This window comes from Streptomyces sp. NPDC043176 (assembly GCF_056436715.1).
Window position 1 is genome coordinate 196623 of sequence record NZ_JBWKCA010000001.1, and the last position, 57671, is coordinate 254293.

Genomic DNA, 57671 nt, shown 5'->3' on the forward strand with positions numbered 1-57671 from the left:
CCTTGCGGGCGGTGCGGCGGGCGCGAGGGGCCTTGGGGGCTTCCTCGACGACCGGCTCGGTGACCGCAGGTTCGGCGGCGGCCGGGGCCTCGGCGGCAGGCGCCTCGGTGGTGGCCGGGGAGCCGGTGGCCTTGCGGGCGGTGCGGCGGGCGCGAGGGGCCTTGGGGGCTTCCTCGACGACCGGCTCGGTGACCGCAGGTTCGGCGGCGGCCGGGGCCTCGGCGGTAGCCGCCTCGGTGGTGGCCGGGGAGCCGGTGGCCTTGCGGGCGGTGCGGCGGGCGCGGGGAGCCTTGGGGGCTTCCTCGACGATCGTCGCGGTGACCGCGGATTCGGCGGCCGGGGCCTCGACCGCAGGCGCCTCGGCGGTCACCGGGGAACCCGCGGGCCGGCGGGCCGTGCGACGGCCGCGCGGGGCCTTGGGGGCCTCCTCGACGACCGGCTCGGCGACCGGCTCGGCCACGGGGGCCTCGGCCGCGGGGGCCTCGGTGGTCACCGGGGGGCCGGCGGGCCGGCGGGCGGCGCGACGGCCGCGGGGAGCCTTGGGGGCCTCCTCGACGACCGGCGCGGCGACGGGCTCGGCGGCGACGGGTGCCGCGACGGGCTCGGCGGCGGGCGCCTCGGCCACGGGGGCCTCGGCCACCGGCGCGTTGGTGGCGGCGCGGACCGCGCGGCGGCGGCGCGGCGCCGGGACCTCGGCCGTGACCTCGGGGGCCTGGGCCGACGGGGCCTCGACGGCCGGGGCGGCGGCCTGCTGGACGACCTGCTCGGTCACCGGGGACCCGGTGGCCTTCCGCGTCGCGCGGCGGCGCGGAGCCCTCTTCGGCTCCTCCACGGCCGGCGTCTCGACGACGGGCGCCTTCTCGACGGCGGCGGGAGCGGCGGCGCGCAGGGCGGCCGCTGCGGTCTCGACGGTCTGGAAGGAACCGGTGTCCTCGACGGGCCGGACCACGCGCGGACGGCGGCGGCGCGGGGCCGGAGCCGACTCCTGGGCCGCCGGGGCCTGGGCGACCGGCGCGGCCGTCACGGACTCCTGGCGGGGAGTACGGCCACGGCGACGGGGGGCCTTCGGCTCCTCCGCCTGAGTGGCGGCGACCGGCGCCTTGACCGGAGCGGTCCGGGCGGTGGGCGCCGACGCGGCCTCGACCGGGGCGGCCGGGGCCGACGCGGCCTCGACGGGAGCGGTCTCGGCGACGGGGGTCGACTCGACCTTGACCGGGGTGGCCTGGGCGACCGGAATCGCCGGAGCGGCCTGGGCCACCGGCGCGGCGCCCGGGGCGCCGACGCGGGTACGGCGACGGCGGCGCGGGGTGCGGGGGCCGGACTCGGTCCGGGTCTCGTCCGCCGCGGAAGCCGCCGGAGCCGCCGGAGCGTCGGTCACGACCGCCGGGGCAGCCGAGACGGGGGCAGCCGAGACGGGGGCAGCCGAGACCGGGGCCTCGTCCGCGCCGCCGCCGCGGGTGCGCCGGCGCTGACGCGGGGTGCGCGTGCGCTCCGGGCGCTCCTCGGTCCGCTCGACGGCCTTCGGGCCGCGCGCACGGCGACCGCCGGGCTCGCCCAGGTCCTCCAGCTCCTCCGCGCCCAGACCCGCGCGGGTCCGCTCGGCGCGGGGCAGGACGCCCTTGGTGCCCGCCGGGATGTCGAGCTCCTCGAAGAGGTGCGAGGAGCTGGAGTACGTCTCGACCGGGTCGTGGAAGTCCAGGCCGAGCGCCTTGTTGATGAGCTGCCAGCGCGGGATGTCGTCCCAGTCGACCAGCGTCACCGCGGTGCCCTTGGCACCCGCGCGGCCGGTGCGGCCGACGCGGTGGAGGAACGTCTTCTCGTCCTCCGGCGACTGGTAGTTGATGACGTGCGTGACGCCCTCGACGTCGATGCCGCGCGCGGCGACGTCGGTGCAGACGAGCACGTCGACCTTGCCGTTGCGGAAGGCGCGCAGCGCCTGCTCGCGGGCGCCCTGGCCGAGGTCGCCGTGGACGGCGCCGGAGGCGAAGCCGCGACGCTCCAGCTGCTCGGCGATGTCGGCCGCCGTGCGCTTCGTACGGCAGAAGATCATCGCGAGCCCGCGGCCGTTGGCCTGCAGGATGCGGGAGACCATCTCCGGCTTGTCCATGTTGTGCGCGCGGTAGACGTGCTGCTTGATGTTGGCGACGGTCACGCCCTCGCCGTCGGGCGAGGTGGCGCGGATGTGCGTCGGCTGCGACATGTAGCGGCGGGCCAGACCGATGACGGCGCCCGGCATGGTGGCCGAGAACAGCATCGTCTGGCGCTTCGCCGGAAGCATGTTCATGATCTTCTCGACGTCGGGCAGGAAGCCCAGGTCGAGCATCTCGTCGGCCTCGTCCAGGACGAGGACCTTGACGTGGGAGAGGTCGAGCTTGCGCTGGCCGGCCAGGTCGAGCAGGCGGCCGGGGGTGCCGACGACGACGTCGACGCCCTTCTTCAGCGCCTCGACCTGGGGCTCGTACGCCCGGCCGCCGTAGATGGCGAGCACGCGGACGTTGCGGACCTTGCCGGCGGTCAGGAGGTCGTTGGTGACCTGCTGGCACAGCTCGCGGGTGGGGACGACGACGAGCGCCTGCGGGGCGTCGGTCAGCTGCTCGGGCTTCGCCCGGCCGGCCTCGACGTCCATGGGGACGGTCACGCGCTCCAGGATCGGCAGACCGAAACCGAGGGTCTTGCCCGTGCCGGTCTTGGCCTGGCCGATGACGTCGGTGCCGGTGAGGGCGACCGGAAGGGTCATCTCCTGGATGGGGAAGGGGTTGACGATGCCGACGGCCTCAAGGGCCTCGGCCGTCTCGGGGAGGATTCCGAGCTCTCGGAAAGTCGTAGTCAGGGTGCTGCCTCTTCTGTGAGACGCGGGGCGAGGCGAACGAAGGGGGTCGTACCGTGCCGGGATCCTTCCGGCGGGATCGTGGAGATCGCTGCCGGGTGGCACGGGACCACTGCCGTCGCTCGAGCGTCGTACCGCTGAGGGTGACCCTTCCGCGGGTCCGCCGGAAGGGCTGTCGGGCCGGAGCCGATCGGGCCACCGACCGGGCATCCTCATTCATGAGTCGGCCCACGGGGTACGTCCGAACGTGCGAAAGCATGTCCGCATACTCAGCAGGCGCCTTATCACTGTACCCCGGAATCGCGCATGTGTGTCGGGAGAAAACGTGATGAGGGCACGGTCACACTGACTGACCAGGACCTTACGGGGGACCGCGGGCGGGCTATTGTGCGCTCCATGGAGACGCCTGACAACGCCACACCCACCGGGATCGCCGCAGAGGACTGGGCCACGGCATCCGCCGAGCCGCAGTACCGCGCCGCCGTGATCGACCTCCTCGGCGCCCTCGCCTACGGAGAGCTGGCGGCCTTCGAGCGGCTCGCCGAGGACGCCAAGCTGGCGCCCACCCTCGCGGACAAGGCGGAGCTGGCGAAGATGGCCTCGGCCGAGTTCCACCACTTCGAGCAGCTGCGGGGCCGCCTCGCGGCCATCGACGTGGAGCCGACCACCGCGATGGAGCCCTTCGCCAAGGCGCTCGACGACTTCCACCGTCTGACCGCTCCGTCGGACTGGCTGGAGGGCCTGGTCAAGGCGTACGTGGGCGACTCCATCGCCAGCGACTTCTACCGGGAGGTCGCGGCCCGGCTCGACTCCGACACGCGCGGACTCGTCCTCTCCGTGCTCGACGACACCGGCCACGGCAACTTCGCCGTGGAGAAGGTCCGCGCCGCCATCGACGCCGACCCGCGCGTCGGCGGCCGGCTCGCGCTCTGGGCGCGCCGTCTGATGGGCGAGGCGCTCTCGCAGGCCCAGCGCGTGGTCGCCGAGCGCGACGCGCTGTCCACGATGCTGGTCGGCGGCGTGGCGGACGGCTTCGACCTCGCGGAGGTCGGCCGGATGTTCTCCCGCATCACCGAGGCCCACACCAAGCGCATGGCCGCGCTCGGCCTCGCCGCGTAACGACGTCAGGCACCCCGGCCCGGCACGGCCGCCGGAAGAAGGCGGATCGCGCTCCTCACGCCGCCGCTGATCGGCGCAGGCGGCGTGAGGCGGGCCGGACGAGCAGCGAGAGCAGGACCGCCGCCACGGCCACCGCGCCGATCAGCGTGGCGAGGAAGTGGCCGGGGCCCAGGGCCCCGTGGGTGACGAGCGCGCCGAACACCCCGCCGAGCGTGCCGGTGGCGAGGACCCTCCCCCGGACGGGGAGGCGGTCGGTGAGCCGCTGCGCGGCGACCCAGGCCAGGGCGAAACCGAGCAGGGCGGAACCGAGGGCTTCCAGGAACACGGCGGATCACCTCGCGGGGTGCTGCGGGGCGGGTGGTGCGGTCGCAGACCTCCTACCCCCCGGGCCCGGAACACAATCCTCCCGTACCCCCTGACGTGGCCATACGGGCCTGCGGGCGGCCCGGCGCGAGACGGACGCGGGACGTGGGCGGGGACGTACGCGGGACCCCGCGGGGCAGCCGCCGAGGGCGGGACGCACGCACGGCGGGCGTACGACCAGGACATGCGAAAGGCCCGGTGGACCGAGACGGTCCACCGGGCCTTTCGCTCGACCCTGGCTCAGAGCGCGCCGAAACCCACGCGGCGGACGGCGGGCTCACCGAGCTCCACGTACGCGATCTTCTCGGCGGGAACGAGGACCTTGCGGCCCTTCTCGTCCGAGAGACTGAGCAGCTGCGACTTTCCGGCCAGTGCGTCGGCCACCGCGCGCTCCACCTCCTCGGCGGACTGCCCGCACTCCAGAACGATCTCCCGGGGTGCGTGCTGCACGCCGATCTTGACCTCCACGGCTATGTCCCTCCGAACGGTCAGCGTTGCGCGATTGTTTGCGCCGTACGCTGCACACATTAGCCCGGTGAGGGGACGCGCACGGCGCAGCCGCGGCACGCCAGGAGCGAACAGCCCACGGGAATGCTCAGTGGCCCTCGGCGCTCAGCAGGCCGTCCACCGGGTGCAGCGGGAAGCCGGCGATGCCGCGCCAGGCGAGCGAGGTGAGGAGGGCGACCGCCTGGTCGCGGGGGATCTTGGACTCGCTCGACAGCCAGTAGCGGGCGACGACCTGGGAGACGCCGCCGAGCCCCACGGCGAGCAGCATCGACTCGTCCTTGGACAGCCCGGTGTCCTCGGCGATGACGTCGGAGATCGCCTCGGCGCACTGCAGGCTCACCCGGTCCACGCGCTCGCGTACGGCGGGCTCGTTGGTCAGGTCGGACTCGAAGACGAGACGGAAGGCACCGCCCTCGTCCTCCACGTAGGCGAAGTACGCGTCCATCGTCGCCGCCACACGGAGCTTGTTGTCCGTGGTGGAGGCGAGGGCCGTGCGCACCGCGAGGAGCAGCGCCTCGCAGTGCTGGTCGAGCAGGGCCAGGTACAGCTCGAGCTTCCCGGGGAAGTGCTGGTAGAGGACCGGCTTGCTGACACCGGCCCGCTCGGCGATGTCGTCCATCGCGGCCGAGTGGTACCCCTGGGCGACGAAGACCTCCTGGGCCGCGCCGAGCAGCTGGTTCCGTCGGGCACGTCGCGGCAGGCGCGTGCCCCGAGGGCGTGCTGCCTCTGTCTGCTCGATGGCGCTCACGCGGCCTCCCAAGAATCGATCCATGCGCGCTGTCGCGCCGCGCCGCCATCGTACTTTTGGGTAACCCGGCTGTGCGCGGTGCGAACGCAGAATTTCACGGACCGGACGTCCGGGTCGACAGTCGATTCAAGATTAAACCGAACAAATCAGCGGTAGTCGTCTTCGTCCAGGGCGACCACACGCGCCTGTTCGGACGCGTCGGCCTCGTTCGCGGACTCGTGCTCGATATGGGTGACGGGTTCGTCCTCGCGCTGCTGCAGATCGGTGTGCTGCTCAGCGGCGTCGGCCTCCGGGATTTCCTGCTCCAGCAAGACGACCTCTTCCTCGGTGAATGTGTCCGGCTCGGTCGGATCGACAGTCATGCGGTTCCTTCCGGCACGCGGGTCGCGGTCCTCTCCGATGGCCCTCTCTTCGAGCCTAGGAGCACACGCGTCCCGCCGCACACGCACTTGTGACGGCACCCACACACGGAGCCGCGTGATCGTCTCGTAATATTGCGGCCATGTCCTCGACCGAGCTGCCGGAAAAACGGACCGACGTCGCACCATCCGCGTCGCGGCCGCGCGCCGTACGGGTCGCCGACGGCGAGGAGCTCCGCTCCGTCGAACTGCCCGGGCTCACCCTCAGCGTGCGCACCCGGCCGGGTGACCGGCCCGGCCTGCCGCCCGCGCTGTACGTGCACGGCCTCGGCGGTTCCTCGCAGAACTGGTCCGCCCTGATGCCGCTGCTCGCGGACCAGGTGGACGGCGAGGCGGTCGACCTGCCGGGCTTCGGCGACTCCCCGCCGCCCGACGACGGCAACTACTCGGTCAGGGGACACGCCCGGGCGGTCATCCGGCTCCTGGACGCCGGCGGCCGCGGGCCCGTGCACCTCTTCGGCAACTCGCTGGGCGGCGCGGTCGCCACCCGCGTCGCCGCGGCCCGGCCCGACCTGGTCCGGACCCTGACCCTGATCTCCCCGGCCCTGCCCGAGCTGCGGGCCCAGCGCACCGCCTGGCCCACCGTGATGCTCGCGGTGCCGGGCGTCGCCTCGCTCTTCGCGAAGCTCTCCCGGGACTGGACGCCCGAGCAGCGCGTCCGCGGCGTCCTCGCGCTCTGTTACGGGGACCCCGGCCGGGTCACCGACGAGGGCTTCCTGCACGCCGTCGAGGAGATGGAACGGCGCCTGGAGCTTCCCTATTTCTGGGACGCCATGGCCCGCTCCTCGCGCGGCATCGTCGACGCGTACACGCTCGGCGGCCAGCACGGGCTGTGGCGGCAGGCCGAACGCGTCCTCGCCCCGACGCTCCTCGTCTACGGCGGCCGGGACCGGCTCGTCTCGTACCGGATGGCCCGCAGGGCGGCCGCCGCCTTCCGCGGCTCGCGCCTGCTGACCCTTCCCGACGCGGGACACGTGGCGATGATGGAGTACCCCGAGACGGTCGCCCAGGCCGTGCGGGAACTGATCGCCGACCACGGCGGGAGCTGATCCGGGACCGTGGGACGACACAGTCGCAAGGGCAGCTCGGCGCCCGCCGCACCCCCCGTCCCTCCGGCGGCCGGGCCGGCCCAGGCGCAGACACAGGCACAAGCACAGGCGCCGGTCCAGGCACCGGGCACCGGCCGCCGGCGCAAGGCCCCCGGCAGCACCCAGGAAGCCGGCACCCCGGCGCACGGCACCCCGACGTTCGGCTACGGCGCGTACTCGGGCGCTCCGCACGGAAGCGGTGGTCCGGGCGGGAGCGGCACCGCGGGCAGCGGTGCGTACGGCACCGGTGCGTACGGGTCGGGCCCGGGCACGACCGGTGCCGGCGTCACCCGCGGGAGCGGTACGTACGCCGGCGGGGCCTTCGACACCCCGGCCCACGGCACGCCCGGCACGCCGGCGCACGGTATCCCCGCCTACCGGACCCCCGTGCGGGGCGGCCACCCGCAGCACGAGGAGAGCTCGGCCCCGCCGCCCGGCACGCACCCGGGCCGGCGCGGCGCGCACAGGGGCAGGGCCGCCGAGCAGGCCGACGCCGAGGCGCCGTTCGTCCCCGCCCCCCGCCGTGAGGACGTCGTCGACGCCCCGGACGCGGAGAGCGCGGCGGGCCGTGGCGGCCTCGGCCGCACCCTCACCGGAGTCGCGGCGGCCGGTGTCGCGACCGTCCTCGCCGTCGTCGTCGCGGGTCAGGTCGCCGAGCGGGAGACGACCCCGCCGGTCACGCACGCCGCCGACGGCCCCGCCGAGCGGCCCACCGGCGACACCTCCGCCTCCCGCTCCGACGACCGGGTCGTCCCGGCGAACCCGGTTCCCGTCGTCGTCCCGCCGACGTACGAGCAGCTGATGACCCGCCAGTTCCCCATCGACCCGAAGCTGAAGGGATCCGGTGCCTTCGCCGCGGTGCCGGGCTTCGACAAGGCGCCGGGCAAGGGTCGTCTGATCCGCTACCGGATCGACGTGGAGAAGGGGATCGGACTCGACGCGAAGCTCTTCGCCGACGCCGTGCAGAAGACCCTCAACGACAAGCGGAGCTGGGCCGGCAACGGCGAGATGAAGTTCGAGCGGATTTCCAGTGGGGAACCCGAGTTCGTCATCACGCTCGCCAGCCCGGGCACCACCGGCGAGTGGTGCAGGAAGTCCGGTCTGGATACCACGGTCGACAACGTGTCCTGTGACTCCGCCTCCACCGAACGCGTCATGATCAACGCATTCCGTTGGGCGCGGGGATCGGAGACCTTCGGACCGAAGGCCATGCTCGCCTATCGCCAGATGCTCATCAACCACGAGGTCGGGCACCGGCTCGGGCACAGTCATGTGAGCTGTCGTACGGCCGGGTCGCTCGCGCCCGTGATGCAGCAGCAGACGAAGTCCCTGAACGTGGACGGGATCCCGTGCCGCCCCAACCCCTGGGTGCATCCCGGAAGTTGACGTCTCGCCCGGTCCGGGGATGATCACATGTCGAGACCGTCGTCTCACTCCGGCCGGGAACCGCGTTGACATCGCTCGCGTGTTCGTCCATATTTCTCGGCATGTCGCACCGTCACGCCGTATCCGATCGCGCCGCCATCGAGCTGGCGCTCATCGGCGTGACCGCACACACCGTGTCCGACATTCTCTGTAGCTGAAATCCGCCCGAGCGTCCGTCGGATTTCCGCGTATCCCGCATTGTGCCGACGATCCACCGCGCCCGGGTGTTCCTTCCCCGCAGGCGCGGATTTCGCCATCTCCGAGTGATGCTCCCGGACGACTCCGCTTCTCGCTGCCTGCGTGGAATTCCCTTTTCCCTTCCCGCAGTTCTCCGAGAGGTATTCCCCGATGCGTCAACCGTCCGTCGTTTCGCGCCGCGTGGCAACGGCCGCCGTCAGTCTCGTCCTGGCCTCGGGCGCCGTCGCCTGCGGTCCCGAGGACACGGGCGCCGAGGGCGCTGCCTCCGGCAAGGCCGCGGGCGCCCCGCAGAAGGGCGGCACGCTGACCGTCCTCAACAGCGAGGCCCAGAGCGACTTCGACCCGGCCCGCCTCTACACCTCCGGCGGCGGCAACGTCCCCTCGCTCGTCTTCCGCACCCTCACCACCCGCAACCGCGAGGCGGGCGCCGCCGGCACCCAGGTCGTCCCCGACCTCGCCACCGACACCGGCCGCCCCAACAAGGACGCCACGGAGTGGACGTACACGCTGAAGGAGGGCCTGAAGTTCGAGGACGGCACGCCCATCACCAGCGCCGACGTCAAGTACGGCATCGAGCGGTCCTTCGCGGCCGAGCTCTCCGGCGGCGCCCCCTACCTGCGGGACTGGCTGATCGGCGGCGACACCTACCAGGGCTCCTACAAGGACCCCAAGGGCCTCGCGTCGATCGTCACCCCCGACGCCAGGACCATCGTCTTCAAACTGAGGAAGCCCGAGGGCGAGTTCCCCTTCGTCGCCACCCAGACCCAGTTCGCCCCGGTCCCGAAGGCCAAGGACACCGGCGCCAAGTACGAGGAGCACCCCGTCTCCTCCGGCCCGTACAAGGTCGTCGAGAACAAGAACGACGGGGAGCGCCTCGTCCTCGAGCGCAACGAGCACTGGGACCCGAAGACCGACGAGGAGCGCAAGGCCTACCCCGACAGGATCGACGTCAGGTCCGGACTCGACGAGGCCGTCATCAACCAGCGGCTCGCCACCTCCTCCGGCGCCGACTCCGCCGCCGTCACCACCGACACCAACCTCGGCCCGGCCGAACTGGCCCAGATCGGCTCCGACAAGGCCCTCGCCGCCCGCGTCGGCACCGGCCACTTCGGCTTCACCAACTACCTCGCCTTCAACCCCAAGGTGAAGCCCTTCGACAACCCGAAGGTCCGCCAGGCCATCTCCTACGCGGTCAACCGCACCAGCGTCGTCAACGCGGCCGGCGGCTCCGCCCTCGCCGAGCCCGCCACCACCTTCCTGCCCGAGCAGAAGGCCTTCGGCTTCACGCCGTACGACCACTTCCCGGCCGGGAAGACCGGTGACCCGGCGAAGGCCAGGCAACTCCTCAAGGAAGCCGGTCACCCGAACGGGCTCACCGTCACCCTGCTGCACTCCACCGCCCAGAACCGCGCCACCAGCCCCGAGATCGCCACCGCCGTCCAGGAGGCCCTCGGCAAGGCCGGCATCACCGTCAAGCTCGACGGCCAGGAGCCCAACTCCTTCAACGAGAAGCGCTGGAGCGTCAAGGACGCCCCCGGCTTCTTCCTCTCCCGCTGGGGCGCCGACTGGCCCGCCGGCGGCCCGTTCCTCGCGCCGATCTTCGACGGCCGCCAGATCGTCACCGACGGCTCCAACTACAACCACGCCCAGCTGAACGACCCGGCGGTCAACAAGGAGATCGACGAGATCAACAAGCTGACCGACCTCAAGGCCGCCGCCCCCCGCTGGGGCGCCCTCGACAGCAGGATCGGCGAGCAGGCGCTCGACGTGCCCCTCTTCCACCCCGTCTACAAGCGGCTCGTCGGCAAGGACGTCAAGAACGTCGTCATCAGCGACTGGACCGGCGTCCTCGACATCTCGCAGGTCGCGGTCAAGTGACCACGCCGACCGACACGTCGGCGCCCGTGGCGGGCACCCCCGCCACGGGCGCCGCCCGGCAGGCCTGGCGGCGGCTGCGCACCCGCCCCGCCGCGCTCGTCTCCGCCGCCGTCCTCCTGCTGCTCGTCGGGCTCGCCCTCGCCGCCCCGCTGCTCGCCGCCCTCGCGGGCCAGGACCCGAACGCGTACCACGACGACCTCGTCGACTCGGCCCGCGGCGGCGTCCCGTACGGCGCCTTCGGCGGGGCGAGCGCCGACCACTGGCTCGGCGTCGAACCCGGCACGGGACGCGACCTGTTCGTCCGCCTCCTCTACGGGGCCCGGATCTCGCTGCTCGTCGCCGTCGGCGCCACCGTCGTCCAGGTCCTCGTCGGCCTGCTCCTCGGACTCGCCGCCGGACTCGGCAACCGCTGGGTCGACGGCGCGCTCGGCCGGGTCACCGACGTCTTCCTCGCCCTGCCGTTCCTCGTCCTCGCCATCGCGCTCACCGCGGTCGTCCCCCGCGACTTCCCGCGCCCGCTGCTGCTCATCCTGGTCATCGGACTGCTCGGCTGGGCCGGCACCTCCAGGATCGTGCGGGCCCAGACCCTCACCCTCAAGGGCCTCGACTTCGTCGCCGCCTCACGGCTCGCCGGCTCCGGCCGGTGGCGGACCGCCCGGCGCGAGCTGCTGCCCTCGCTCGCCGCGCCCGTCATCACGTACGCGGCGATCCTCGTCCCCACCAACATCGTCGTCGAGGCCTCGCTCTCCTTCCTCGGCGTGGGCGTCACCCCGCCCACCCCCTCCTGGGGCCAGATGCTGTCCACCGCGCAGACCTGGTTCCGGGCCGACCCGGCGTACGTGCTGCTCCCGGCCGGACTGCTCTTCACGACCGTGCTCGCCTTCACCGTCCTCGGCGACGCGGTCCGCACCGCCCTCGACCCCCGCGAGGCCGGCCGGCTCGGCGTGGGCACGCGAAAGGAGACCGCCCGATGGCCCGCTACGTCCTGAAGCGGCTCGGGGGCGCCGCCCTCGTCCTCCTCGCGCTGTCCGTCCTCGTCTACGCGCTGTTCTACGTCGTCCCCGGCGACCCCGCCCGGCTCGCCTGCGGCGAACGCTGCAACCCGGAGCAGATCGCCCAGGTGCGCCGGCAACTCGGCCTGAACGACAGCGTGTTCGCCCAGTTCCTGCACTTCCTCCAGGGCGTCTTCGCCGGCCGTGACTACTCCACCGGCACCGGCGTCCTGCACTGCGAGGCGCCCTGCCTCGGCCTGTCGTACCAGAACGACCAGCAGGTCACCGAACTCGTCCTGGAGCGACTCGGTGCCACCGCCTCGCTCGCCCTCGGCGCCATGGTGATCTGGCTCGTCGTCGGCATCGGCACCGGACTGCTCTCCGCGCTCCGCCGCGGCGGGCTCACCGAACGGACCCTCACCGTCCTCACCCTCGCCGGCACCGGCACGCCCGTCTTCATCCTGGGCCTGCTGCTGCTCATGGCGGTCTGCGCCTACCTCCAATGGCTGCCCTTCCCGACCTACGTGCCGCTCGGCGAGGACCCCGAGCAGTGGGCCTGGAACATGCTGCTGCCCTGGCTCACCCTCGGCTTCTTCGAATCCGCCAAATACGCCCGGATCACCCGGAGTTCCACCCTGGAGACACTCGCCGAGGACCACATCCGCACCTTCCGCGCCTACGGCGTGGGGGAGCGGTCCGTCGTCGCCCGGCACGCGCTGCGCGGCGCCGTGCCGCCGGTCATCGCGCTCAGCGCCATCGACCTCGGCACCATGTTCGGCGGGGCCGTGCTGACCGAGTCGCTCTTCGGCATCCCCGGGCTCGGCAAGACCCTCATCGACGGCGTCCGCCACGTCGACCTGCCGGTCGTCGTCGGCATCGTGCTCCTCACCGGGGTCGCCGTGGTCCTCGCGAACGTCGTCGCCGACCTCCTGTACGCCCTCGCCGACCGAAGGGTCGCCCTGACATGACGCTCCCGAACCCCGGCCCCGGCGCCACCGCCCCGCTCGTGGAGGTCGACCGCCTCACCGTCGAGTTCGGCGGGGGAGTGCGGGCCGTCGACGACCTCTCCTTCACCCTGGAGGCCGGCCGCGCCCTGGCCCTCGTCGGCGAGTCCGGCAGCGGCAAGTCGACCGTCGCCGGCGCCCTCCTCGGCCTCCACCGGGGCACCGGCGCCAGGACCGGCGGCACCGTGCGGGTCGGCGGGATCGACGTCGCCGCCGCCGGGCCGGCCGCACTGCGCCGGCTGCGCGGAGGCGTCGCCGCCATGGTCTTCCAGGACCCGCTCTCCGCCCTCGACCCGTACTACGCCGTCGGCGACCAGATCGCCGAGGTGTACCGCGTCCACCATCCCGGATCGAGGAAGGCCGCCCGCGCCCGGGCCGTGGAGGTCCTCGACCGGGTCGGCATCCCCGACGCGGTACGGCGCTCCCGCTCGCGTCCGCACGAGTTCAGCGGCGGCATGCGCCAGCGCGCCCTCCTCGCGATGGCCCTCGCCTGCGAGCCCCGGCTGCTCGTCGCCGACGAACCCACCACCGCCCTCGACGTCACCGTCCAGGCCCAGATCCTCGACCTCCTCCACGAGCTGCGGCGCGAGACGGGCACCGCGCTGCTCCTGGTCACCCACGACGTGGGCGTGGCCGCCGAGAGCGTCGACGACGTCCTCGTCATGCGCGGCGGACGAGAGGTCGAACGAGGCCCGGTGGCAGAGGTGCTGGGCGCGCCGGCGGAGACGTACACCCGCGCGCTGCTCGCCGCCGTGCCCCGGCTCGACGCACCGGCGCGGACCGCCACCGGGGTCGGCGCGAGCTCCGCGCACCTGGCCGGCGGGCCCCGCGATGCCGCCGCTCCGGGGGAGCCGCTCCTCGAAGCCGTCGGGCTGCGGCGGGAGTTCGGCCGGGGCAGGACCGCCGTGACCGCCGTCGACGGGGTGTCCCTCACCGTCCGCGCGGGCGAGACCCTGGGCGTCGTCGGGGAGTCCGGCAGCGGCAAGACCACCCTCGGCCGCATGCTCGTGCGGCTCCTCGACCCGACCGGCGGCCGGCTCCGCTACCGGGGCGCGGAGATCGGCACCGTGTCCGAGCGGGAACTGCGCCCGTACCGCCGCGAGCTCCAGATGGTCTTCCAGGACCCGGTCGCCTCCCTCAACCCGCGCCGCTCCGTCGGCGAGTCGATCGCCGACCCGCTGCGGGTGGCGGGGGAGCGCGACGAGACCCGGATACGGGGGCGGGTGCGGGAGCTGCTGGACCGGGTGGGCCTCGACCCCGACCGGTACGGGGCCTACCCCCACGAGTTCAGCGGCGGCCAGCGCCAGCGCGTCGGCATCGCCCGCGCGCTCGCCGCCGAACCCCGGCTGATCGTCTGCGACGAACCCGTCTCCGCGCTCGACGTCACCACCCAGGCCCAGGTCACCGCCCTGCTCGCCGAGCTCCAGGCGGAACTCGGCCTCGGGCTCGTCTTCATCGCCCACGACCTCGCGGTCGTCCGGCAGGTCAGCGACCGGGTGGCCGTCATGCGCGGCGGCCGGGTCGTCGAACAGGGCACGGTGGCCGAGGTGTACGACGCCCCCCAGGACCCGTACACCCGGCAGCTGCTCGCCGCGGTCCCGTCGCTCGACCCGGTCCTGGCGGCGGAGCGCCGGGGGAGGCGCCGGGAGCCGGCCGCCGCCTGAGGGCGTGCGGGAGAGGCGGCGGGGCGGGTCCGCCCGGGTCCAGGAGAGGCCGCCGCCTGACCCTCCGTGACCGTTCCGCCGCTTAGCGCGACAGAACGCGACCGGGGTGGGAAAGTTACGTGCATTCACCCCTTCCGGTGGTGCGACGGACAACCGTCCGCCGCACCCCCGGTCTCTCCGCTTACGTTCTTCCCGCTGCGAGTCGCCGGACCAACGGTGGCCGCCGTCAAGGGAGATCGGGGGTGTGCTCGTGCGGATCGGAATGCTGACGGAGGGTGGCTACCCGTACGCCACCGGTGAGTCCGGCCCCTGGTGCGACCGGCTCGTACGCGGGCTCGGGCAGCACCAGTTCGACCTCTACGCCCTCGGCGGGCCCGGCACCCCGCTGCCGCTCCCCCCGAACGCCCGCGTCGTGCGCACCGCCGACCTGGAGGGCCCCGACGGGGCCCGCGCACCGAAGAACCGCCTCGAACGGGCCGCCTTCGGCGACGGCCGCGCCGTCCGCCGGGCCTACGGCCGGCGCGAGCGGCGCCGCTTCACCGAGGCCTTCCACGCCCTCGCCACCGGGCTCTGCCACGAGGCCGGCGCCGAGGCGGCGGCCGAAGTCGCCGCGCGAGCCGCGTCCCCGTCCGCCTCCGCCTCCTCGTCCGGCCCCGCGCCGCGGACGGTCGGTACCGATCCCGGCGCGGCCGCCTTCGCCGACGGGCTCTACGCGCTCGCCGAACTCGCCCGCGAGCGGGGCGGGCTGCCCGGCGCGCTCCGCTCCGACGACGCCGTCCGCACCCTGGAGACCGCCTGCCGCGCGCCCGGCGCACGCCGGGGCGCGGCCGCCGCCGGACTCCCCGACCACCTCGCCTTCGCCGACCACCTGGAGCGGGCCCTGCGCCCCCTCTCGCTCGACTGGTACACCGAGGACGCCCTCGGCGCCGCCGACCTCTGCCACGCCGCGGCCGGCGGCACCACCGCGCTCCCCGGCCTGCTGGCCAAACGCTTCTTCGGCACCCCGCTCCTCGTCACCGAGTACGGCGTGCGGCTCCGCGCCCACTACCTCTCGACCGCCGGCGCCGAGCGCTCCGCGCCCCTCCGGGCCCTGCTCGCCGCGCTCCACGGCCGGCTCGCCCGGGAGACGTACCACCAGGCCGCCCTCATCACCCCCGGCAACGCCCACGCCCGCCGCTGGCAGGAGAGGTGCGGCGCCGACCGCGACCGCATCCGCACCGTCCACCCGGGCATGCCCGCCGACCGCTTCGCCGAGGTCGGCGAGGACGAGGAGAGCGGCGACCCGGCCACCCTGGTCTGGGTCGGCCGCGTCGAGCCCGCCAAGGACCTCATCGCCCTCCTCCACGCCTTCGCGGAGATCCGGGCCCGGCAGCCCGACGCCAGGCTGCGGATCGTCGCCGTGCCCGTGCGCGAGCCGGGCGGCGGCGCGTACCTCGCGCACTGCAGGGGACTCGCCGCCCAGCTCTTCCCCGACGAGGCCGCCGGCGCCCACGCCGTCGGCGAGAACCCCGTCACCTTCGAGGAGCTCGGCGGTCCCGAGGCGCCCACCCTGGAGGACACCTACGCCGCCGGCGCCGTGGTCGTCCTCTCCAGCGTCGTCGAGGGCTTCCCCGCGAGCCTCGTCGAGGCCATGTTCTGCGCCCGGGCCACCGTCTCCACCGACGTCGGCGCGGTCGTCGAGATCATCGGCGGCACCGGCCTCGTCGTCCCCCCGCGCAACCCCCGGGCGCTCGCCGACGCCTGTCTCGCGCTGCTCCGCGACCCCGAGCGCCGCCACCGGCTCGGCGCCGCCGCCCGCGCCCGCGCGCTCGAACTCTTCACCGTCGAACAGAACCTGGCCGCGTTCCGCGGCATCTACCTCGAACTCCTCTCCCACGCGCCGGTGCGCCACCGCCCCGGGGACGGCGTGCCCTTCGCCCATCCGGCCGAGGCCCATGTGCCGGGCAGCTGGACGCCGGGGGCCGTGGCCGCGGGCTCAGGAGGTCCCGATGCCTGAAGGAGGCACCCCCATGCCCGGCCCCGCCGCCCCGACGAGCCCCGGAGCGTGGGACGCCCGCTCCGAGGCCCTCCTCGGCACGCCCGCCCTGACCCCGCCCCCCGGCCTCGACCTGCGCGCCCCCGGGGGCCCCGCGCCCCTGCCCCCGGCGGACGCGGACCACGGGGCCCCCGCCGGCCACCCGGACCACGAGGACCGCCCGGAGCACGAGGACCGCGAGGACCGCCCGGACCGCCCGGACCGGACGGAACCGGCCCCCCAGGACGACCCCGTCGCACCGCCGGCCCCCGCGCCGTCCGGGATAGCCGCGGCCCCGGAAGCCGCCGCCGCGCCGCTGCCGGAGCCCGGCCCCGACCGGTTCACCGCCCCGCCCGCCGACCGGCCCGGCGCCCCGGCGCCGGGCGTCGCGTGGCGGGGACGGACGGGCGCCGCGACCCCCGGCGCGCGTGCCGCGGCCCCCCGGCCCCGGCGCGGCAACGCCGACCCCGTCAAGGTGCTCATGCACCGGCACCGGGAGCTCTGCGAGCGGGCCGTGGACCCCCTGGAGATCGCCGCCGGCCTGGAGGCGCAGGGGTTCACGGACCGGACCGCGGCGCGGTTCCGGCACCGGGACGTGTTCTCGCTCGCCGAGGAGCTGTACGCGCGCGTGCCGCGCGGACACGGGAAGGCCGCGCCCGTGACGGCCCCGGAGCGGGACCACGCCCCGTGGGCGCTCGCCGTGTTCGCCCCGGGGGCCGTCGCCGGACTCGCGGGCCTCGGACTGACGTTCACCTACGGGGCGGTGCGGGTCGCCGTCGGGGCGGTCGCGGCCCTCGCGCTCGGCGCGGCGCTGGTCCTCGCCGTCCGCCAGGGACCGTTGCGGGTGCCCGACGGCGGAGCCGTACCCGCCGCCCGGCTCTGGACGCTGTGGCTCCTCGCGTACGCGGTCGGCGGCGACGGACTGCTCGCACAGGTGCTCAGCGGCGGCCCGGACGGGGCCTGGGACCTCACGCCCGGCCCCCTCCTCGGGCTCGCCCTCGCCGTGGCCCCCGCCGCCTGGTGCGCGCACCTCTTCGCGCGCCGCGCGCGCCGCCGCATCGCCGACAGCCGGGGCCTGGCCGACTTCGCCGCCGCCACCCGGCCGCTGCTCCTCGGCACCGTGACCCTCCAGCTGCTCGCCCTCACCGCCCTGCTCGCCGCCACCGCGTTCAGCCCCGGAGCCCTCGCCCTCGGCGCGCTGCTGCTGCTGGCCCGACTGCTCACCGTCCACGGCTTCCCCGAGACCGCCTCCGCGGCACTCGCCGCCGCCTGCGCCGCCGAGGCCCTCGCGCTCGCGAGCGTCCTGGCCGCCCGGGTCCCGCTGCCCGGCTTCGACGGACTCGCCGCCCCGGTGCGCGCCGCCGTCGGGGCCTGGGGAGCCGGGGCCGTACCCACCTTCGTCTGCGGTGCCGCCGCGCTCGGCCTGCTGGCCCACGCGACCGGCGCCCTCGCCCGGGCCTCGGCCCACGCCACCCCGTGAGAACCCCGCCGCGGGCCGCCCGCGCGAACGCCCGGCGAGCACCTCTCGGACACATCCGCCGACACACCCCGGGCACCCGCGGAGCCGACGCCGCGGGCGCCCCCCGCCCTCACTCTCACCACCTCGCAAGGAGAACGAAGACCATGACCCCTCGATCCCAAGGACCGGCCGGTCGGCACGTAGGGGCCGCACGATGAGGGTGCTACTGCTCGGAGCCAACGGCTTCATCGGACGCTTCGTCGCCGACCGGCTGCTCGCCGACCCGGCCGTCCACCTCACCGCCCTCGGCCGGGGCGACGACGCCGACGTCCGCTTCGACCTCGCCTCCGGCAGCCCGGGCGCGCTGACCCGCTTCCTGGACGCCGTCCACCCCGGGGTCGTCGTCAACTGCGCGGGCGCCACCCGCGGCGGAGCGCGCGAGCTCACCCGGCACAACACGGTCGCCGTCGCCACCGTCTGCGAGGCCCTGCGCCGCAGCGGCTGCGGCGCCCGCCTCGTCCAGGTCGGCTGCGCGTCGGAGTACGGACCGAGCCAGCCCGGTTCCTCCACCGCAGAGGACGCCGTGCCCCGCCCCGGCGGCCCGTACGGCGTGTCGAAGCTGGCCGCCACCGAACTCGTCCTCGGTTCGGGACTCGACGCCGTCGTCCTGCGGGTCTTCTCGCCCGTCGGCCCCGGAACGCCCGCCGGCTCCCCGCTCGGCCGGCTCGCCGAGGCGATGCGCCGGGCGATGCAGGCCGGGGACGGCGAGCTCAAGCTCAGCGGCCTCGGCGTGCAGCGGGACTTCGTCGACGTGCGGGACGTGGCCCGGGCCGTGCACGCGGCCTCGCTCTCCGCCGCCCAGGGCGTCGTCAACATCGGCACCGGCCGCGCGGTCCGGCTGCGGGACGCCGCCGCCGTCCTCGCCCGGGTCGCCGGCTACACCGGCAACCTGCACGAACTGGACGCCCCGCACGGCCTGGCGCAGCGACCGATGATCGGCGCCCCCCGCACCGAGGGGACCATCGCCGACCAACTGGCCGCCGCCCCCTACCCGTACCCCGACGGCTGCGGGCCCTGGCAGCAGGCCGACGTGCGCACCGCCCGCGACCGGCTCGGCTGGCGTCCCCGGATCAACCTGGAGGAGTCGCTCGCCGACATCTGGATGGAGGCGGCGTGTCGCATCTGACGACCACCGCCACGGGGGCCGTCCAGGCGCTCGGCGTGGGCGTTCCCGGCTACGCCCACCCGCTGCTCGCCCCGGTCGAGTGGGCCGAGCTGACGCGGCCGGGGACCCCGGTGCACTGGGCGGTGCTGAACGTGGCGGAGGGCCCGGGGAGCCGGCCCGACCCGCACTGCCTGGAGGCCGCCGGGAAGCTCCGCAACGCCGGGGTCAGGGTCCTCGGTCACCTGGACGCCGCCCACGGCCGCCGGCCGTTCGGGGAGATCGTCTCGGACGCCCACCGCTTCCTCGACTGGTACAAGGTGGACGGCTACTACCTGGACCGCGCCCCCGCGGACCGGGCCGACCTGGGCGGGACGAGGCGGGTCACGGCGACCCTGGAGGCGGTCCTCGGCGGCGAGGCCCATCTCGTCCTCGGTCACGGCACCCACCCGCACCCGGGGTACGCCGAGGTCGCCGACCAGCTGGTGACCTTCTCCGGCTCCTGGGTGGACTACCGCTGGTCGCAGGTGGCCGAGTGGACCGCCGACTACGCGGAGGCGAAGTTCGTCCACCTCGTGCACGGGGTCCCGCGCACCCACCTGGACGAGGCCCTGCGGATCGCGCGCTGGCAGGGGGCGGGGACGATCTTCTTCACGGACCGCCCGGGCCGTCCGGGACAAAGCGACCAATTCCACACTCTGCCCGGTTACTGGGACGAAATCGTCTCGCGGATCGGACCGGGTGTCTCGGAATGAGAAGGGGCGTGGCAGTGTTACGGGGAGAACAACCGTACTGACATACCGACAACCGGAGTCCCCGTGTCGCTGCCACCCCTGGTCGAGCCGGCTGCCGAGCTCACCGTAGACGAGGTCCGCAGGTACTCCCGCCACCTGATCATCCCGGACGTCGGGATGGACGGGCAGAAGCGGCTGAAGAACGCCAAGGTGCTGTGTGTCGGCGCCGGTGGCCTCGGCTCGCCGGCGCTGATGTACCTGGCCGCCGCCGGCGTGGGCACGCTCGGCATCGTGGAGTTCGACGAGGTCGACGAGTCGAACCTCCAGCGCCAGATCATCCACAGCCAGGCCGACATCGGTCGCTCCAAGGCCGCCTCGGCGCGCGACAGCGTGCTCGGCATCAACCCGTACGTGAACGTGATCCTCCACGAAGAGCGGCTCGAGGCCGACAACGTGATGGAGATCTTCGGGCAGTACGACCTGATCGTCGACGGCACGGACAACTTCGCCACCCGCTACCTGGTGAACGACGCCTGCGTGCTGCTGAACAAGCCGTACGTCTGGGGCTCGATCTACCGCTTCGACGGCCAGGCCTCGGTCTTCTGGTCCGAGTACGGCCCCTGCTACCGCTGCCTCTACCCGGAGCCCCCGCCGCCGGGCATGGTCCCGTCCTGCGCCGAGGGCGGCGTCCTGGGCGTGCTGTGCGCGTCCATCGGCTCCATCCAGGTCACCGAGGCCATCAAGGTCCTGGCCGGCGTGGGCGACCCGCTGGTCGGCCGACTGATGATCTACGACGCCCTGGAGATGCAGTACCGCCAGGTCAAGGTCCGCAAGGACCCGAACTGCGCGGTCTGCGGCGAGAACCCGACCGTCACCGAGCTCATCGACTACGAGGCCTTCTGCGGCGTCGTGTCCGAGGAGGCCCAGGAGGCGGCGCTCGGCTCGACGATCACTCCCAAGCAGCTCAAGGAGTGGATCGACGAGGGCGAGAACATCGACATCATCGACGTCCGCGAGCCGAACGAGTACGAGATCGTCTCGATCCCGGGCGCGCGCCTGATCCCGAAGAACGAGTTCCTGATGGGCACCGCCCTCCAGGACCTCCCGCAGGACAAGCGGATCGTCCTGCACTGCAAGACGGGTGTCCGCAGTGCGGAGGTCCTCGCGGTCCTCAAGTCCGCGGGCTTCGCGGACGCGGTCCACGTCGGCGGCGGCGTGATCGGCTGGGTCCACCAGATCGAGCCCGAGAAGCCGGTCTACTAGTCACCGGCCTCCCGGCCCACGGCACGCGGAAGGGCCCGGACCTCACCACGAGGGCCGGGCCCTTCCGGCTGTCCGGGGACGCCCGGCCGATCACGCCGGGCGCGACCGACGACGACGCGGCGAGCGTGCGTGCCGGGCCCCGCGCTCCCTGATCCGGCCTGATCCGACGGGAACGGTCAGACGGGCCCTAGCAGGTCGTGCCGTACGCCGGGACCTTCCCGTCCAGGAGGTACGCGTCGACCTTCCGCGTCACGCACGACGAGGTGCCGTAGGCCCCGTGGCCCTCGCCCCGGTTCGTGACCAGGATCCCGACGCCGTCCCCGAGTTCCTTCGCCATCTTCTCCGCGCCCTCGTACGGCGTCGCCGGGTCGCCCGTCGTGCCGACGACCAGGATGGGGGCCGCGCCCGGGGCGCCGGCCTCCGGCGTCCGCCGCTCGCCCGCCACCGGCCACCGCGCGCACCAGCCCGCCGTGTCCCAGGCGAGGAAGGGGCCGAAGACGGGGGAGAGCCGGCGGAACTCCGGCAGCAGCGCCTTCGCCTGCGCGGCGGTCGGCCGCTCGCTGGAGTCCGCGCACGAGATCGCCCGCTGGGAGTGCGACTGGGTGGAGTAACGGCCTTGCGCGTCACGATCGTTGTAGTAGTCGGCGAGGTCGAGCAGGGCGCTGCCGTCGCCGCGCTCGGCCTCCTCCAGCGCCCGGGTCAGCAGCGGCCAGTTGGCCTTGCCGTACAGCGTGACCGCGATGCCCGTGAGGGCCAGGCCCTCGGTGAGCCGGCGCCCGCCGACGGGCAGCGGCTCGCCGTCCAGCTTCCGCAGCAGACGGGCGATCCGCTCCGTCCCGGCCTTCGGGTCCTGGCCGGTGCTCTTCAGGTAGTTGTCCAGCGCCCGCTGGAAGCCGATCGTCTGGTTGCGGGCGTGCCCGGTGGAGTCGGCCGTCGGGTCGACGACCGCGTCGAGGACGATCCGGCCGACGCGCGCGGGGAAGAGGTGCGCGTACGTGCCGCCGAGCTGTGTCCCGTACGAGATGCCGAAGTAGTGGAGCCTGTCGTCCCCCAGGACCTGCCGGATCAGGTCCATGTCGCGGGCGGTGGCGCTGGTCGTGGTGTGCGGCAGGACCTTGCCGGAGCGGCGGGCGCAGCCGGCGGCGAAGGCGGCGCCGTCCGCCAGGTAGGCGGCCTCCTCGGCGGCCGTGTCCGGGACGAGGTCGACCGAGGCCTCGGCGGCGGCCAGTTCGGCGTCGTCCCGGCAGACCACCCCCGCGCTGCGGCCCACGCCCCGCGGGTCGAAGCCGACCAGGTCGTAGCGCTCGTTCAGGTTCCCGTACTCCTCGGCCGCCCGCGGCAGGATGTCGACCCCCGAGGCGCCGGGCCCGCCGAAGTCGAAGAGCAGCGACCCGATGCGGTCGCCCTTACGCCGGGCCTCCTTGCGGATCAGCGCGACCGGGATGGTCTCCCCGCCGGGCTTCGCGTGGTCGAGCGGCACCCGCACCGTGGCGCAGCGCCACTCCGCGCCGGGCCGCGGCCCGCCCTCGGGTGCCTCGCAGGACTTCCAGTCGGGGCGTTGGCCGGTGAGGGCGGCGGGCGGCGCGGGGGTCGTGGAGGCGCCGGCCGGTGTCGGGGGCGTGGCGTCGGCGGTGGTCCGCGGGGTCCTCGCCGGGCTCCCGCCGCCCTCCGCGCCGGTGCATCCGGCGACCAGCACTCCCGTCACGGCCAGCACGGTCATGCGTACACGTATGGACATGCGTTCCCCCAGGATCCCGGCAAGGCGGCCATCCTAGGGTCCCGCCCAGGCGCCCTGCCCGGAGGCCGACGCGGTGCCTCGTCCGCGGTCCCGGAGGCGGTCGCGCTACTCGCGCGGCCCCGGAGGCGGGCGGGCTGTTCGCGGACGGTCCCGGAGGCGGGCGGCTACTTGCAGACGGTCCCGGAGGCCGGCACCTTGCCGTCCAGGAGGTAGGCGTCCACCGCCTTCTTCACGCACGCGTCGCCGCCGTTGTAGGCACCGTGGCCCTCGCCCTCGTACGTCAGCTCCACGCCGACGCCCTTGCCGAGCGCGTTCACCATCGAGCGGGCGCCCTCGTACGGCGTGGCCGGGTCGCCGGTGTTGCCGACCACCAGGATCGGCGCCGACCCGGACGCGGACACGTCCGGGTGCTCCCAGAGGCCGGGCACCGGCCACTGCGAGCAACTGGCGAGCGCCCAGCCCATGAAGTCGCCGAAGACGGGGGAGGCCTCGCGGAACTGCGGGAGCCGCTCCTTCGCCTGGCCGAGGGTGTAGCGCTCCTTGAAGTCGACGCAGTTGATGGCGGCGTTCGCGGCCTGGATGTTGCTGTAGGAGCCGGTCTCGCTGCGCCCGAGCAGCGCGTCGGACAGGTTCATGAGGATCGCGCCGTCGCCGCCGTCCGCCGCGTCGAGACCCTGCTCCAGGAACGTCCAGTACTCCTTCGAGTACAGCGCCTGCGCGATGCCGTTGGTGGCCTGCGTCTGGGTGAGTTTCCGGTTGCCGATGCCCGGGATCGGCTGCTTGTCCAGCTTCGCCAGGAGGTCCGTGATGAAGGACTCGATCTCGGCGACCGTGGTGCCCGGCAGGGTGCACTCGTCGCCGCGGTCGACGCAGTCCTGGGCGAAGTTGTCCAGGGCCAGCTGGAAGCCCTTCGCCTGGCCGAGGGCGCCGTCCTCGACGCCCGCGTCCGGGTCGACGACGGCGTCGAAGACGGCACGGCCGACGTTCGACGGGAACAGGTGGGCGTACACGCCGCCGAGTTCGGTGCCGTACGAGATGCCGAAGTAGTGCAGCTTGTCGTCGCCGAGCACCTGACGCATCAAATCCATGTCCCGGGCGGCGTTCTCTGTCCCGACGTGCGGCAGGGCCGCGCCCGCGTCCTTCTCGCACCCGGTCGCGTACTTCTTCTGCGCGTCCGAGAGGGTCCGCTCCTCGGCCTCGTCGTCGGGCGTGAAGTCCAGGGCGTAGTACGCGTCGAGCTCCTTGTCCGTGGCGCACTCGACCGGATCGCTGCGGCCCACCCCGCGCGGGTCGAACGACACCAGGTCGTAGCGGTCGCGCAGGGTCTCGTAGTCGCCCGCGAAGCTCGGCAGCGCCGTGATGCCGGAGCCGCCGGGCCCGCCGAAGTTGAAGACGAGCGAACCGATCCGCCGGGAGCTGTCCTTGGCCCTGGCCCGGATGAGGGCGAGCTCGATGGTCTCGCCCTCCGGCGCCGACCAGTCGAGGGGCGTCTGGAGGAAGGAGCACTCCCAGGCGGTGCCGCCCGGGAGCGGGGAGGGGGCCGCCCCGCCGCCCTCGGCGGCCGACGGCGGCGGGCAGGGCGCCCAGGACAGCTTCTGCGACGTCAGCGCCGAGAGGCCGGTGCCGCTCGGCTTCGTCGCGTCCCCCGCCTCGTCTCCCCCGTCCGAGCACCCGGCGGCGAGCAGCACGGTGGTGGCGGTGAGCAGAGCGGCGCGCTGCGCGGCGGAGATCGGCATACGCCCATCGTGGGCCGCCGCCCGCCCGCCCGCGCGGGACGGAGGTCCAACCGGGTGCCCCCGCGGGTTCCTCCTACAGGGCCCGGATCTCCGTCACAGCGCCTCGCGCTTCGTCAGCCAGTTGAAGCAGAGCCAGCCCGGCAGGACCGGGATCCAGAGCGTGAGCAGGCGGTACAGGAGCACCGCCGGGGTGGCGACCTCCAGCGGCAGGCCCACCGCGACCAGACCGAAGGTCAGCGCGCCCTCGACCGCGCCGACGCCGCCCGGCGTCGGCGCCGCCGAGCCGAGCGCGTTGCCCGCGAGGAAGACGACGGCGACGCTGGCGTAGCTGATGGTCTGGTCGCCGTGGCTGAACGCCCGGATCGAGGCGTCCAGACAGAGGACGAACAGGCCGGTGAGCAGCAGCATCCCGCCGATGCCGGTCAGCAGCTTCATCGGCCGCTGGAGCACGTCCAGCATGCGCGGCACCACGCCCGCGAACAGCGAGCGCAGCCGCGTCGACACGAACTTGCGCATGAACGGGATCGCCGTCACCACCAGGACGAGCACCGCGACCGTCAGCAGGCCGGCGATGACCGTCCTCGACGGGGTGAACGACTGCGACTTCTCCGTGCCCGTCAGATAGCCGAAGGAGAGCAGCAGCAGGATGTGCGCCCCGAGCCCGAACAGCTGCGAGGCGCCGACGCTCGCCACCGCGAGTCCCGGGCGCACGCCGCCGCGCTGGAGGAAGCGGGTGTTCAGGGCGACACCGCCGACCGCCGCCGGGGCGACGATCTTCACGAACGAGCCGGCGACCTGCGCCACCACCGTCCGCCAGAAGCCGACCCGCTCCGGCACGAAGCCCAGCAGGCTCATCGCCGCCGCCACGTAGCTGAGCGCCGAGAACAGCACGGCGGCCGCCACCCAGCGCCAGTCGGCCTGGCTGATCGTCGACAGCGGCGTCCGGGCGACCTGCGACAGCAGGAAGTACGCGGCGACCGCGCCGGCGATGAGGCTGACCAGGGTCCGCGGCTTGATCCGCTCCAGGCGGACCGGCTCCACCGGGGCCTGCGGGCGGATCAGCAGCACCTGCCGGCGGATCTGGGCGAGCAGGTCCTCCTCGCGCGCCTCGTCGAGCGCCGTGTCGAGGGCCCGCTTCTCGGCCTTCTTGTCCGCCTTCTTCTCGGCCTTCGTCTCGGCCCGCACGTCCTTCCGGTCCGCCGCGGCCGAGGCCTCCGCCTTCGCCAGCTCCCGCTCGTGCTTGGCCGCCTCGGAGGCCGCGAGCACGGCCTCCCGCTCGCGGGCCGACCGCTCGCGCGCCAGCTTCCGCAGCGTCGCGCGCGTGGAGCGGCTCAGCGCGATCGGCTGGAGCAGCGGCAGGCAGTCGGCGACGGTGTCCGGGCCGAGGACGCCGACGGCCGCGGTGACCGCCCGCTCGGCCCCCACCCGCAGACCGAGGGTGGTGAGCAGCTGCGCGATGTCCATCCGCAGGATCAGATCGCCCGCCGCGATCTCACCGCCGCGCAGATCCGTGAGGATCACCCTGCCGGAACGATCCACCAAGATCGCGTCGCCCGTCAGCCTGCGGTGCGCGATCCGGCGCGACTGCAGCGCCCGGACCTGCCGCCAGGCGCTGCTGACCAGCTCGTCGGTGATCTCGTCGTCGTCCAGCGAGTCCAGACTCCGGCCGCCGATGTGCTCGTACACGAGCATCACCGCGTCCGGACCGAGCTCCGAGGTGGCGATCAGCTTCGGCGCGTTCGCCCCGGCGGCGATCGCCGCGTACGCGAGGAGCGCCTCCTGCTCCAGTGCCTGGCGCAGCGACACGATCGACCGCCGGGTGGTGATCGTCCGCAGGGTGATCCGCCGCCACGCCCGGTAGAAGAAGCCGTGCGCCTGCTGCTCCCGGTCGACGACGGTGACGTCCAGCGGCGGCCCGTCCTCCAGCGTCACGATGTAGCGGCGGCCGCGGTCCCCGCTGTCCGCCGAGTCCGGCACGCCCTCCGCGCGCAGCGCCGTCACCGGCCGGAAGCCGACCCGGCGCAGGCCGGCGAGGAGCGTCTGCCCGGTGGGCCGGACGTTGGGGGAGCCGACCGCGTACAGCGTGCCGTACGCCACCGTCCAGCCGATCAGGACGGTCAGGATGATCGACAGGGCGGTGGTGTAGCCGGCCACCAGCATCGTGAACGCGTCGAGCAGCAGCACCGCCCACAGCGACACCCGCCAGCGCGGCCTGCGGGCCATGCCGACGGCGGTCATGTACGCGATCACGGGCGCGAGGTAGTTGTGCACCGGGTCGGTGAGGCCGCCGCCGGACTGCGGCTGGGTCAGCGCGTCCTGGATGGTGCCGGGCGCGGCCTGGGCGACCCAGAGGTCGATGGCCAGGGTGACGCCGTGGGCGAGGACGGCGGCGAGCACGCCGTCCGCGATGCGCAGCCCGTCGCGCTTGATCAGCCGCTCGATGGCGAAGGCGACCGGGACGAGCAGGACGGCGATCGAGGAGACGAGACCGGCGATCTTGACGAAGACGTCGGGAGCGCCGACGGCGCCCTTGTTGATGTCCTCTTCCAGGCCCGAGGTCGTGGCGTGGGCGAACGCCGCGACGGCGATGACGAGGCCGATGGCGAGCAGGCCGACGAGCAGCCGCATCAGGTCGGAGGGCCGGTGGACGCGGGCGGCGAGCAGCGGCTCGTCCCCGGACACCCGCTCGGGCACGTCGGCCTCGCCCTCCTCGGGAGGCTGCGTGTCCTGCCCCATCACCCTGTCCGTCTCTTCGCGCGCTTCTCGTCGATCACGTTCTTTTTCTTGTACTTGTCGCTCTTGATCTCGTATCACCAGTCACCGCCCGGACGATGGTGGCACGAAGAGCCGCCGCGCGGAGGCATCAGGGCCATGTCGGTGGGGTGAGGCAGGATGGGGCGGATGAGCGTGGAGGAACCCGTGGGGGAGACCGGAGAACTGCCCGAGTACGCGGAGCGGGTGCTCGACGTCGCCGACGGGATCCCGCCCGGCCGGGTCATGACCTACGGCGACGTGGCCGAATGGCTGGGCGAGGGCGGGCCGCGCCAGGTGGGCCGCGTCATGGCCCTCTACGGCGGCTCCGCACCGTGGTGGCGCGTCGTCCGGGCGGACGGCACCCTCCTCCCCGGTCACGAGCTGCGGGCCCTCGGCCACTACCGTGACGAGGGGACCCCGCTGCGCGCGGCCGGCCCCGCGGCCGACGGACACGTACCCCGGATCGACATGCGGCGGGCCCGCTGGGACGGCCGCCCGGATCCGACCCCGGGCGACCACCCGGGCACCGGCGGAGGTGCCGGAACTCACACCTGAGGCCGCGCCCCAGGAAGACCCGGGCGGGACGGCCCCACGGGGGTGGACGCCGCCCGGAGTACGGCTCGTGGGCGGCCCGCTTCGCGTAACGTCGGCGTGCGCGACCCGCGGGGCGGCCGCACGGCCGGCTTCCGGGACGACTCGCGAGGCGGCCTGCCGGCCGGCACCCGGGGCGCACCCCGAGGCGGTGGCCACGGCACACGGCCGCCTCACCCGCACCACCACACCCACCAGGACCGGCGATCCACGTGAGCACCTCCTCCACCACCCGGCGTACGCCGCCGTACCAGGGACAGCCGTACCCGGGTGCGGGCCGGCAGCGGACCCCTGGCGCGTACCGACTGGTGCGCACCACGCCGGCCCCGCAGGATCCCCCTCAGCTGGACGCAGCCCAACGGCAGGTGGTTGAGCACCGCGGCGGACCGCTCCTCGTCCTCGCCGGACCCGGCACCGGCAAGACGACGACGCTGGTCGAGGCCGTCGCCGCCCGCATGGAGGCCGGCGCCGACCCCGAACGCCTCCTCGTCCTCACCTTCAGCCGCAAGGCCGCCGTCGAACTCCGCGACCGCATGGCGGCCCGGCTCGGCGGCCGCCGTCCGCCCCAGGCGACCACCTTCCACTCCTACTGCTACGCCCTGATCCGCGCCCACCAGGACGCCGAACTCTTCGCCGAACCCCTCCGGCTGCTCTCCGGACCCGAGCAGGACCTCGCCGTACGCGAACTGCTCGCCGGCCAGATCGACCTGGAGAAGGCCGGCCTCGGACGCGTCGGCTGGCCCGACGAACTGCGCGCCTGCCTCACCACCCGCGGCTTCGCCGACGAGGTGCGGGCCGTCCTCGCGCGCTCCCGCGAACTCGGCCTCGGCCCCGACGCCCTCGCCCGCTTCGCGGAGCGGGTCGGCCGACCGGACTGGAAGGCCGCCGCCGGCTTCCTCGCCGAGTACCTCGACGTCCTCGACCTCCAGGGCGTCCTCGACTACACGGAGCTCGTCCACCGGGCCGTCCTGCTCGCCGGGAACGTCGCCCTGCCCGCCTACGACGCCGTCTACGTCGACGAGTACCAGGACACCGACCCGGCGCAGGTCCGCCTCCTGCACGCGCTCGCGGGCGGCGGCCGGAGCGACGTCGTCGCCTTCGGCGACCCCGACCAGTCCATCTACGCCTTCCGCGGCGCCGACGTGAACGGCATCCTCGACTTCCCCGCCACCTTCGGCGGCGCCCCCGTCCGCGTCCTCGGCACCTCCCGCCGCTCCGGCGCCCGGCTCCTCGGCGCCACCCGGCAGCTCGCCCAGCGGATGCCGATGCCCCGGCTCCCCGCCGACAAGGTCCGCGCCCACCGCGACCTCGCGCCCGTCCGGGACGGCGGCCGGGCGGAGGCGTACACCTACCCCACCGCCTCCGCGGAGGCCGAGAACATCGCCGACCTCCTCCGCCGCGCCCACCTCGAGGACGGCGTCCCCTGGCAGGACATGGCCGTCCTCACCCGCGCCGCCGCCTCCCTCCCCTCCCTCCGCCGCGCCCTCACCTCCGCCGGCGTCCCGGTCGAGACCGACGCCGCCGACACCCCCCTCCGACACGAACCCGCCGTCGCCCCCCTCCTCCTCGCCCTCCGCGCGGTCTCGACCGACTCGGTGGCGGGCCCGGCGGCGGGCGAGGCCGCGCCGGGGTCCGACGCGGCGGGGGGTGAGGCCGTGCCTGGGCCCGACGCGGCGGCGGGCGGCGCCGAAGCGCACCCCGCACCCCACGAGCCGAGCGCCGAAGCGCGGCCGGAGCCGGAGCCCGCCGAAGCGCACCCCGCGCCGGAGTCCGCCCACGCGCGGCCGGACGGCACCCGCACCTGGCTCCCCGTGGACACCGCCCTCGAACTCCTCGCCTCCCCCCTCGCCGGCGTCGACCCCGCCGACCTCCGGCGCCTCGGCCGCGCCCTGCGCGACGAGGAACGCGCCGCCGGCAACAAGGTCCCGCCCCCCTCCGACGTCCTCCTCGCCCGAGCCCTCGCCGAACCCGAGCGGCTCGCCGTCCACGACCCGGCGTACGCCCGCGGCGTCAAGCGGCTCGGCGACCTCCTCCAGGAGACCCGTACGCTCCTCGGCGCGGGCGGCACCGCCGAGGAGGCCCTCTGGGTGCTGTGGAACGGCACCCCCTGGCCCGGCCGCCTGGAACGCGCGGCCCTCCGCGGCGGCCCCGCGGGCCGCAACGCCGACCGTGACCTCGACGCCGTCTGCGCCCTCTTCGAGACGGCCGCCCGCGCCGAGGAACGCGTCGGAGGCCGCGGCGTCCTCAACTTCCTGGAGGAGCTCGACGCCCAGGACATCGCCGCGGACACCCTCACCCGCCGCCACACCCGGCCCGACGCCGTCCGTCTCATGACCGCCCACCGTTCCAAGGGCCTCGAATGGGGCTTCGTGGTCGTCGCCGGCCTGCAGGAGGGCCTCTGGCCCGACCTGCGCAGACGCGGTTCCCTGCTGGAGGCCGACCGCATCGGCCGCGACGGCCTCGCCGAACCCCTCACCCCCGGCGCCCTCCTCGCCGAGGAGCGCCGCCTCTTCTACGTGGTCGCCACGCGCGCGCGTGACCGGCTCGTCGTCACCGCCGTGAAGGCCGCCGCGGAGGACGGCGACCAGCCGTCCCGCTTCCTCGCCGAGCTCGGCGCCGAGCCGAAGGACGTCCCCGGCCGCCCCCGCCGCCCCCTCGCCGTCTCCGCCCTGGTCGCCGAGCTGCGCGCCACCACCGTCGACCCGGCCGCCTCGCCCGCCCTGCGCGACGCGGCCGCCCAGCGGCTCGCCGACCTCGCCGCGCTCACCGACGACGACGGCCAGCCGCTCGTCCCGGCCGCGCACCCGGACCGCTGGTGGGGCCTGTTCGAGCCGACGCGCGGCCCCGAGCCGCTGCGCGAGCGCGACCGGCCCGTGGCGCTGTCGCCGAGCTCCCTGGAGAACCTCGTCGGCGGCTGTTCCCTCCAGTGGTTCCTCGGCCGGGAGGTGAAGGCCGCAGCGCCGGCCACCGCCGCCCAGGGCTTCGGCAACGTCGTCCACGTCCTCGCCGACGAGGTCGCCTCCGGCCGCACTCCCGCGGACCTCGACGTCCTCATGGCCCGCCTGGACTCCGTCTGGGACGCCCTCGCCTTCGACGCGCCCTGGAAGTCGGCGCAGGAGAAGGGCCACGCGCGCGTGGCCCTCGAACGCTTCCTGCGCTGGCACGTCATGGACCGCGGCGGCCGCACCCCCGCCGCCTCCGAGCACGGCTTCGACGTGACCCTGGAGGCGGGGGAGTACGAGGTCCGCATCCGCGGCTCCATGGACCGCGTCGAGACCGACGAGCACGGGCGCGCGTACGTCGTCGACTTCAAGACCGGCAAGTCCGCCCCCACCCGCGACGAGGTCGCCCACCACCCGCAGCTCGCCGTCTACCAGCTCGCGGTCCGGGAAGGCGCCCTCGACGAGGTCTTCGACGGCCGGCGCCCCGAACCCGGCGGCGCCGAACTCGTCCAGCTCCGGCAGGCCGCCCCGCAGAAGGAGGGCGGCGACGCCCTGCCGAAGGTGCAGGCCCAGCAGCCCCTGGCGGGGGAGTGGGTCGGCGAGCTGCTCGCCACCGCGGCCGGCCGGGTCCTCGACGAACGGTTCACCCCCAGCACCGGCCGGCACTGCACCACCTGCGCCTTCCGGGCCTCGTGCAGCGCCCAGCCGGAAGGCCGCCAGGTCGTCGACTGACACCTCCCGGTGCTTTGTGCGGAGCGTCACGTTCCTCCCCGTGCATCCTTTGCTCGGCCTCACCCGTCCATGTCTCCGCGACGTCCGCGTAAAGGCGTCGTCAAGACAAGCTGTGAAAACCGCCGTCCGGGACGGCTGTGAGGAGAACGCGCAATGAGGGCCAACAGGAAGCTCTGGGCTGTGGCGACGGTCTGTGTGGCCGTGGTCGCGGGTGCCACCGGCTGTTCCAAGGGCGAGGAGAAGGCCGCCGACCCGTTCGCGGGTCTCACCGCCGACGCCATCGCCGACAAGGCGGTCGAGACCACCAAGGGCGCCACCTCCTTCCGCATGCAGGGCACCGGCAAGACCGACGGCGAGGAGATGACAGTCGAGTTCTCCGTCGACGACAAGGGCAACTGCCAGGGCACGATGAAGGGCACCAAGGGCGGCAGCGCCGAGATCGTCGGCACCGGCGGCACCAGCTACATGAAGGGCGACGACGCCTTCTGGAAGTCCTCCGGCGGCGAGGAGGGCGCCTCCGCGGAGGAGTCCGACTCCATGTCCGCGATGCTCAAGGGCCGCTGGCTGGAGATGCCGAACGAGAGCGGCGCGGGCGAGGGCGGCGCCGGCGCGTTCTGCGACCTGAAGCAGATCGTCAAGGACATGGACGAGGAGACGCCGCGCAAGGGCATGACCCGCGAGGCCGACGCCGACGTCGACGGCAAGCCCGCCGCCGTGCTCAGCAAGAAGGACAAGGCCGAGACCACGACCTTCTACGTCGCCAAGGACGCCGCCAAGCCGTACGTCCTCCGCGTCGTGACCACCGGCGGCGACGACCCGGGCACCGTCGACCTGAGCGACTTCGACAAGCCGGTCACCGTCACCGTCCCGCCGGCCGACCAGACCGTGGACATGGCGGAGCTCATGAAGGGCGCCCTCTGACGGACCGGCCGCCCGCACCGCAGGAGTAGCGGGCACGCGCGCGCGGGGCGACCCTGGTGAGACGGCCCGGGGGAATCAGCGAGGAGGCTCGCATGACGTCCCACTCCCACCGAAAGCTCCGCGCCGCGGCCGTCGTCTGCGCGGTCGCCGTCGTCGCGGGTCCCGCGTCGGCGGCCTGGGCGACGGACGGCGGCCCGCCACGTGCCGCCGTCGCCGTCGCACCCTCGCCCGACCCCTTCGCCGGGGTCCCCGCCGACGAGATCGCGGACCGGGCCGTCACCGCGACCCAGTCCGCGACCTCGCTCCGCATGACCGGCCGGGTCGTCACGGACGGACAGCCCGTCGACATCGACTTCGCCGTCGACGACCAGGAACGGTGCACCGGCCTCATGCGGATCCAGGGCGGCACCGCCGAACTGCGCAAGGTCGACGACATCACGTACATGAAGGGCGACGAGACCTTCTGGCGGGCGTCCATGACCTCCCAGGGCATGCCCGAGGCGCAGATCGACGCCACGATCGAGCTGCTCAAGGGCCGCTGGCTGAAGATCGCCCCGGGACAGGCGGGCAGCGACGACCTCGGCAGCGTCTGCGACCTGAAGTCGCTCCTCGCCGACCTCGGCGAGGACAAGGACGAGCGCAGCGGAATGACCCGCGGACCGGACGCCGAGGTCGACGGCACCCCCGTCGCCACCCTGGTGAAGAAGGACGGCGGCGAGACCACCACCGTGTCCGTCTCCCAGGAGGGCAAGCCCCACATCCGCAAGATGGTCAAGACGGGCGGTGACGAACCCGGCTCGATGGTCCTCTCCGACTACGACAAGCCGGTCGTGGTGAAGGTCCCGCCCGCCGACGAGACGGTGGACCTGTCGAGGCTCGACCAGGGCACACCCGCCTGACCACCCGGGAGACCCCGGCTGAGAGCGGTCCGGTCCGGAATGTCGGCCCGCCCCGTTAGCCTCTCTGGGATGACCGCACGCATCACCGACCCCGAGCAGCTCAAGGAGCTTCTCGGCATCCCGTTCACCCCGGAGCAGACGGCCTGCATCACCGCGCCGCTCGCGCCGCACGTCGTCGTGGCCGGAGCCGGCTCCGGCAAGACGACGGTCATGGCCGCCCGGGTGGTCTGGCTGGTCGGCACGGGCCAGGTCGCCCCCGAGCAGGTCCTCGGCCTCACCTTCACCAACAAGGCCGCCGGCGAACTCGCCGAGCGCGTCCGCATCGCCCTCGTCCGCGCCGGCGTCACCGACCCCGACGTCATCGACCCGGACGATCCGCCCGGCGAGCCCCGCATCTCCACGTACCACGCCTTCGCCGGACAGCTCCTCACCGACCACGGCCTCCGCATCGGCCTCGAACCCACCTCCCGGCTCCTCGCCGACGCCACCCGCTACCAGCTCGCCGCACGCGTGCTCCGCGAGGCCCCCGGCCCGTATCCCGCCCTCACCCGGTCCTTCCCGACCCTCATCACCGACCTCCTCGCCCTCGACGCCGAGCTCGCCGAGCACCTCGTACGGCCCGAGACGCTCCACGCGTACGACTCCGAGCTGCTCACCGCCCTCGCCGGCGCCAGGCTCGGCAACGCCGAGCTCCGCAAGGTCCCCGAGGCCGCCGCCGCCCGCCGCGAGCTCCTCGACCTCGTCGTCCGCTACCGCGCGGCCAAACGCTCCCGCGACCTCCTCGACTTCGGCGACCAGATCGCCCGCTCCGCCGAGCTCGCCACCACCCGGCCCGAGGTCGGCGAGATCCTGCGCGAGGAGTTCCGGGTCGTCCTCCTCGACGAGTACCAGGACACCTCCGTCGCCCAGCGGCTCCTCCTCTCCGGACTCTTCGGCCAAAGCACCCAGGGCCGGCCCACCGGGCACGCCGTCACCGCCGTCGGCGACCCCTGCCAGGCCATCTACGGCTGGCGCGGCGCCTCCGTCGCCAACCTGGACGACTTCCCCGAGCACTTCCCGCACGCCGACGGCCGCCCCGCCGACCGCTACTCCCTCTCCGAGAACCGGCGCAGCGGCGGCCGCCTCCTCGACCTCGCCAACGGCCTCGCCGCACCCCTGCGCGCCATGCACGCGGGCGTGGAGGCGCTGCGGCCCGCCCCGGGCGCCGAGCGGGACGGCAGCGTACGGATCGCGCTGCTCCCCACCCACGCCGAGGAGATCGACTGGCTGGCCGACTCCCTCGCCCACCTCGTCCGCACCGGCCGCGAGCCCGGCGAGATCGCCGTCCTGTGCCGGACGGCCACCGACTTCCCCGCCATCCACGCGGCCCTCGTCGCCCGCGACGTCCCCGTCGAGGTCGTCGGCCTCTCCGGCCTCCTCCACCTCCCCGAGATCGCCGACCTCGTCGCCGTCTGCGAGGTCCTCCAGGACCCCGGGGCCAACGCCGCCCTGGTCCGCCTCCTCACCGGCCCCCGGTGGCGCATCGGCCCCCGCGACCTCGCCCTCCTCGGCCGCCGCGCCCGCCTCCTCGTCCACCGGGGCGGCGACGACGGCGACCCCGAGCAGCGGCTCGCCGCCGCCGTCGAGGGCGTGGACCCGGCCGAGGTCGTCTCCCTCGCCGACGCCCTCGACACCTTCCTCGGCTCCGGCGGCGCCGACGACGGCCTGGCCTTCTCCGCCGAGGCCCGGGTCCGCTTCGCGCGCCTCGCCACCGAGCTGCGCTCCCTGCGCACCTCGCTCGCCGACCCCCTCATGGACGTCCTGCACCGCGTCCTCGCCGCCACCGGCCTCGAGGTCGAGCTCTCCGCCTCCCCGCACGCGCTGGCCGCCCGCCGCCGCGAGACCCTCGGCCAGTTCCTCGACATCGCCGCCGGCTTCGCCTCCCTCGACGGCGAGGCGAGCCTGCTCGCCTTCCTGGGCTTCCTGCGCACGGCCGTCCAGTTCGAGAAGGGCCTCGACAGCGCCCTCCCCGGTGGCGAGAACACCGTCAAGGTCCTCACCGCGCACAAGTCCAAGGGCCTCGAATGGGACGTCGTCGCCGTCCCCGGCCTGGTCACCGGCCAGTTCCCCAGCACCCGGTCCCGCGAGTCCTGGACCTCCCAGCCCCAGGTCCTCCCGCACGCGCTGCGCGGCGACGCGCCCACGCTGCCGCGGATCGACACCTGGGACGCCAAGTCCCTCACGTCCTTCAAGAACGACATGCGGGACCACCAGCACACCGAGGAACTCCGCCTCGGCTACGTCACCTTCACCCGCCCCCGCTCCCTCCTCCTCGGCTCCGCCCACTGGTGGGGCCCCTCCCAGAAGAAGCCCCGCGGACCCTCCGACTTCCTCCGCGCCCTGTACGACCACTGCGCCCTGGGCCACGGCGACATCGAGTCCTGGGCCGCCGACCCCGAACCGGACGCGGAGAACCCGGTCCTCGCCGGCGCGGGTGAGGACCGGTCCTGGCCCCTCCCGCTGGACAGCGAGGCCCTGACCCGCCGCAGGGAGGCGGCCGAGCAGGTGCTGACCCGGTTGCGGGCCACCGTTCCGCAGGGCGGAACCAGCGGCCACAACCCCCCGCGCACGGCGCCCGACCCCCGGGACCCGGATCCTCGGGACCCGGACCCCCGGGAACTCTGGCCGGAGGAGGAAGAACCCGTCTGGGACGAGGACGAGGAGGCCCTCCCCGAAGACACCCACGCGGACGCGGTCCCGGCGCCCAGGAAGCCCGGGGCCCCGTCCTCGGAGCCGTACTCCGAGGCCGCTCCCGACCTCACCCCCGAGGACGCCCGGACCATCGCGTCCTGGGACCGCGACCTCACCTCCCTCACCACCGAACTCCGCCGCGCCCGCGCCACCACCCGCGACGTCCTCCTCCCGGCGTACCTCTCCGCCTCCCAGGTCCTCCGGCTCGCCGAGGACCCGGACGGCTTCGCCCAGGAGCTGGCCCGCCCGATGCCGAAGCCCCCGCAGCCGGCCGCGCGCCGGGGCACCCGCTTCCACGCGTGGGTGGAGTCCCGTTTCGAGGAGCTGCCGCTGCCGTTCCTCGGCCCGGAGGACCTCCCCGGCGGCGAGGACTTCGCGGGCGAGCCCGAGATCCTCGACGAGCGGGACCTCGACGAGCTGAAGGAGGCCTTCGCCCGGACCCCGTACGGCCACCGCACCCCGTACCGCGTGGAGGTCCCCGTGCACCTCTCGCTCGGCGGCCGGGTCGTCCGGGGCAGGATCGACGCCGTCTACCGGGACCCGGACACCGGCGCGTACGAGATCGTCGACTGGAAGACCAGCCGGCACCGCACCGCAGACCCGCTGCAGCTCGCCCTGTACCGGCTCGCGTGGGCCGAGCAGCACGGCCTTCCGCCCGAGGAGGTGGCCGCCGCCTTCGTGTACGTCCGTACGGGTGAGGTGGCCCGCCCCGCCCGTCTGCCGGGCCGGGCCGAGCTGGAGGCCATCCTGCTGGGCGGGGCACCCCCGGACGCCGGATAGGCTCGGAGGCATGAGCGAGACCCCGGACAGCGCCGTCCACGCCGTACGCACGTACATCGACCAGCACCGTGCCGCCTTCCTCGACGACCTCGCCGAGTGGCTGCGCATCCCGTCGGTGTCGGCCCGGCCCGACCGGGCCGGTGACGTCCGGCGCAGTGCCGAGTGGCTCGCCGCCAAGCTCACCGAGACCGGCTTCACCACCGTCGAGGTGTGGGAGACCGACGGCGCCCCGGCCGTCTTCGCCGAGTGGCCCTCCGAGGACCCGGACGCCCCGACCGTCCTCGTCTACGGCCACCACGACGTCCAGCCGGCGGCCCGTGAGGACGGCTGGCACACCGACCCCTTCGAGCCGACCGTGGTGGACGGCCGGATGTACGCGCGCGGGGCGGCCGACGACAAGGGCCAGGTGTTCTTCCACACGCTCGGCGTCCGCGCCCACCTCGCCGTCACCGGCCGCACGTCGCCCGCCGTCAACCTGAAGCTGATCGTCGAGGGCGAGGAGGAGTCGGGCTCCCCGCACTTCCGCGCCCTGGTCGAGGAGCGGGCCCAGCGCCTCGCCGCCGACGCCGTGATCGTCTCCGACACCGGCATGTGGTCCGAGACGACCCCCACCGTGTGCACAGGCATGCGCGGGGTCGCCGACTGCGAGATCGAGCTGTACGGCCCCGACCAGGACATCCACTCCGGTTCCTTCGGCGGCGCCGTCCCCAACCCGGCGACCGTCGCGGGCCGGATCGTCGCCGCCCTCCACGACGAGCACGAGCACGTGGCGATCCCCGGTTTCTACGACGGGGTGACCGAGCTCTCCGACGCCGAGCGGGCCCTCGTCGCCGAGCTGCCCTTCGACGAGGAGGCCTGGCTGCGGACGGCCAAGTCCCACGGCACCCTCGGCGAGGCCGGCTTCTCCACCCTGGAGCGCGTCTGGGCCCGCCCCACCGCCGAGGTCAACGGCATCGGGGGCGGCTACCAGGGCCCCGGCGGCAAGACGATCGTCCCCGCCTCCGCCCAGCTCAAGCTGTCGTTCCGGCTGGTCGCCGGCCAGGACCCGGCCAAGATCGAGCTCGCCGTACGGGACTGGCTCGCCGGACTCGTCCCGGCCGGCATCCGGTACGAGATCGTCTTCGGTGCCCCGACCCGCCCCTGCCTCACCCCCCTCGGGCACCCCGCCCTCAAGGCGGTGGCCGGGGCCATGAGCAAGGCCTTCGACGGCGCCAAGGTGCGCTACACCCGCGAGGGCGGCTCCGGACCCGCCGCCGACCTCCAGGACGTCCTGGACGCACCCGTCCTGTTCCTCGGCATCTCCGTCCCGTCCGACGGCTGGCACGCCCCCAACGAGAAGATCGAGCTCGATCTCCTCATGAAGGGCGTCGAGACGACGGCGCACCTGTGGGGCGACCTGTCCGCCGCCCAGGCCCTCGCCACCGAGCGCTGAACCCACACACCGATCCGGGGGAGTTGGAAGCACCTGTGAGCACCTTGAACAACGCGTCCGCGGACCGCCCGATCTCGCTCACCGCCCCGAGCGGCATCGACCGGGCCGCCCACCACCGCCTCGACGAGGCATGGCTCGCGGCGGCCTGGAGCCACCCGACGACCCGGGTCTTCGTGGTCTCCGGCGGCCAGGTGCTGATCGACGACCGGCCCGACGGCACGACCGAGCTCGTCATGACCCCGGCGTTCGAGGCGCCCGTCACCGAGACCCACCGCTACTTCCTGGGCACGGACGCCGACGGCGTCTCCTACTTCGCCCTGCAGAAGGACTCCCTGCCCGGCCGCATGGACCAGTCCGCCCGCCCCGCCGGACTGCGCGAGGCCGGGCTGCTGCTGTCGGACCGGGACGCAAGCCTCATGGTGCACGCCGTCGCCCTGGAGAACTGGCAGCGCCTCCACCGCTTCTGCTCGCGCTGCGGCGAGCGCACGGTCATCGCCGCCGCCGGCCACGTCCGCCGCTGTCAGGCCTGCGGCGCCGAGCACTACCCGCGCACCGACCCCGCGGTGATCATGCTCGTCACCGACGACCAGGACCGGGCGCTGCTCGGCCGCCAGGTCCACTGGCCCGAGGGGCGCTTCTCCACCCTCGCCGGCTTCGTCGAGCCCGGCGAGTCCATCGAGCAGGCGGTCGTCCGCGAGGTCTTCGAGGAGGCCGGCGTCACCATCGGCGAGGTCGAGTACATCGCCAGCCAGCCCTGGCCGTTCCCGTCCAGCCTTATGCTCGGCTTCTTCGCCCGCGCCACCTCCTCGGAGATCGACGTGGACGGCGAGGAGATACACGAGGCCCGCTGGTTCTCCCGCGACGACCTGACCGCCGCCTTCGAGTCGGGCGAGGTGGTGCCCCCGTACGGCATCTCGATCGCCTCCCGGCTGATCGAGCGCTGGTACGGCAAGCCGCTGCCCAAGCCCGGCGACGTGGTCTGACGCCGCCGGCGCGACGCCGGACAGGGCGCGGGACCCGTAGGACGACCCGGGGCAGGTCTCGTACGACGACGAGCGCCCCGCCCTGTCGGTCCTGACCGCCACCGCCCGGCCGCGGGAACGGCGAACCCCCGGCCGGACGGTCGCCGGTCGGGGGTTCGGACGCGCCGCTGGGCAGCCGGTCAGACGCCGATCTTCTGCTTGACCTGCGCGAGCGAGGGGTTCGTCAGCGTCGAGCCGTCCGGGAACAGGACGGTCGGCACGGTCTGGTTGCCGCCGTTGGCCTTCTCGACGAACGCGGCCGAGTCGGCGTCCAGCTCGATGTTGATCTCGGTGTACGCGATGCCCTCGCGGTCCATCTGGCTCTTCAGCCGACGGCAGTAGCCGCACCACGTGGTGCTGTACATCGTCACAGTGCCCTGCATGGCGAGGCGCTCCTCTTGTTCGCTGACGGGTGCCGAGAAGGAGAACGTACGTCCCCGGCCGCCCATTCCCGGAATTCGTATGACCGGGACCACCCGCCTGTGGACGGCCCTCCGCGCCGACCCCGCCGAACCTGGCAGCATGGCGGAGTGACAGCAGCAACGCATTCCACTCTTTTCCCGCAGGTCCCGGAGACGGCCGACGCGGTGCTCGACGGGCTCGACCCGGAGCAGCGCGAGGTCGCGCTGGCCCTGACCGGTCCGGTGTGCGTCCTCGCGGGTGCCGGCACGGGCAAGACGCGGGCCATCACGCACCGGATCGCGTACGGCGTGCGGGCGGGCGTCCTCCAGCCCTCCAGTGTGCTGGCCGTCACGTTCACCAACCGCGCCGCCGGCGAGATGCGCGGGCGGCTCCGGCAGCTCGGCGCCGGCGGGGTCCAGGCCCGCACCTTCCACTCCGCGGCCCTCCGCCAGCTCCAGTTCTTCTGGCCGAAAGCCGTCGGTGGTGACCTGCCCCGGCTCCTGGAGCGCAAGGTCCAGCTCGTCGCCGAGGCCGCCGCCCGCTGTCGCGTCCGCCTCGACAGAAACGAGCTCAGGGACGTCACCGGCGAGATCGAATGGGCCAAGGTCACCCAGACGGTCCCCGCCGACTACCCGGCAGTCGTCGCCAAATCCGTCCGGGACGCCCCCCGCGACCCGGCCGAGATTGGCCAGATCTATGCCATGTACGAGCAGCTGAAGCGCGACCGCTCGGTGATCGACTTCGAGGACGTGCTGCTGCTCACCGTCGGCATCCTCCAGGACCGGCACGACATCGCCGACCAGATCCGCCGCCAGTACCAGCACTTCGTGGTCGACGAGTACCAGGACGTCTCCCCACTCCAGCAGCGCCTGCTCGACCTCTGGCTCGGCGACCGCGACAACCTCTGCGTCGTCGGCGACGCCAGCCAGACCATCTACTCCTTCACCGGCGCCACCCCCGACCACCTGCTGAACTTCCGCACCCGCCACCCCGGCGCCACGGTGGTCAAGCTGGTCCGCGACTACCGCTCCACCCCGCAGGTCGTCCACCTCGCCAACGGGCTGCTCGGCCAGGCCCGCGGCCGGGCCGCCGAGCACCGCCTGGAGCTGATCTCCCAGCGCGACCCCGGCCCCGAGCCGGCCTACACGGAGTACGCCGACGAGCCTTCCGAGGCCGAGGGCACCGCCCGCCGCATCCGCGACCTCATCGCCGCCGGCGTACCGGCCGGCGAGATCGCCGTCCTCTACCGGATCAACGCCCAGTCCGAGGTCTACGAACAGGCCCTCGCCGACGCCGGAGTGCCCTACCAGCTCCGCGGCGCCGAGCGCTTCTTCGAACGCCAGGAGGTGAGGGAGGCCGGCGTCGCCCTGCGCGGCGCGGCCCGCGCCGGGGGCAACGACTCCCTCCTCGACGACGCCGAGGACCTGCCCGCCCAGGTCAGGGCCGTCCTGTCCACCAAGGGCTGGACCACCCAGCCGCCCGCGGGCTCCGGCGCCACCCGCGACCGCTGGGAGTCGCTCGCCGCCCTCGTCCGGCTCGCCGAGGACTTCGTCCTCGCCAAGCCCGGCGCCACCCTCTCCGACCTGGTCGCCGAGCTCGACGAGCGGGCCGCCGCCCAGCACGCCCCCACCGTCCAGGGCGTCACCCTCGCCTCGCTCCACGCGGCGAAGGGCCTCGAATGGGACGCCGTCTTCCTGGTCGGCCTCACCGAGGGCATGATGCCGATCACCTACGCCAAGACCGACGAGCAGGTCGAGGAGGAGCGCCGCCTGTTGTACGTCGGCGTCACCCGCGCCCGCCTCCACCTCACGCTCTCCTGGGCGCTCTCCCGCTCCCCGGGCGGCCGCGCCTCCCGGCGCCCCAGCCACTTCCTCAAGGGTCTGCGCCCCGGCTCGGGACGGCTCGGCTCCTCGTCGGCCGCCAGGGCCGGCGGCATCGAGCGGGGCGGCGGCGCCGCCCGGCGCAAGGCCCGCGGCCCCGTGCTCTGCCGGGTCTGCGGCGCGACGCTCACCGAGGCGGGCGCGATGAAGCTCATGCGCTGCGAGGACTGCCCCTCGGACATGGACGAGGCGCTGTACGAGCGGCTGCGCGACTGGCGTGCCGAGCAGGCGCGCGCGCTGGCCCAGCCCGCGTACTGCGTCTTCACCGACAAGACGCTCATGGCCATCGCCGAGCGGGTCCCGGCCACCGACGGGGAGCTCGCCTCGATCGCCGGCGTCGGCGTCCGCAAGCTGGACCGCTTCGGAGCCGACGTCCTGGCCATCTGCGCAGGTGGGGACGGAGGCGTGGGCGCCGACGAGATCTGAGGAAAACTCGTCGAGAAAATAGTTTGCGCCTGCCCCGTCAAGCCCCATAGGTTCTTAACCACGGAAACAGCGGCTTCTTCGAAGCCCTGTCTTCGTGTTGTACTTGTCCAAATACATATGAGGGTCCGGCTCGCACCGAGCCCTCCGAGACGCCGAGAGGAGGCGATTCCAGTGATCAGCAGCACCATTCAGACCAGCAGCGCCAGCTTCGTCAGCGTCGACGCCGTCTTCGGCACGGCCAAAATGACCGATCGCTCGGCCGTCTCCGCCTGCACGCTCGGCTTCTCCGCCCCGGCTCTCCTTGGCACCCGTCTGCCCGTCGCCGCCCTGCCCGTCACCGGTCTCTCCGGTCTCGGTGTGGTCGCCGTCGAGCCGCGCAATGAGCGACCGACCAAGGCACTGGAAGCAGGAGCAGCAGGCAAGGCCACGGCGTATGGCTTTGCGGCGACCGGTGCCGGCACCCAGCAGCAGACGACGATGCACCACCACACGATGTGGGCCTTCCGTGGGCTCGAACCCTGGAGTGATCCAGTCTGATCCAGCATCAGACAGGCGCCTTCAGGGCCGCGGAACCCCACCCGGGATCCGCGGCCCTTCTGTTTGTCCCCGAACGGGGATGACAGAGCGAAGGGGCCTCGGGACAGAACACCCGGTACCAGCCGAAACCCCGGCCAACAGGCCGGAACGACCAGACGAGGAAAGACCACCGTGCAACTCGAAGCGCACGCCCCGTCCGTACCGCATTCCGATTCGATCCCCCTGCCCGGCCTCACGGAGGACCCCGCTTTGATCCCCCTCACCGCGCTCACCGCGCTCGACGACGCCATCGAGAACCTCGGCGTCCCCGTTCCCTGTCGCACCTACGACCCCGAGGTCTTCTTCGCGGAGTCCCCGGCCGACGTCGAGTACGCGAAGTCCCTCTGCCAGACCTGTCCGCTGGTCGCCGCCTGCCTGGCCGGCGCCAAGGAGCGGCGCGAGCCCTGGGGCGTCTGGGGTGGCGAGCTGTTCGTCCAGGGCGTGGTCGTGGCCCGCAAGCGGCCCCGTGGCCGTCCGCGCAAGAACCCGGTCGCGGCATGAGCGCCACCGGAACCATCGACCGCCCCCTCACGCACGATCCCCAGAAGCAGGCCCCGATGACCTCGTCCGCAGGTGAGCCGTTCGGCTCCGCTACCCCAGTCTTCTCCCCCGCCGCCGCGCACACCGCGCGTCAGAACAGGACCCGTGAAATGCAACTCATCCCAGAAGCCCTGGCCCGTGCCCATATGCACGAGCGCCATCGCGAGGCCGACGCGGAACGCCAGGCCGTGCGCCTGGTCGCCGCTCGGCGCATGCAGCGCCGCGCCGAGCGCGTGTCGCTCCGCGCCCGCCGCGCGCTCGCCATGGCCGTCATGCACTGACGGTGCGGTGCCCCTGGGGCGCCGGTCCCGCCCGGCGCCCCACCACCCCCACGCCCCCGCGGGGGCCGGTCCACCCACACGCCCCCGCGGGGGCCGGTCCATCCGGACCGGCCCCCGCGGCGCGTTTCCCCTGCCGGGGCGCAGCGGTGCGTTGTCCGCGCGGTGACCGCGGGCCGGGCTATCGTCGGCGGGTGAACGACGCACGTGTTCCCGAGGAGCCCGTCTCCTGCGCCCGCTGCGGCCGGACCGTCGATACCCCTCCCGTGACCTGGACCTGCTCCGTGGAGAACGGTCGCCGCGAGTACTTCTGCGACGCGTGCGCCCGTGAGAACCTCCGAGCCATCGAAGCCCGCCTCAACTCCACCTGGTGGTAGCCCCCGCCCCGGGCCTGCGCCCGCCGCGTCGTGTGCAATCGTCCCGCCCCCGTGGCGGCCCACCCCCTCGCTGCGGGCTGCACCCGCGCCCCCGCGTCGTGCGCCGCGCCCCCGCCCGTCGTGGGCAGTCGTTCCGCTGGAGCGGCGCCCACCCGCCCCCACCAGCGCCCCGCGTTGTGGGCTGCGCCCGCGCCCGCCGCGTTGTGGGTCATCGTTCCGCTGGGCGGTGCCCATCACCCGCGTCCCGCGCGTTGTGGGCGATCGTTCCGCCGGGGCGGGCCCCGCCCACCCCGTTGTGGGCAATCGTTCCGCTGGGGCGGAACGGGTGGGCACAACGGACGGCGCCCCGTGCCGGGCCCAGGCTTCCGCGCCCGGACCCGCACCCGGTGCGCACCGGACTTGGGGGTGCGGGCCAGGGCACAAGGGGCGGAGGCGCCGCCGAGGGCGCCGTCCCGTGTGCCCACCCGTCCCGCCCAGCGGGACGATTGCCCACACGGGGCGGGGGCGAAGGCCCACACGGCGGCGGGCGAAGGCCCACACGGCGGCGAGGGCGCGGCGGGCGCAGGCCCACACGACAGCGGGCGAAGGCCCACACGGGGTGGGGGTGCGGTGGGCGACAGCCCATGCGGGGCGCGGGCCCACACACGGGCGGCAGGCGAAGGCCCACACGGGCAAGGCCCACACGGGGCGGGGCGTGGGCCGCACGGCAGCCGGGCGCACGCACACGGCGGTGGGTGCACGCACACGGTGGTGGGCGCGGGGGCCCGCACAGTGGTGTGCGCACGCCCGCACGGCGGCCCCCACGGGGTGGGCGCGGGGTGCGGGCGGGTCAGCGTGGAGGGGGGAAGCCGGGGAGCCAGTCGTGGAGTTCGTCGCGGAGACGAACCGTCGCGTTGAGCTGGCACAACACCCCGATCGTGCTCAGCGTCACACGGTGTATCAGGAGATAGGACGGCGGGAGGTTGAGCTGCTTGCCGAGCTGGTGCGCGGGGGAGCGGGGATCGGCGATGCGCGCGGCCTGCGCCCGCATCCAGCCGCGGCTGAACTCGAAGGCCTCCACCTCGGCCGGCTCGATGATCGGCAGCAGGTAGGCGAGGACCGCGTCCGGGTCGAGCGCGACGGACTCCTTGACGAAGCCCTCCGCGCGCAGCAGCTCGTAGACGGTCTCGGCGTCACCGGCGAGGGTCGTCCGCAGACATGTGCCGATGGTCTCAGGAAGCCCGCCCGGCAGCCGGTCCACGGTGCCGAAGTCGAGGACGCCGAGGCGCCAGCTCTCCGGGTCGTCGTCGTCGCCGGGCAGCAGCCGGAAGTTCCCCGGGTGGGGGTCGGCGTGCAGCAGCCCCGTGCGGGCGGGGCCGGAGAAGAGGAAGCGGGCGAGGAGCTGACCGGCCCGGTTCCGCTGGGCCTCCGTGCCGTCCGCGATCACCTCGGCCAGCGGGATCCCGTCCATCCACTCGGTGACGAGGACCTGTTCGGCCCGGTGCACGACGGCCGGCACCACCACTCCGGGATCGTCCGCGAACTCCTCCGCGTGCTTCTGCTGGGCCTCCGCCTCCAGGGCGTAGTCCAGCTCCTCGGAGACCCGGTCCCGCATCTCCGTGATCAGAGGCTTGACGTCCATCCCCGGGATCAGCGGGCCGAGGAGCCGGGCGAAGCGGCTCAGTTGGGCCAGGTCCGAGAGCAGTGCCTCTCCGGCGCCCGGGTACTGGACCTTGACCGCGACCTCACGTCCGTCGTGCCACACGGCCCGGTGGACCTGGCCGATCGAGGCGGCCGCCGCCGGCTTGTCCTCGAACTCCAGGAACAGCTCGCGCCATTCGGCGCCCAGTCGCTCCTCCAGGACGGCGTGGACCGTGCGGGTCGGCATCGGCGGCGCGGCGTCCTGAAGCTTCGTCAGCGCGGCCCGGTAGGGCCCGGCAACCTCCTCCGGGAGGGCCGACTCGAAGACGGACAGCGCCTGCCCGAACTTCATGGCTCCGCCCTTGAGCTCGCCGAGCACCTTGAACAACTGCTCGGCCGTGCGCTGCTGGAGCTCGCGGGCGACGAGCTCCGCCGACCTCCCGCCGATCCGCTTGCCGAGGCCCCAGGTGGCCCGGCCCGCGAAGCCCAGCGGCAACGCGGCCAACTTGGCGGTCCGGGTGACCGCCTTCCGGGGAAGATCAGACATGCGCCCCTCCAAATCCCAGACTGCCGTGCCGCGCAGGGCCGTTACCCCGCCATTGTGTCCTGCGTGCCTCCGGCTGCCGAGACGCGCTCCCCCTCTGCGCCGCGCGCCGCACCGCACGGGCATGCCGGATGGGGGTGCAGCCGCTCCGCCCGCCACTCCAGCATCGGCAGGGACGTCTCCCAGCGGGTGCCCGTGCTCGCCGGGAGGTCGCCGTCCAGGAAGGCCAGGGCGTGCGCGGCGGCGAGGCCCGCCACCGCCGTCGCCAGGCCCAGGTCGCAGGCGGGCAGCGGATGCGGGGCTCCGGAGCGCCACTGGGCGAGCAGCCGGGGCCAGACCGGCTCCCGGTCGGTCCGCTCCTCCTGGAGGCACCGTGCGCAGGCCGTGCCGCCCGGCAGCACGAGCGGCCCGACCGTTCCGGTCGCCTCCAGGACCCCCGCGTACAGATGAGGGGTGCCGGTGGAGATCCACTGCTCGGCGGGGAGCGGATCGGGGACGTACGCCCCGAGGCCGTCCCGCGGTGTCACCACGACGAGTGACAGGCCGCCGTCGCCGGCTCTCTCACCCCGGCCGCCGGAACCGCCCGGCCCACCCCGGCCGCCGGAACCGCCCGGCCCACACCGGCCGCCGGAACCGCCGGAACCGCCGGGGCCGCCGCGGGCCCAGCGGCCGACCAGGCGCCGGGCCGCCGTCGCCCGGCGCTCGCCGACCGCTTCGGCCGGCAGGCCGCCCGGGGCCGTCTCCCAGGGCTCGACGCGGCCGGCGTCCAGCACCTCGACCCGGCCCACGCCGGCGGCGGAGAGGAGGGCCGCCACCGTCGTCCCCACCCGACCCGCGCCTCTGACCTGGACGCGCAGGGACCGCCGGGCCGCCAGTGCCCGTGCCGCCCGCTCGGGCTCGGCATGGACCACCGAGAGGGAGGCCAGGTCGGCACGGAGCGGGTCGAGGGCGCGGTCCACCGCGCCGGCGGACGGTCCGACCAGGCCGGGCCGTCCGGTCGTGGCGTCCGCGAGGAGCCCGGCCGCCGCCAGCCGGCCGAGCAGCGCCTCCAGTCGGCCTTCCGGGAGGCCGAGGGCCCGAGCCTCGGCGCGGAGCAGCTCGGTCCCGCGGGTGCCGTCGAGCAGCCCGAGCACCGCTCCCGTGTCCTGGTCGACGGGGCCGAGGACCACCGCGTGCGCGGGGGTGACCCCGAACTGGACGCACTGGAGACTCCGCCAGGCCCGCCGCAGCGCCGGCTTCACCATCGGATGCATTTCCGCGCCCCCGCCCCTGATCGCATTCATGATCGACGACGGCCTTTCGCCGTCCCGTGGTGAGAATGCCCCGCCCGTCGCGACGGGCGCCGAAAGTTGTCCACAGGTCAGGGGAATAGTCATTCAAATGGTGCGCGGTGGGGTCGGAACGTCCTCGAAACCCCTTCCGAGGCGGGACTTCCCCCGGCGGCAGCGGGTAACGTCGGGGCCGTGCCCGCCGACCCACAGCGCAGCGTGACCAGCAAGCCGACCCGCGGTGCCGGGACGAGTGCGGTCGAGGTGCGCAGAAGCCCGCGGCGGAGCAGAACCGTGTCGGCCTACCGCGAGGGCGACCGGACCATCGTGCTCATCCCGGCCCGGATGTCGGAGGCGGAGGAGCGGCGGTGGGTCGGCGTGATGCTCGACAAGCTCGCCGCCCAGGAGAACCGCAGCGTCCTCGGCGACCGCGAGCTGACCGAGCGGGCGCTGCGTCTGTCGGAGCAGTACTTCGAGGGCCGCGCCCGCCCCGGATCCGTCCGCTGGGTGACCAACCAGAACACCCGCTGGGGCTCCTGCACCCCTTCCGAGGGCAGCATCCGGCTCTCCCACCGGCTCCAGGGCATGCCGGAGTACGTCGTCGACTACGTCCTCCTCCACGAGCTGGCCCATCTGCTCGTCCCCGGCCACGGCCCCCGGTTCTGGCGGCTCCTGGAGGCGTATCCGCGGACCGAGCGGGCGCGCGGCTACCTGGAGGGCGTCGCCGCCGCCAAGCGGCTGCCGCACCTCCAGGACGCCCGCGAGGAGTGACGCCGTCCCGGAGCGGCGGCGTCCGGAAGTGGCGGCGCCGCCGGGAGTGACGGCGTCGGCACGTCTCGGTGAGGGTGTTTCCCGATTCCGTACCGAAAACGACCCGCCCTGTCTCAATGTCGCAGTCAGCCGTTAGCCTGGCGCGAGCATTCGCCATTCGGGATGGGGGACGGTCGTTACGCATGGCCAGGGAATTCCAACGCGGCCACAAGGCCAAGATCAGTGATCTGACCGCGGGAACCGATCTGTACGTCGGCGTGCAGATCGCGGCGCCCGGATTGACCTTCGACATCAGCTGCTTCGGCCTCGACGCCGACGAGCGGCTCTCGGACGACCGGTACTTCGTCTTCTTCAACCAGCCGAAGACGCCCGAGGAGTCCGTCCAGCTGCTCGGGGCGCAGTCCGGTGACACCGAGTCCTTCCGCGTCACCCTCGACCGCATCCCCGCGAACATCCACAAGCTGTCGTTCACCGCGACGATCGACGGAGCGGGACAGATGTCCCAGGTCGGCCCCGGTCACCTGCGGATCGTGGCCGGCGGCGAGGAGGTCGCCCGGTACGCGTTCACCGGCGCGGAGTTCTCCACCGAGCGCGCGGTGATGCTCGGCGACTTCTACCTCAAGGACGTCTGGCGGTTCGCCGCCGTCGGCCAGGGCTTCGACGGCGGCCTGGACGCGCTCCTGCGGAACTTCGGCGGCGAGGTCGCCGAGGAGCAGTCCGCGGCCCCGCCGCAGCAGGCCGCGGCCCCGGGCTTCGCCCCGCCCCCGCAGGCGGCGGCGCCCCCGGCCTTCGGCGCCCCGGCGCAGGCCCCGGCGCCCGCGTTCGGCGCGCCGCAGGCGCCCGTGCCGCCCGCCCCCGCGCCGCCGGTCCACACGGCGCCGACGATGGTGGCGCCGGTGGCGCCCGCCCCCGTCCCGCCGCCCGCGCCGGCCCCCGCCCCCTACGGGCAGCCTCCGCAGCAGCCGCAGTTCGGCCAGGTTCCCGGGCAGTACCCGGGTCAGGTCCCGGGGCAGCCCCCCGGCCAGTACCCCGGCCAGGGCCAGCCGCCCCAGGCACCCCCGTACGGCCAGGCCGCGCCCGCCCCGTACGGGCAGCAGCCCCCCGCCTACGGGCAGCAGCCCCCCGCCTACGGGCAGCAGCCCCCCGCCTACGGGCAGCAGCCCCCGGCGTACGGCCAGCCGGCCGGCGTCCCGCAGGGCGTTCCGGCGACCGGCGCCGGACTCGCCGCGGCGCTCGCTCCGTACAAGGAGACCGCCACCGGCGCCCGCTGGACCCCGCAGAACCAGCAGCTCATGCGGGTCGACCTCGCCATGGGCGGCGTGCCCGTCCTCGCCCGCCAGGGCTCCATGGTCATGTACCAGGGCAAGGTCGACTTCGGTTACAAGGGCGCGGGCTTCGCCGGCCGGATCGTGGGCAACGCCACCGGCCAGGAGATGCAGCTGATGCGCTGCACCGGCCGCGGTCAGGTCTTCCTCGCCGAGGCGGGCGCCCACCTGCACCCGATCGAGCTCCAGGGCGACGGCATCTGCGTCTCCGCCGAGAACGTCCTCGCGTTCGACGAGTCCCTCCAGTACGAGGTCCGTCGCATCGAGGGCCACGGCATCCCCGGCGGCGCGCTGTTCACCATGCAGTTCCAGGGCACCGGAACGGTCGTCGTGAAGACCCAGGGCGTCCCCGTCGTGCTGCCCGTGACGCCCACGACCTTCGCCGACTGCAACGCGGTCGTCGCCTGGTCCGCCGCGTCCCAGGTCATCCTCTCCAGCCAGGTCCGGCTCCGGCGCAACGCCTACCCCGGCCACAGCGGAGAGACCGTGAACCTCCAGTTCCGGGGCGCCCCCGGCAACTTCATCGTCGTCCAGCCCTACGAGGTCTGAGGGAGCCCGAAGTCATGAACCAGCAACTCGCGGGCTACGCCCCGACCCCCGTCGCGGCCCGGATGGAGAACCACGGCCGCACCATGCTGAAGGTCGCGATGGCCACCGGCCAGGACCTGTACGCCCGGACCGGCTCGATGGTCGCCTACGAGGGCTTCATCAGCTACGAGCCCAACCCGCCCGCCGTCCGCCAGGTCGCCCAGCAGTGGGCCACCGGCGAGGGCGCGCCGATCATGAAGTGCACCGGCGACGGACTGCTCTACCTCGCCGACTACGGCGCCGACGTCGTCGTCATCAACCTCCAGAACGACTCGCTCTCGGTCAACGGCACCAACGTGCTGGCCTTCGACGCCCACCTCCAGTGGGGCGTCGAGCGGGTCAAGGGCCTCGCCAAGTTCGCCGGGCAGGGCCTGTTCAACGTGGAGATCTCCGGCACCGGCTGGGTCGCGCTCACCTCGCGCGGCACGCCGATCGTCGTCGACTGCGGCCGCGGCGAGGACGAGACGTACGTCGACCCCGACGCGCTCGTCGCCTGGTCGCCGGCGCTCAAGGTCAAGGGCAAGCGCAGCTTCAAGGCGTCCTCCCTCATCGGGCGGGGCAGCGGCGAGGCATACCAGATGGCCTTCTCGGGCCAGGGCATCGTCGTCGTACAGCCGAGCGAGGACAGCACCGACCGCCTGCGGGCCCGGGGCTGAGGGGGAGCGAGAACACACCATGCAGAGCCCGCTTTTCAACCACGCCGAGCAGCAGAGCCAGGAACGGTACGTCATCCAGAACCCGCAGCTGCTGCGGGTCAGCCTGACCGGGCAGGACGACGTCCTCGCCCGCAAGGGCGCCATGGTCGCGTACCAGGGACTCGTCGACTTCGACGGCGAGTACAAGACCTCCAGCCAGCGCCGGGCCCAGGCCCGCACCGGCGAGGGCCTCGACCTGATGCGCTGCTCCGGCCAGGGCACGGTCTACTTCGCCAACCTCGCCCAGTACGTCCACATCGTCGAGGTCGAGCAGGAGGGCCTCACCGTGGACAGCGCCTACGTCCTGGCGCTCGACTCGACCCTCCACACCGAGGTCATCGCCGTCGACAGCCAGTACGGCATCTCCGGCTCCGGCAAGTACCAGCTCAACATCTCCGGCCGCGGCAAGGTCGCCCTGATGACCTCCGGGCAGCCGCTGATGATGCAGGTCACGCCCGAGAAGTACGTCAGCGTCGACGCCGACGCGATCGTCGCCTGGTCCACCGGCCTGCGCGTCCAGATGCAGGCGCAGACCACCAACTCCAGCGTCCGCCGCCGGCGCGGCGACACCGGCGAGGGCTGGGAGCTCAGCTTCCTCGGCCAGGGCTTCGCCCTGGTCCAGCCCAGCGAGGTCATGCCGCCGCAGCACGCGGCCATCGGCCAGGGCGTCGCCGCCCAGTTCGGCGCCGGACAGCACGGCTCCCACGCCCAGAACCAGAACAACGCCTGGAACTGAGCGCGGCAGGACATCCCGAGGGGCGGTCTCCACCGGAGGCCGCCCCTCGGGCGTGCTCAGCCGAGCCGCGCCAGCGTCCCCTCCAGGAGGCGGACCACCGACGTGTCCGCCACGCCCGCCACCTCCTCGTACGGGAACCAGCGCAGGTCCAGCGACTCCTCGCTGATCGCCGCCACCGCGTCCACCGGCGCCAGCGCGGCGTACTGCACGTCCAGGTGCCAGTGGCAGGGCGCCGGGATCGGATGCCGGTCGAGCCGCACCGGACCGCCCGGCAGCAGCGTCAGGCCCGGGATCCCGGACTCCTCCGTCGCCTCGCGCAGCGCGGCCGCCTCCACCGACACGTCGTCCGGCTCGCAGTGGCCGCCCATCTGCAGCCACATGCCCAGCTTCTTGTGCAGGGTGAGCAGCACCCGGCCCCGCGAGGGGTCGATCACCAGCGCGCTGGACGTCAGGTGACCGGCCCCGCAGGGCTTGTACATGCCGTCGGGGTGGGCCGCCAGGTGGTCCAGGTAGACCTGCCGGAGCTCCTCCTGGTCCCCGTACTCCTTCAGTACGAGGACCGCGTCGTCGTGCAGGGTCACTTGGCGCCGTCGTCCTTGCCCTCGTCGTCGGAGCGGCCCTCCGCCGCCTCGCCCAGCATCTTGTCCAGCTCCGAGAAGTCGAGGTGCTCGCGGTGGACGAAGCCGTCGGGGTCGTCCAGGTCCGTCGCCGTCGGCAGCATGTCCGGGTGCTCCCACAGGCCGTCGCGGCCGTCGACCCCGCGCGCGTCGGTCAGCGAGGCCCACAGCCGCGCCGCGTCCCGCAGCCGCCGCGGACGCAGCTCGAGACCGATCAGGGTCGCGAAGGTCTGCTCGGCCGGACCGCCCGACGCCCGGCGCCTGCGCAGCGTCTCGCGCAGCGCGTCCGCCGAGGTCAGCCGGGACTTGGCGGCCTCGTGGACCACCGCGTCCACCCAGCCCTCGACCAGCGCGAGCGCCGTCTCCAGACGGGCCAGGGCCGCCTTCTGCTCCGGGGTGTCCTCCGGCTGGAACATGCCCTGCTGGAGTGCCTCCTGCAGCTGCTCCGGGTGCGTCGGGTCGAGCTGCCCGACCGCCTCCTCCAGCTTCGAGGTGTCGACCTTGATCCCCCGCGCGTATCCCTCGACCGCGCCGAACAGGTGCGCCCGCAGCCACGGCACGTGCGTGAAGAGCCGCTGGTGGGCGGCCTCGCGCAGGGCCAGGTAGAGCCGCACCTCGTCCGAGGGGACGCCCAGGTCCTTGCCGAAGGCCTCGATGTTCAGCGGCAGCAGCGCCGCGCGCCCGGCCGGGCCGAGCGGCAGACCGACGTCGGTCGAGCCGACGACCTCGCCGGCGAGCGCGCCGACGGCCTGTCCGATCTGCTGGCCGAACATGGCGCCGCCCATCGAGCGCATCATGCCGATCAGCGGGCCGGCCATGGCCTGCATCTCCTGCGGCAGGACGTCGCCCATCGCGGAACCGACGCGCTCGGCGACCGGGTCCACGAGCTGCTGCCACGCCGGCAGCGTCGCCTCGACCCACTCGGCGCGGCTCCACGCCACGGCCGTACCCGCGCCGGAGGGCAGCGAGGTGACCTGGTCCAGCCACAGGTCGGCCAGCCGCAGGGCCTCCTCGACCGCGGACTTCTCGGCCGGGCCCACGCTGGCGTCCTTGGTGCCGTCGGCGGTGCCCTGGGCGACCACCTGGCGAGCGATCTGCTTGGCCATGTCCCAGTTCACGGGACCGCCCTCGTAGCTCAGCATCTGACCGAGCTGCTGGAACGCGGCACCCAGGTCGTTGGGGTTCAGCGAGCCGAACATCGCGGCGAACGGGTTGTCGGCGCCACCGGGGCCGCCCATGCCGGGCAGTCCGCCGAAGCCGAACGGGTTCGCCCCGAACGGGTTGCCCTGGCCGCCGGACCCCTGACCACCTCCGGCGGGGTCCTTCTTCTTGCCCTCGTCGCCGTTCTCCGGCTCCTCCGGCGGAAGGCCGAATCCGAATGGGGTGTCACTCACAGGTTTCCTCGGCTCGTAGGGCCGCCGGCCTCCTGCCGACGGCGACTGCCCGACCAGGCCTGTCAGACAGACCCGCACACCACCAGCGTAGACATCCGGGCCGGAAATGGGCTCGGTGCTCCGCCGAGCCGTGCCCTGCGGCAGGATGGACGCCACCTGGTCCGTACGCGTCATGCGGCGTACGTACTGAAGACAACCGCTGGAGACGCCCGGTGAGTTCCCCAGATCCTCAGGTTCGCGGAGCGCGAAACCCCTCAACCCGGTCCGCCGCGCGCGGCCCCGTCGTCGCGGTCACCGGCGCCGCCTCCGGCATCGGTGACCTGCTGATCAGGAGCCTCGTCGCCTCCGACGAGGTCAAGCGGGTCGTCGCGATCGACGAGCGCCGGGGCGAGGTCGCCGAGGCGCAGTGGCACATCCTCGACGTGCGCGATCCGGCCATCGCCGAGAAGCTGCGCGGCGCGGACGTCGTCGTGCACCTGGCCGTCGACCTCGACCTGGAGACCGACCCCGCCGCCCGGACGGCCTACAACGTGCGCGGCACGCAGACCGTGCTCACCGCCGCGGCGGCCGCCGGCGTCCGCCGGGTGGTGCTGTGCACCTCCGCGATGGTCTACGGGGCGCTGCCCGACAACGACATCCCGCTCTCGGAGGACGCCGAGCTCAAGGCGACCGCCGAGGCCACCGGCGTCGGCGACATGCTGGAGATCGAGCGCCTCGGCCGGCGTGCGCCCCGCGCCCACCCCGGACTCAACGTCACCGTCGTCCGCCCCGCGGTCCTGGTCGGCGGCACGGACACGGCCCTGACCCGCTACTTCGAGTCGCCCCGGCTGCTCGTCGTCGCCGGATCCCGCCCCACCTGGCAGTTCTGCCACGTCGAGGACCTGGTGAGCGCCCTGGAGTACGCGGCCCTGGAGAAGGTCGACGGCGAGCTCGCGGTCGGCTGCGAGGGCTGGCTGGAACAGGAGGAGGTCGAGGAGCTCTCCGGCATCCGGCGCATGGAGCTCCCCTCCGCCGTCGCCCTCGGCGCGGCGGCCCGCCTGCACCGGATCGGCCTCACCCCGTCCCCGGCGGGCGACCTCGCGTACACGATGCACCCCTGGGTGGTCAGCGTCGGGCGGCTGCACGACGCCGGCTGGCGGCCGAAGTGGACCAACGAGGAGGTCCTCGCCGCGCTGCTGGCCGAGGCCGAGGGCCGCCACACGGTCGCCGGCCGCAGGCTGGGACGCAAGGACGCCACGGCGGCGGGCGCGGCCGGTGCGACGGTGGCCCTGCTCGGCACGGCGGCGCTGGTCCGCCAGATGAGGAAGCGGCGCGGCTTGTAGGACCCTCCTACGGAGGGTCCCGTCCACAGGGCGAAAGGTCTCTTACCGGATGTCGGCGGCGTACGGCACCATGGGCTCATGGCGCAGACGCACGACCACCCCGGTGAGCAGGCAGCGGACGACCCGATCAAGCTGCTCGCGATCCGTGACACCCCGCTCTCCGTCGACGAGGTCTTCCAAGCCGTCGGCGACGACGCCTCCGGCGGTACGACCCTCTTCGTCGGCACCGTGCGCAACCACGACGGCGGCGCGGACGTCGACGCGCTGGGGTACTCCTGCCACCCCACCGCGGAGGCGGAGCTGCGCCGGGTCGCGGAGAAGGTCGTCGCGAACCACCCGGTCCGCGCCCTGGCCGCCGTCCACCGCGTCGGCGACCTGCGCGTCGGCGACATCGCGGTCGTCGTCGCCGTCTCCTGCCCCCACCGCGGCGAGGCCTTCGAGGCCTGCCGCAAGCTCATCGACGACCTCAAGCACGAGGTCCCCATCTGGAAGCACCAGACCTTCTCGGACGGCACCGAGGAGTGGGTCGGGGCCTGCTGAGCGGTCGCCCCGACACGGGCCCCGGCACACGGGGCCCGCCGATCCGGGCAAGGCGGCGCGCCGACAGGGCGTAGCCGAACGCCCGATTTGCGTAACCGGCCCCCAGGCGCGAGCGTTGACCTCACGGATGAGACAGTCTGCTGATCAACTCACTGGGGATGGGAGGTCGGGATGGCAGCGCTGGCCTGGTTGCTGATTCCGCTTTTCGCAGTCGTCGGCGCGGCGATATGGGGAAGCTGGGCTTCGAGGAACAAGACCATAGGTGACGTGGCCGAACTGGCCGGCTACGCACGCTTCCGGGACGCGATGGAACGCGCCCACCCCACCGCTCCCGATTCCGCTCGGGCCGAGCGCGAACCGGCCGCCGCGGCCGGTGGTGTCAGCACCTCGCCGTCGAGCTGACGCCCGGCGCCTCGTACGGACCCGCCCCAGGGGTGCACCCACAGACGAGTCCCGTACTGTCGTTCCATGCCACGCCGCACCGCGACGATGCTCGCCTCCACCCTGGTCCTGATCTGTCTGCTCATCGCGGGCGTCCTGATCCCGGTGCCGTACGCGGAGATGAGCCCGGGCCCCACCGTCAACACCCTCGGCGAGGCCAGGGGAGAACCGGTCCTCCAGATCTCGGGACGCAAGACCTACCCGACCGACGGCCACCTCAACATGACGACGGTCCGCGTCACCAGCGCGGACTACAAGATGAACGCCGTCGAGGCCGTCTACGGTTGGCTCGCCCACGACAACGTGGTGGTGCCGCACGACACCCTCTACCCCGACGGGAAGACCGAGGAGGAGTCGAGCCAGGAGAACGCCGAGGAGTTCAGCCAGTCCCAGGAGAGCGCCAAGGTGGCCGCGCTCGGGGAGTTGGGGATCCCGGTGGTCGCCCGGGTCGTCGTCGCCACCGTCGTCAAGGGTTCGCCGGCCGAGGGCAAGCTGCACGCCGGTGACGTGGTCAGGGCCGTCGGCGGCGTGCCGGTCAAGGAGCAGACCGACGTCGCCAAGCAGGTGACGAAGCGCAAGCCCGGCCAGGACGTCGAGTTCACCATCGTCCCCGCCAAGGAGGCGGCCGCCGCGGAGAAGGCGCGCCGGGAGCCGAAGGTCACCCAGAAGGTGGTCATCACGACCACCACCTCCGAGGAGGGCGACCGGGCCGTCGTCGGCATCCAGGCCGGCACCGACCACGTCTTCCCGTTCACGATCGACATCAACCTCGCCGACGTCGGCGGTCCGAGCGCGGGCCTGATGTTCGCCCTCGGCATCGTCGACAAGCTCACCCCGGAGAGCCTCACCGGCGGCAAGTTCGTCGCCGGCACCGGAACCATCGACGACAAGGGCGAGGTCGGACCGATCGGCGGCATCGAGATGAAGCTGGTCGGCGCGCGCGACGCCGGCGCCGAGTACTTCCTCACCCCGGCCGACAACTGCGAGGCCGCCGCCTCCGACACCCCCGCGGGCCTCACCCTGGTCAAGGTGAACACCATCGACGACGCCACGAAGGCGCTGGAGAAGCTCCGCAAGGGCGACACGGCGTCCCTCCCGAGCTGCTCGAAGAGCTGATCGCCGGCGCACCGCCCGGGATGTGCCGAAGGGGCGCCCGTCCGTCGGACGGGCGCCCCTTCGGCGTGTCGGGTGAGTCAGGACTCGAAGGTCGCCGCCAGTGCCTCGGCGAGGCCGGGCACCAGGTCGGGGCCGGTCAGGACCTCGGTCGCGGTGTCCTTCTCGCGCAGCCGGATGGCCGCCTCGCGGGCGCCGCCGCGCAGCACCGCGACGGTCATCCGGACCTCCTGGCGGTCGGGGTGTCCGGCCACCCACTTGGCCAGCTGCTTCTCGCTGAGCCCCTGCGGCACCTGGGCCTCCGCCGAGGGGGGCAGCATGAGCCGCTCCACGGTCAGGGCGCAGCCTGCGACGGCGGCGGGCCAGGCGATCGTGCCGAGGAACTCGTCGAGGGCCTTGCCGCGCGGCAGCTTGTCCTGCTCGATCGGGGTGTAGGCGGTGGCGTCGTCGCCGAGGCCGAGCTGGGAGGCGAGCCGGGGCTCGCTGGCGCGCAGCCGTGCGGTGTCGACCAGGGCGAACAGGCGGGCGGGCTGGTCCCAGCCGAGGCCCGACGCGTACTCGTCGATCTCGAGCACCGCGCGGGTGAGGGGGCTCGCGGCCATCGCCGGGCCGGAGGGGGAAACGTTGGACATGACCAATATCCTGCCTCCTCTTCCCCTGAAGACGGGAACTAGGTAAAGCCTCAGTAAGTTGCATCAGTGGGCTCTACGATCGCGGGGCCTGCTTTCAGACGCATCAACATCGAGGGGCGCACGTTGGCTTTCCAGATGCCGGACCGCGGCGGGAGCCCGTCCGGGCCAAGGATGAGAGTCGGCCGGCCGTCCCGGCGGGCCCGTACCCTGCTCATGACGCTCGGCGTGCTGGCCGTCCTGGCCATGGCGTTCGTGATGTTCGCCGGGTTCTGGACGGACTGGCTCTGGTATCGCTCGGTCAAGTACTCGTCCGTGTTCACGACCACGCTGTGGACCAAGATCGGCCTGTTCGCGGTCTTCGGCCTGCTGATGGGGATCACCGTCGGCCTGAACATCTGGCTGGCGTACCGGCTGCGGCCGCCGCTGAGCGCGATGTCCCTGGAGC

Annotated in this window: 48 protein-coding genes (1 of these 48 only partly in view); 34 read left to right on the plus strand and 14 right to left on the minus strand. The window is 73.8% G+C overall.

Annotated elements, in window-relative coordinates; translation table 11 throughout:
* Nucleotides 1-3043: DEAD/DEAH box helicase (locus tag AC067A_RS00925; RefSeq protein ID WP_478612677.1), on the minus strand; the 3043-nt coding region annotated here is incomplete at its 3' end.
* 180 nt (nt 3044-3223) lie between these two features.
* Here AC067A_RS00925 and AC067A_RS00930 point away from each other — a divergent pair.
* On the plus strand, nt 3224-3946 hold the full coding sequence (locus AC067A_RS00930) for a ferritin-like fold-containing protein (protein WP_478612680.1): 723 nt from the start codon (nt 3224-3226) through the stop codon (nt 3944-3946).
* A gap of 55 nt (nt 3947-4001) precedes the next feature.
* On the opposite strand, the gene AC067A_RS00935 is transcribed toward AC067A_RS00930, so the two are convergent.
* The 4 genes from AC067A_RS00935 to AC067A_RS00950 all read right to left on the minus strand — a co-directional run bounded on the left by AC067A_RS00935 (nt 4002) and on the right by AC067A_RS00950 (nt 5926).
* Nucleotides 4002-4271, minus strand: a complete 270-nt coding sequence (locus AC067A_RS00935; protein WP_478612682.1) for a hypothetical protein — start codon at nt 4269-4271, stop codon at nt 4002-4004.
* Between the two features lie 278 nt (nt 4272-4549).
* Nucleotides 4550-4777 (minus strand): DUF3107 domain-containing protein, encoded by a 228-nt coding sequence (locus tag AC067A_RS00940; RefSeq protein ID WP_478612685.1) that lies wholly within the window; start codon nt 4775-4777, stop codon nt 4550-4552.
* Between the two features lie 127 nt (nt 4778-4904).
* Entirely contained in the window at nt 4905-5564 is a 660-nt protein-coding gene (locus tag AC067A_RS00945) for a TetR/AcrR family transcriptional regulator (RefSeq protein ID WP_478612688.1), read from the minus strand.
* A 146-nt stretch (nt 5565-5710) separates the two neighbouring features.
* Complete coding sequence (locus AC067A_RS00950; RefSeq protein ID WP_478612690.1) at nt 5711-5926, minus strand: hypothetical protein; 216 nt, start codon at nt 5924-5926, stop codon at nt 5711-5713.
* A gap of 140 nt (nt 5927-6066) precedes the next feature.
* Here AC067A_RS00950 and AC067A_RS00955 point away from each other — a divergent pair, with 140 nt between their 5' ends.
* From AC067A_RS00955 to moeZ, 12 genes are all read left to right on the plus strand, one after another.
* On the plus strand, nt 6067-7032 hold the full coding sequence (locus AC067A_RS00955) for an alpha/beta fold hydrolase (protein WP_478612693.1): 966 nt from the start codon (nt 6067-6069) through the stop codon (nt 7030-7032).
* A gap of 9 nt (nt 7033-7041) precedes the next feature.
* Nucleotides 7042-8457 carry a DUF3152 domain-containing protein gene (locus AC067A_RS00960; protein WP_478612696.1) on the plus strand — a complete coding sequence of 472 codons (1416 nt, stop codon included), beginning with the start codon at nt 7042-7044 and terminating at the stop codon, nt 8455-8457.
* A gap of 101 nt (nt 8458-8558) precedes the next feature.
* Complete coding sequence (locus AC067A_RS00965) at nt 8559-8654, plus strand: Ms4533A family Cys-rich leader peptide (protein WP_478612699.1); 96 nt, start codon at nt 8559-8561, stop codon at nt 8652-8654.
* Between the two features lie 190 nt (nt 8655-8844).
* Entirely contained in the window at nt 8845-10572 is a 1728-nt protein-coding gene (locus AC067A_RS00970; RefSeq protein ID WP_478612702.1) for an ABC transporter substrate-binding protein, read from the plus strand.
* On the plus strand, nt 10569-11561 hold the full coding sequence (locus AC067A_RS00975; protein WP_478612705.1) for an ABC transporter permease: 993 nt from the start codon (nt 10569-10571) through the stop codon (nt 11559-11561). The genes AC067A_RS00970 and AC067A_RS00975 overlap by 4 nt, the downstream gene beginning before the upstream one ends.
* A complete protein-coding gene (locus tag AC067A_RS00980) occupies nt 11543-12532 on the plus strand; it encodes an ABC transporter permease (RefSeq protein WP_478612708.1) in 990 nt (329 codons plus the stop codon). The genes AC067A_RS00975 and AC067A_RS00980 overlap by 19 nt, the downstream gene beginning before the upstream one ends.
* Nucleotides 12529-14232 carry a dipeptide ABC transporter ATP-binding protein gene (locus tag AC067A_RS00985; protein ID WP_478612711.1) on the plus strand — a complete coding sequence of 568 codons (1704 nt, stop codon included), beginning with the start codon at nt 12529-12531 and terminating at the stop codon, nt 14230-14232. Before AC067A_RS00980 ends, AC067A_RS00985 begins: the two co-directional genes overlap by 4 nt.
* A 250-nt stretch (nt 14233-14482) precedes the next feature.
* On the plus strand, nt 14483-16228 hold the full coding sequence (locus tag AC067A_RS00990; RefSeq protein WP_478613476.1) for a DUF3492 domain-containing protein: 1746 nt from the start codon (nt 14483-14485) through the stop codon (nt 16226-16228).
* Nucleotides 16229-16241: 13 nt separating this feature from the next.
* Complete coding sequence (locus tag AC067A_RS00995; protein WP_478612714.1) at nt 16242-17726, plus strand: hypothetical protein; 1485 nt, start codon at nt 16242-16244, stop codon at nt 17724-17726.
* Nucleotides 17727-17919: 193 nt separating this feature from the next.
* Nucleotides 17920-18891: an NAD-dependent epimerase/dehydratase family protein gene (locus AC067A_RS01000; protein ID WP_478612716.1), complete on the plus strand. Its 972-nt coding sequence runs from the start codon at nt 17920-17922 to the stop codon at nt 18889-18891.
* The gene (locus AC067A_RS01005) at nt 18879-19622 is read left to right on the plus strand and encodes a spherulation-specific family 4 protein (protein ID WP_478612719.1); all 744 of its coding nucleotides are present in this window, start codon (nt 18879-18881) and stop codon (nt 19620-19622) included. The genes AC067A_RS01000 and AC067A_RS01005 overlap by 13 nt, the downstream gene beginning before the upstream one ends.
* A gap of 63 nt (nt 19623-19685) precedes the next feature.
* Nucleotides 19686-20864, plus strand: coding sequence for an adenylyltransferase/sulfurtransferase MoeZ (gene moeZ / locus AC067A_RS01010; RefSeq protein ID WP_366307331.1), 1179 nt, complete (start codon nt 19686-19688; stop codon nt 20862-20864).
* Between the two features lie 187 nt (nt 20865-21051).
* Here the strand turns inward: moeZ and AC067A_RS01015 are convergent, their stop codons facing one another.
* From AC067A_RS01015 to AC067A_RS01025, 3 genes are all read right to left on the minus strand, one after another.
* Entirely contained in the window at nt 21052-22602 is a 1551-nt protein-coding gene (locus AC067A_RS01015; RefSeq protein ID WP_478612721.1) for an alpha/beta hydrolase, read from the minus strand.
* A 164-nt stretch (nt 22603-22766) separates the two neighbouring features.
* Entirely contained in the window at nt 22767-24338 is a 1572-nt protein-coding gene (locus tag AC067A_RS01020) for an alpha/beta hydrolase (RefSeq protein WP_478612724.1), read from the minus strand.
* A gap of 93 nt (nt 24339-24431) precedes the next feature.
* Nucleotides 24432-27074: a lysylphosphatidylglycerol synthase domain-containing protein gene (locus tag AC067A_RS01025; protein ID WP_478612727.1), complete on the minus strand. Its 2643-nt coding sequence runs from the start codon at nt 27072-27074 to the stop codon at nt 24432-24434.
* Nucleotides 27075-27230: 156 nt separating this feature from the next.
* On the opposite strand from AC067A_RS01025, the gene AC067A_RS01030 reads away from it, so the two are divergent.
* From AC067A_RS01030 to nudC, 7 genes are all read left to right on the plus strand, one after another.
* Nucleotides 27231-27647, plus strand: a complete 417-nt coding sequence (locus AC067A_RS01030) for an MGMT family protein (protein ID WP_478612730.1) — start codon at nt 27231-27233, stop codon at nt 27645-27647.
* Nucleotides 27648-27895: 248 nt separating this feature from the next.
* On the plus strand, nt 27896-31357 hold the full coding sequence (locus AC067A_RS01035) for an ATP-dependent helicase (RefSeq protein ID WP_478612733.1): 3462 nt from the start codon (nt 27896-27898) through the stop codon (nt 31355-31357).
* Between the two features lie 153 nt (nt 31358-31510).
* Nucleotides 31511-32278, plus strand: a complete 768-nt coding sequence (locus AC067A_RS01040; protein ID WP_478612735.1) for a hypothetical protein — start codon at nt 31511-31513, stop codon at nt 32276-32278.
* 92 nt (nt 32279-32370) lie between these two features.
* Complete coding sequence (locus AC067A_RS01045; RefSeq protein ID WP_478612738.1) at nt 32371-33177, plus strand: hypothetical protein; 807 nt, start codon at nt 32371-32373, stop codon at nt 33175-33177.
* Between the two features lie 69 nt (nt 33178-33246).
* Nucleotides 33247-36687, plus strand: coding sequence for a UvrD-helicase domain-containing protein (locus tag AC067A_RS01050; RefSeq protein ID WP_478612741.1), 3441 nt, complete (start codon nt 33247-33249; stop codon nt 36685-36687).
* 10 nt (nt 36688-36697) lie between these two features.
* Nucleotides 36698-38119, plus strand: coding sequence for a dipeptidase (locus tag AC067A_RS01055; protein ID WP_478612744.1), 1422 nt, complete (start codon nt 36698-36700; stop codon nt 38117-38119).
* 35 nt (nt 38120-38154) lie between these two features.
* Nucleotides 38155-39102, plus strand: coding sequence for an NAD(+) diphosphatase (gene nudC, locus AC067A_RS01060; RefSeq protein WP_478612746.1), 948 nt, complete (start codon nt 38155-38157; stop codon nt 39100-39102).
* A gap of 179 nt (nt 39103-39281) precedes the next feature.
* Here nudC and AC067A_RS01065 read toward each other — a convergent pair whose 3' ends face one another.
* Nucleotides 39282-39524 carry a mycoredoxin gene (locus AC067A_RS01065; RefSeq protein ID WP_017239981.1) on the minus strand — a complete coding sequence of 81 codons (243 nt, stop codon included), beginning with the start codon at nt 39522-39524 and terminating at the stop codon, nt 39282-39284.
* Nucleotides 39525-39671: 147 nt separating this feature from the next.
* On the opposite strand from AC067A_RS01065, the gene AC067A_RS01070 reads away from it, so the two are divergent.
* The 5 genes from AC067A_RS01070 to AC067A_RS01090 all read left to right on the plus strand — a co-directional run bounded on the left by AC067A_RS01070 (nt 39672) and on the right by AC067A_RS01090 (nt 43620).
* Nucleotides 39672-41849, plus strand: coding sequence for an ATP-dependent DNA helicase UvrD2 (locus AC067A_RS01070; protein WP_478612749.1), 2178 nt, complete (start codon nt 39672-39674; stop codon nt 41847-41849).
* Between the two features lie 171 nt (nt 41850-42020).
* Entirely contained in the window at nt 42021-42386 is a 366-nt protein-coding gene (locus AC067A_RS01075) for a hypothetical protein (RefSeq protein ID WP_478612752.1), read from the plus strand.
* A gap of 171 nt (nt 42387-42557) precedes the next feature.
* The gene (locus tag AC067A_RS01080) at nt 42558-42926 is read left to right on the plus strand and encodes a WhiB family transcriptional regulator (RefSeq protein WP_478612755.1); all 369 of its coding nucleotides are present in this window, start codon (nt 42558-42560) and stop codon (nt 42924-42926) included.
* Complete coding sequence (locus AC067A_RS01085; RefSeq protein ID WP_017239985.1) at nt 42923-43246, plus strand: hypothetical protein; 324 nt, start codon at nt 42923-42925, stop codon at nt 43244-43246. Before AC067A_RS01080 ends, AC067A_RS01085 begins: the two co-directional genes overlap by 4 nt.
* Nucleotides 43247-43437: 191 nt before the next feature.
* Complete coding sequence (locus AC067A_RS01090) at nt 43438-43620, plus strand: hypothetical protein (RefSeq protein WP_478612758.1); 183 nt, start codon at nt 43438-43440, stop codon at nt 43618-43620.
* 829 nt (nt 43621-44449) lie between these two features.
* On the opposite strand, the gene AC067A_RS01095 is transcribed toward AC067A_RS01090, so the two are convergent.
* Both AC067A_RS01095 and AC067A_RS01100 read right to left on the minus strand, forming a co-directional pair.
* Entirely contained in the window at nt 44450-45787 is a 1338-nt protein-coding gene (locus AC067A_RS01095) for an ABC1 kinase family protein (RefSeq protein WP_478612761.1), read from the minus strand.
* A 41-nt stretch (nt 45788-45828) separates the two neighbouring features.
* The gene (locus tag AC067A_RS01100) at nt 45829-47037 is read right to left on the minus strand and encodes a TOMM precursor leader peptide-binding protein (RefSeq protein ID WP_478612764.1); all 1209 of its coding nucleotides are present in this window, start codon (nt 47035-47037) and stop codon (nt 45829-45831) included.
* Between the two features lie 210 nt (nt 47038-47247).
* Here AC067A_RS01100 and AC067A_RS01105 point away from each other — a divergent pair, with 210 nt between their 5' ends.
* The 4 genes from AC067A_RS01105 (at nt 47248) to AC067A_RS01120 (ending at nt 51167) form a co-directional block, all read left to right on the plus strand.
* On the plus strand, nt 47248-47823 hold the full coding sequence (locus AC067A_RS01105) for a M48 metallopeptidase family protein (protein WP_478612766.1): 576 nt from the start codon (nt 47248-47250) through the stop codon (nt 47821-47823).
* Nucleotides 47824-48005: 182 nt separating this feature from the next.
* A complete protein-coding gene (locus tag AC067A_RS01110) occupies nt 48006-49697 on the plus strand; it encodes a TerD family protein (RefSeq protein WP_478612769.1) in 1692 nt (563 codons plus the stop codon).
* Between the two features lie 14 nt (nt 49698-49711).
* The gene (locus tag AC067A_RS01115) at nt 49712-50392 is read left to right on the plus strand and encodes an AIM24 family protein (protein WP_478612772.1); all 681 of its coding nucleotides are present in this window, start codon (nt 49712-49714) and stop codon (nt 50390-50392) included.
* A 19-nt stretch (nt 50393-50411) separates the two neighbouring features.
* Nucleotides 50412-51167: an AIM24 family protein gene (locus AC067A_RS01120; protein WP_478612775.1), complete on the plus strand. Its 756-nt coding sequence runs from the start codon at nt 50412-50414 to the stop codon at nt 51165-51167.
* Nucleotides 51168-51223: 56 nt separating this feature from the next.
* Here AC067A_RS01120 and AC067A_RS01125 read toward each other — a convergent pair whose 3' ends face one another.
* Together AC067A_RS01125 and AC067A_RS01130 are read right to left on the minus strand one after the other, a co-directional pair.
* Entirely contained in the window at nt 51224-51748 is a 525-nt protein-coding gene (locus AC067A_RS01125; protein ID WP_478612778.1) for an NUDIX hydrolase, read from the minus strand.
* Nucleotides 51745-53178, minus strand: coding sequence for a zinc-dependent metalloprotease (locus AC067A_RS01130; protein WP_478612780.1), 1434 nt, complete (start codon nt 53176-53178; stop codon nt 51745-51747). The genes AC067A_RS01125 and AC067A_RS01130 overlap by 4 nt, the downstream gene beginning before the upstream one ends.
* A gap of 212 nt (nt 53179-53390) precedes the next feature.
* Here AC067A_RS01130 and AC067A_RS01135 point away from each other — a divergent pair, with 212 nt between their 5' ends.
* The 4 genes from AC067A_RS01135 to AC067A_RS01150 all read left to right on the plus strand — a co-directional run bounded on the left by AC067A_RS01135 (nt 53391) and on the right by AC067A_RS01150 (nt 56597).
* Entirely contained in the window at nt 53391-54500 is a 1110-nt protein-coding gene (locus tag AC067A_RS01135; protein ID WP_478612783.1) for an SDR family oxidoreductase, read from the plus strand.
* Nucleotides 54501-54578: 78 nt separating this feature from the next.
* Nucleotides 54579-55040 carry a molybdenum cofactor biosynthesis protein MoaE gene (locus AC067A_RS01140; RefSeq protein WP_478612786.1) on the plus strand — a complete coding sequence of 154 codons (462 nt, stop codon included), beginning with the start codon at nt 54579-54581 and terminating at the stop codon, nt 55038-55040.
* A 171-nt stretch (nt 55041-55211) separates the two neighbouring features.
* Nucleotides 55212-55442: a hypothetical protein gene (locus tag AC067A_RS01145; protein WP_367827775.1), complete on the plus strand. Its 231-nt coding sequence runs from the start codon at nt 55212-55214 to the stop codon at nt 55440-55442.
* A gap of 66 nt (nt 55443-55508) precedes the next feature.
* The gene (locus AC067A_RS01150) at nt 55509-56597 is read left to right on the plus strand and encodes a YlbL family protein (RefSeq protein WP_478612789.1); all 1089 of its coding nucleotides are present in this window, start codon (nt 55509-55511) and stop codon (nt 56595-56597) included.
* Between the two features lie 77 nt (nt 56598-56674).
* Here the strand turns inward: AC067A_RS01150 and AC067A_RS01155 are convergent, their stop codons facing one another.
* Nucleotides 56675-57226, minus strand: coding sequence for a PPA1309 family protein (locus tag AC067A_RS01155; protein ID WP_478612792.1), 552 nt, complete (start codon nt 57224-57226; stop codon nt 56675-56677).
* A 135-nt stretch (nt 57227-57361) separates the two neighbouring features.
* Between AC067A_RS01155 and AC067A_RS01160 the strand changes: the two genes are divergently transcribed.
* Nucleotides 57362-57671, plus strand: the start of a protein-coding gene (locus AC067A_RS01160; RefSeq protein WP_478613479.1) for a UPF0182 family membrane protein. The gene runs 2594 nt beyond the window's last position; the window shows 310 of its 2904 coding nt (coding positions 1-310); its start codon is at nt 57362-57364; the stop codon falls past the right edge of the window.

Excerpts from the sequence above, each read along its gene's own strand:
- AC067A_RS00930 (WP_478612680.1), top strand. The coding sequence starts at position 3,224 with ATGGAGACGCCTGACAACGCCACACCCACCGGGATCGCCGCAGAGGAC.
- AC067A_RS00950 (WP_478612690.1), bottom strand. The coding sequence starts at position 5,926 with ATGACTGTCGATCCGACCGAGCCGGACACATTCACCGAGGAAGAGGTC.
- AC067A_RS00955 (WP_478612693.1), top strand. The coding sequence starts at position 6,067 with ATGTCCTCGACCGAGCTGCCGGAAAAACGGACCGACGTCGCACCATCC.
- AC067A_RS00965 (WP_478612699.1), top strand. The coding sequence starts at position 8,559 with ATGTCGCACCGTCACGCCGTATCCGATCGCGCCGCCATCGAGCTGGCG.
- AC067A_RS00970 (WP_478612702.1), top strand. The coding sequence starts at position 8,845 with ATGCGTCAACCGTCCGTCGTTTCGCGCCGCGTGGCAACGGCCGCCGTC.
- AC067A_RS00980 (WP_478612708.1), top strand. The coding sequence starts at position 11,543 with ATGGCCCGCTACGTCCTGAAGCGGCTCGGGGGCGCCGCCCTCGTCCTC.
- AC067A_RS00985 (WP_478612711.1), top strand. The coding sequence starts at position 12,529 with ATGACGCTCCCGAACCCCGGCCCCGGCGCCACCGCCCCGCTCGTGGAG.
- AC067A_RS00995 (WP_478612714.1), top strand. The coding sequence starts at position 16,242 with ATGCCCGGCCCCGCCGCCCCGACGAGCCCCGGAGCGTGGGACGCCCGC.
- AC067A_RS01000 (WP_478612716.1), top strand. The coding sequence starts at position 17,920 with ATGAGGGTGCTACTGCTCGGAGCCAACGGCTTCATCGGACGCTTCGTC.
- AC067A_RS01015 (WP_478612721.1), bottom strand. The coding sequence starts at position 22,602 with ATGTCCATACGTGTACGCATGACCGTGCTGGCCGTGACGGGAGTGCTG.
- AC067A_RS01020 (WP_478612724.1), bottom strand. The coding sequence starts at position 24,338 with ATGCCGATCTCCGCCGCGCAGCGCGCCGCTCTGCTCACCGCCACCACC.
- AC067A_RS01025 (WP_478612727.1), bottom strand. The coding sequence starts at position 27,074 with ATGGGGCAGGACACGCAGCCTCCCGAGGAGGGCGAGGCCGACGTGCCC.
- AC067A_RS01030 (WP_478612730.1), top strand. The coding sequence starts at position 27,231 with ATGGGGCGGATGAGCGTGGAGGAACCCGTGGGGGAGACCGGAGAACTG.
- AC067A_RS01040 (WP_478612735.1), top strand. The coding sequence starts at position 31,511 with ATGAGGGCCAACAGGAAGCTCTGGGCTGTGGCGACGGTCTGTGTGGCC.
- AC067A_RS01045 (WP_478612738.1), top strand. The coding sequence starts at position 32,371 with ATGACGTCCCACTCCCACCGAAAGCTCCGCGCCGCGGCCGTCGTCTGC.
- AC067A_RS01050 (WP_478612741.1), top strand. The coding sequence starts at position 33,247 with ATGACCGCACGCATCACCGACCCCGAGCAGCTCAAGGAGCTTCTCGGC.
- AC067A_RS01055 (WP_478612744.1), top strand. The coding sequence starts at position 36,698 with ATGAGCGAGACCCCGGACAGCGCCGTCCACGCCGTACGCACGTACATC.
- AC067A_RS01065 (WP_017239981.1), bottom strand. The coding sequence starts at position 39,524 with ATGCAGGGCACTGTGACGATGTACAGCACCACGTGGTGCGGCTACTGC.
- AC067A_RS01085 (WP_017239985.1), top strand. The coding sequence starts at position 42,923 with ATGAGCGCCACCGGAACCATCGACCGCCCCCTCACGCACGATCCCCAG.
- AC067A_RS01095 (WP_478612761.1), bottom strand. The coding sequence starts at position 45,787 with ATGTCTGATCTTCCCCGGAAGGCGGTCACCCGGACCGCCAAGTTGGCC.
- AC067A_RS01100 (WP_478612764.1), bottom strand. The coding sequence starts at position 47,037 with ATGCATCCGATGGTGAAGCCGGCGCTGCGGCGGGCCTGGCGGAGTCTC.
- AC067A_RS01110 (WP_478612769.1), top strand. The coding sequence starts at position 48,006 with ATGGCCAGGGAATTCCAACGCGGCCACAAGGCCAAGATCAGTGATCTG.
- AC067A_RS01115 (WP_478612772.1), top strand. The coding sequence starts at position 49,712 with ATGAACCAGCAACTCGCGGGCTACGCCCCGACCCCCGTCGCGGCCCGG.
- AC067A_RS01120 (WP_478612775.1), top strand. The coding sequence starts at position 50,412 with ATGCAGAGCCCGCTTTTCAACCACGCCGAGCAGCAGAGCCAGGAACGG.
- AC067A_RS01140 (WP_478612786.1), top strand. The coding sequence starts at position 54,579 with ATGGCGCAGACGCACGACCACCCCGGTGAGCAGGCAGCGGACGACCCG.
- AC067A_RS01145 (WP_367827775.1), top strand. The coding sequence starts at position 55,212 with ATGGCAGCGCTGGCCTGGTTGCTGATTCCGCTTTTCGCAGTCGTCGGC.
- AC067A_RS01150 (WP_478612789.1), top strand. The coding sequence starts at position 55,509 with ATGCCACGCCGCACCGCGACGATGCTCGCCTCCACCCTGGTCCTGATC.
- AC067A_RS01155 (WP_478612792.1), bottom strand. The coding sequence starts at position 57,226 with ATGTCCAACGTTTCCCCCTCCGGCCCGGCGATGGCCGCGAGCCCCCTC.